Source organism: Pseudomonas sp. MCal1 (assembly GCF_026341415.1).
Taxonomy (GTDB): domain Bacteria; phylum Pseudomonadota; class Gammaproteobacteria; order Pseudomonadales; family Pseudomonadaceae; genus Aquipseudomonas.
Map to the genome: position 1 here is coordinate 30,469 of NZ_JAKUMP010000007.1, position 57,671 is coordinate 88,139.

Genomic DNA, 57,671 nt, shown 5'->3' on the forward strand with positions numbered 1-57,671 from the left:
AATGACCGAGCCGTTGCTCAAGGTCACGGTCACCGGCGTGCCAGCCGGGTTGGTCAGCGTGGCGGTGTAGACGATCGAACCACCCTCGGCCACGGAGCCAGTAGCGCTCAGGGTCAGGTTGGTGGTGTCGACGGTATCGGTCACAGTGGTGCTGACCGGCGTTTTGTCGGCCACCAGATTCTCGTAGTTGCCGCCGCTGACGTTGGTGATGGCGTTGGTCAGTGGTTCATGACCGTTCAACGCATCGTTCGGTGCGGTGGTGGTCACGGTGCCGGTGGTTTTACCGACTTCGATGGTGATTTGCTGACCATTGGCCAGGGTCACAGTCACCGGCGAGCCGGTCACAGGTGCGCCGACGGTAGCGGTGTAGGTGACAGTTCCACCTTCAGCTGCCGACTCGGTCGCAGTCAGTTTGACTGTGGTGGTGTCGATGGTGTCAGTCACTTCAGTGACGGCCGGAACAGTGCTTGGCACCAGGTTCTCGAAATTGCCGCCAGCGGTATTGGTGATAGTGACTTCAACCTTGCCGGCGTCTTTGTAGACGTCATCGGCAGGAGCCGGAACAGTCACGGTACCGGTGGTTTTACCGGCCTCGATGGTGATGACCGAGCCGTTGCTCAAGGTCACGGTCACCGGCGTGCCGGCCGGGTTGGTCAGTGTCGCGGTGTAGACGATCGAGCCGCCTTCAGCCACGGAGCCGGTCGCGCTCAGGGTCAGGTTGGTGGTGTCGACGGTGTCGGTGACAGTCGTCGAAACCGGGGTCTTGTCGGCCACGAGGTTTTCGTAGTTACCGCCGCTCACGTCAGTGATCGAGTTGGTCAGCGGCGCGTGGCCGTTGAGTACATCGTTCGGTGCGGTGGTGGTCACGCTGCCGGTGGTCTTGCCGACTTCGATGGTGATGGTCTGACCGTTGGCCAGCGTCACGGTGACCGGCGAACCGGTCACCGGTGCGCCAACGGTGGCGGTGTAAGTGACGGTGCCGCCTTCAGCGACCGAAGTGTCAGCGGTCAGTTTCACGGTCGAAGTGTCGATGGTGTCGGTCACTTCGGTAACCGCCGGGACAGTGCTCGGAACGAGGTTCTCGAAATTGCCGCCGGATGCATCCTTGATGGTGACTTCAACCTTGCCGGCGTCTTTGTAGACGTCATCGGCAGGGGCGGGAACGGTCACGGTGCCGGTGGTTTTGCCGGCCTCGATGGTAATCACCGCGCCGTTCGACAGGGTCACGGTGACTGGCGAGCCGGCAGCATTGGTCAGGGTCGCGGTGTAAACGATCGAACCACCCTCGGCCACGGTGCCAGTAGCACTCAGTGTCAGGTTGGTGGTGTCGACGGTGTCGGTGATCGTGGTCGAAACAGGGGTTTTATCGGCCACGAGGTTTTCGTAGTTGCCGCCTGTCACGCCAGTGATCGAGTTGGTCAGCGGCGGATTGCCGGTCAGCGCGTCATTCGGCGCGGTGGTGGTCACGGTGCCGGTGGTTTTACCCACTTCGATGGTGATTTGCTGACCATTGGCCAGGGTCACAGTCACCGGCGAGCCAGTCACCGGTGCGCCCACGGTAGCGGTGTAAGTGACGGTGCCACCTTCAGCTGCCGATTCGGTCGCGGTGAGCTTCACTGTTGTGGTGTCGATGGTGTCGGTGACTTCAGTAACCGCCGGGACAGTGCTCGGCACCAGGTTCTCGAAGTTGCCGCCGGTGGTGCCGGTAATGCTGACTTCGACTTTGCCGGCGTCTTTGTAAACGTCATCGGCCGGCGCCGGAACGGTCACGGTTCCGGTGGTCTTGCCCGCTTCAATGGTGATGACGGAGCCGTTGCTCAACGTCACGGTCACCGGGGTGCCGGCAGGATTGGTCAGGGTTGCGGTGTATACGATCGAGCCACCTTCGGCCACGGAACCGGTCGCGGACAACGACAGATTGGTGGTGTCGATGGAATCGGTAACGGTGGTGGTCGCCGGCGTGGTGTTCGGCACCAGATTCTCGAAATTACCGCCGGTAGCACCGGTAATCGTGGTGCTGACGGTGCCGCCGTTGTTGTAGACGTCATTAGGCGCGGTCGGCACGTTGACGCTGCCGGTGGTCTGGCCGGCGCCGATGGTGATGGTCGAGCCGTTGGACAACGTGACGGTGACCGGCGTCTGCGCCGGATTGGTCAGCGTGGCGGTGTAGGTGATCTGGCCACCTTCGACCACGGTGCCGGTAGCAGTCAGGGTCAGGCCGGTGGTGTCTTTCGAATCGACGATCGTGGTAACGGCCGGTGTCGGGTTCGGCACCAGGTTTTCGAAGTTGCCGCCCGTGGCACCGGTGATGGTGGTGGTGACGGTGCTGCCGTTGTTATAGACGTCATTCGGCGCGGTCGGCACGTTGACGGTGCCGGTGGTCTGGCCGGCGCCAATGGTGATGGTCGAGCCGTTCGACAACGTGACGGTGACCGGCGTCTGCGCCGGGTTGGTCAGCGTGGCGGTGTAGGTGATCTGGCCGCCTTCGGTCACGCTTGGCCCCGCCGTCAGGGTGACGGTGGTGGTGTCGATGGTGTCGGTGACCTGGGTCGTGGCCGGCGTGGTCGGCGGGGTCACGGTGATGCCGCTGCCGCCGGTAGTGCCGGTGACCGTCACGTCGATCTGGGTCGGGTCGTTATAGACAGTGTCGTTCGGTGCCAGTGGCACGTTAACGGTGCCGGTGGTGGAACCGGCCGGAATCACGATCACCGCGCCGTTGGACAGGGTGATGGTCAGGTCGGTCAGCGGCGCCTGGGTCAGGGTCGCGGTGTAGACCAGAACACCGCCGGCTTCGGTGATGGTCGGCGTGGCGCTGAGGCTCAGGGTCGATTCGCGCAGGGCGTTGGCGGTGGTGTCGGTGGTCTGGCCACCGGTGGTGTCCTGGGCAACCTGGCCGGCGGCGTTGATGCCTGCAGTCGGGAAGCCAATGGTCGGGTCGACGCGGCCCGCAGTCGCATCGAGCATCACGAAGCTGTGGCCGCCACCGGCGGCACCGCCAGTCCCCGCGGCGCTCGGGCCGGCCGCTGTGGCTTCAAGGGCGGTTGTCGGGTCGACACCGGCGGCGATGGCTTGTTGCAGCTCTTCAACCGACGGCGCGGCTTGCGCGGTGGCTTCGGCCAGGTCAGTGCTGGAGTCCGGGGTCTCGGCGCTCCACTGAGTGTCACGGCCCAGATCGATCGTGCGGCCATCGGCCAGTTCCAGGGACACGGCGCCGGAAACGCCGGTGTCGACCTGATCGCCGGCAAACAGCCGGTCGCCTTCAACGAGTACGCGACGGACGCCCTCTGGGGACACCACGAAAACCTGACCAACAATGCTTTTGACGATGGCAACAACACTGCTCATTGAAGACTCTCCGGGTGTCACGTTCAGTTGACTTCCATAGACCTGATGGCGATCTGTGCCGATTCAGTCTGGACGTACTTTTAAAAAAAAATGAAACAAAGTTGACGCTGCTATTCGTCAATAAATTGGCTAGATTCTTTCGCTATTAACTTTATGCCAAACTATTGACCTTCTGGGAGCCATCCTAAACAATCGCCCCGGTAATGTCACATTGATATTTATGCGGCGACCTGCCCTTCAGCGTGTGATCCAGTTCCGGTTTTAAACTTTCCGACATACGGTCATTCCGGTTGCCATCTTCCGACGCAGCTCGACATTTTGCTGTGATTCAAGACAAGAAGTTCTGGGAAATCTTTACCATGCGTTCGCACCTGTTCAAGGCTCTACCCTTCGCTCTCGCCGCGTCTTTCGTACAAGCACAATCCTTACCAGAAGCCATGCAACAGGCGTTGGATGTCCATCCGGAAATCCAGGCAGGGGTCAACAGCCGACTGGCCGCGGATTATCAGTTAAAGGCTGCAAAAGGTGGATACCTGCCCAAAGTTGATCTGCTGGGCGGTTATGGCCGTGAAGGCACCGACAGTGTGACCACCCGCGCCAATGGTGGCGGCAATCACTGGGAAACCCTGAATCGCAGCGAGTCAAGTTTACGTCTCTCGCAAATGGTTTTTGACGGTTTTGCGACGTCCAGCGAAGTCGGGCGTCAACAAGCCACCGTCAACTCCCGCGCCTATTCATTGCTCGGCACTTCCGAGCGCACCGCGCTGACCGTGGCCCAGGTTTATCTGGACGTGCTCACCCGTCGCGAATTCGTGCGTCTGGCCGAAGAAAACCTCAAGAGCCACCAGCGCATCTACGACCAGATCCAGTTGCGCACCCAGCGCGGCGTCGGCAGCGGTGCCGACCTTGACCAGGCCGAAGCGCGGATGGCCCAGGCCCGCAACAACCTGATCACCGAGCAGACTAACCTCGCCGATTCGGAAACCAACTTCCTCAGCGCCGTCGGCCAGATGCCCGATCAGCTGGAGCGTCCGGCGCCGTTCATGGCGATGATGCCGGCCAACCTGAATGAAGCGCGCCAGCAGATGCTGGAAAACAGCCCGATCCTGCGCTCGGCCGAGTCCGATATCGCCGCTGCCGAAAAGCAGTACGAGACCGCCAAGTCGACCTTCTACCCGCGCTTCGACGCCGAGCTGGGCCGCACTGCCGACAACGACCTCGATGGCCAGAACGGTCACAACAATGAATGGCAGGCGATGCTGCGCATGCGCTTCAACCTGTATTCGGGCGGCAGCAACAAGGCGGATCTGGAGTCCAAGTCCTACCTGTCGAACCAGGCGCTGGACATCCGCAACAATGCCTTGCGTCAATTGAATGAAGAACTTGGCCTGGCCTGGAACGCCCTGAACAACGCCAATGCACAGGTGCCGATCGCTCAGCAATACGTTGATCACAGCACCGCGGTGCGCACCGCTTACCAGCGTCAGTTCAGCCTCGGCGAACGTACCCTGCTGGATTTGCTGGACAGCGAAAACGAGTTGTTCACCGCTTCGCGCCGTCTGGCTGAAATCAAAAACATTCAGTTATTTACTCAGTACCGAATCAAGGCGACCATGGGCGAATTGCTCAAGAGCCAGGGAGTGGTCGCACCTTTGGCATCCGTTGTGCAGAACGACGTGAAGCCCAAGGTCCAGCTGCCTGGGATGAATTGAGTTGTCCCTTTTCAACTGCTAAAGAGTGTCGAGCGTGGAATCAGAAGTCAGTCGAGTTCATCTCAGTCATGATCCACGCGCGTTGCACGACGATCCGTTACTGGATGGTCTGCTCGCTCTTTGCATGCTGCACCAGAAACCCGCCAGCGCGGCCATGCTGACCACCGGCCTGCCGCTGCCCAAGCAACGCCTGAGTGTCGAGCTGCTGCCCCGTGCGGCGGCGCGCGCCGGGCTGCAGGGGCGGGTGCTGCAACGCAAGCTGGAAGAGATTCCGGCGATTGCCATGCCGGCGCTGTTGCTGCTCAAGGATGGCCGCAGCGCCGTCCTGCTCGGCTGGCAGGGCGAGAACGAAGCACGGGTGCTGCTCAGCGAAAGCGACGGCGGCGAGTCCCTGGTCAGCCGCGAACTGCTGGCCGACGACTACACCGGCAAAGTGTTTTTCGCCCAGCCCCAGCACAAATTCGACGTCAACCACGGCACGCTGATCCCGCGTGCGCGCTCGTGGTTTCGCGACACCCTCAAGCGTTCGCGCTGGCTGTACGCCGACGCCATCGCCGCCAGTTTCCTGATCAACATCATCGCCATGGCCGCGCCGCTGTTCGTGATGAACGTCTACGACCGCGTAGTGCCGAACCAGGCCGAAGCGACCCTGTGGGTGCTCGCGCTGGGCATCACCGGCGCCTATCTGTTCGACCTGATCCTCAAGAGCCTGCGCAGCCTGTGCCTGGATCTGGCCGGCAAGAAAACCGACCTGATCATCTCCGCCACGCTGTTCGAACGCATCGTCGGCATGGCCATGAAATACCGGCCGGCGCGGGTCGGCAGCTTTGCCCAGAACATTCACGAGTTCCAGAGCCTGCGCGACTTCCTCGCCTCGCTGACCCTGACCAGCCTGATTGACCTGCCGTTCACCATTCTGATCTTCATCGTCATCGCCATTCTCGGCGGGCATCTGGTGTGGATTCCGGTGCTGGCCTTCCCGATTGCGCTGCTGATCGGCTACGCCTTGCAGAAGCCGCTGGTGGCAACCATGGAACGCACCATGGCGCTGGGCGCCGAGCGTCAGTCGAGCCTGATCGAAACCCTCGCCGGCCTCGACGCGGTGAAGGTCAACAACGCCGAAAGCGAGCGCCAGTACCAGTGGGAGCAGACCATCGGCACCCTCAGCCGCCTCGAGCTGCGGGTGAAAATGCTTTCCGGCCTGGCGATGAACATCACCCTGCTGATCCAGCAACTGGCCGGGGTGATCATGATCGTCTTCGGCGTGTACCAGATCATCGCCGGCAACCTGAGCATGGGCGGCCTGATCGCCTGCTACATGCTCAGTGGCCGCGCCCTCAGCCCGCTGGCGTCGCTGTCCGGTCTGCTGACCCGCTACCAGCAGGCACGGGTGACCATGAGTTCGGTCGATCAGATGATGGAGCTGCCGCAGGAGCGTAACTTCGAAGAGCGCCCGCTGAGCCGCAAGGTCCTGCAAGGTGCGATCGAATGCCGCCAGCTCAGCTTCACCTACCCGGAGCAACAGAACCCGGCGTTGAAGAACATCAACCTGGTGATTCGTCCCGGCGAGAAGATCGGCATCATCGGCCGCAGCGGTTCCGGCAAAAGCTCACTGGCGAAACTGCTGGTCGGCCTGTACCAGCCGGACGACGGTGCGTTACTGGTGGACGGCGTGGACATCCGCCAGATCGACGTCAGCGAGCTGCGCTACAACATCGGCTACGTGCCGCAGGACATCCAGCTGCTGGCCGGCACCCTGCGCGACAACCTGATTTCCGGCGCCCGTTACGTCGAGGATGAGTTGGTCCTGCAAGCGGCCGAACTGGCCGGCGTCCACGAATTCGCCCGCCTGCACCCGCAGGGCTATGAACTGCAGGTCGGCGAGCGCGGGCAGAACCTGTCCGGCGGTCAGCGCCAGAACGTCGCGCTGGCCCGGGCGCTGTTGCTCAATCCGCCGATTCTCTTGCTCGACGAACCGACCAGCGCCATGGACAACACCGGCGAAGAGCGCCTCAAGCAACGCCTCGCGGCGGTGGTGGAAAACAAGACCGTGGTGCTGGTGACGCACCGGGCATCGCTGCTGTCGCTGGTTGATCGTCTGTTGGTGGTCGACCGTGGACAGATTCTCGCCGACGGCCCGAAAGCGGCCGTCATGGAAGCGTTGAAGAAGGGGCAGATCAGTGTTGCTTAAGTCGGGTTTCAAGGATTCGATCCGCCGCTACTTCAAGGGCTCGGCATCGCTGCAGGGGCAGCCGCTGCCAGAGGTCAACAAGGCTTTGATCGAGGACGCGCCGCGTGTGGTGCGCCTGACGATCTGGGCGATCATCGGTTTCTTCGTGTTCCTGATGCTGTGGGCCAACTTTGCCGTCATCGACGAAGTGACCAAGGGCGACGGCAAGGCGATTCCCTCGTCGAAGATCCAGAAAATCCAGAACCTCGAGGGCGGGATCGTCTCCGAGCTATTCGTCAAGGAAGGCCAGATCGTCGAGGCCGGCGCGCCACTGGTGCGGCTTGATGACACGCGATTCGTGTCCAACGTCGGCGAAACCGAAGCGGATCGCTTGTCGATGCTGCTGCGGGTCGAGCGCCTGAGCGCCGAGGTCGATGACCGCCCGCTGAATTTCCCCGAGGACGTGCTCAAAGCCGTGCCGGGTCAGGCGAAGAGTGAAGAGTCGCTGTACATCAGCCGTCGTCAGCAATTGCACGACGAGGTCGGTGGTTTGCAGGAGCAGTTGATCCAGCGCCAGCAAGAGCTGCGCGAATTCACCTCGAAGCAGGCGCAATATCGCCAGCAACTGGGTCTGCAACGTCAGGAAATCAACATGTCCGAGCCGCTGGTGGCCCAGGGCGCGGTGTCGCCGGTGGAAGTGCTGCGACTCAAGCGTGCCGAAGTGGAAACCCGTGGTCAGCTCGACGCCACCACGCTGGCGATCCCGCGCGCCGAATCGGCGATCAAGGAAGTGCAGCGCAAGATCGACGAGACCCGTGGCAAATTCCGCAGCGAAGCCCTGACCCAGCTCAACGAAGCGCGCACCGACCTGAACAAGGCACAGGCCACCGGCAAGGCGCTGGAGGACCGGGTCAGCCGTACGCTCGTTACTTCACCGGTGCGGGGTATCGTCAACAAGATGCTGGTCAACACCATCGGCGGCGTGATCCAGCCGGGCAGCGACCTGCTGGAAATCGTACCGCTGGACGACACCCTGCTGGTCGAAGCGAAGATCCGCCCGCAGGACATCGCGTTCCTGCATCCGGGCCAGGAAGCCACGGTGAAATTCACCGCGTATGACTACACCATCTACGGCGGTTTGAAGGCCACGCTGGAGCAGATCGGCGCCGACACCATCACCGATGAAGACAAGAAAACCACCTACTACGTCATCAAGCTGCGCACCGAGCGCAGCCACCTCGGCACTGACGAGAAGCCGTTGCTGATCATCCCGGGGATGGTGGCGTCGGTGGACATCATCACCGGCAAGAAGACGGTGCTGAGCTATTTGCTCAAGCCGATCATCCGGGCGCGGGCCGAGGCGTTGCACGAACGCTAGATTTTCATTCGTCCTTCAGGCCTCATCGCTGGCAAGCCAGCTCCCACAGGAATCTCTGCTGGAACACGATCGTGTGCTCACCAAAGAATTCTGTGAGAGCGGGCTTGCCAGCGATGCGTCAGGTTGAACACCACATACCTGTCAGTAAGTGACAAAAATGGTCACTCACCATCCGGTCCATTCCTAAGCAATCGCCATATGGTTATTTGTTAGCGGTATTTAAATTCCGCTTCTTATAGCTATAAAGTCATCCTCGGCGTACCTGCCGACCAATCGGCGCGCCGCACGACACTGGGGCGTGCAGCGCTGATTTTCTGATCTGCTAGCATTGCGTGCGAATCAATCCTGATCGGTCATGAGTGCTCAGCATGCAACTCCCGGACATGAACCTGTTGGTCGCCCTCGACGCCTTGCTCGACGAAGGCAGCGTGGTCGGTGCCGCACGGCGGATGAACCTCAGCCCGGCGGCCATGAGCCGTACGCTGACGCGGATTCGCGAAGCCATTGGCGATCCGATTCTGGTGCGTGCCGGACGCGGTTTGGTGCCTACGCCCAAGGCTCTGGAGTTGCGCGAGCAGGTGCGCGATGTGGTCGAGCAGGCGGCGCTGCTGTTTCGCTCGGCGGATGCCGTTGAACTGGGCACGTTGCGCCGGCGCTTCAGCATTCGCGCCAACGATTTTTTCGTCGGCGTGTACGGCGGCAAACTGTTCGACACCCTCGATCAATTGGCGCCGCACTGCGAATTGCGCTTCGTTCCCGAAGGTGACGGCGACGATGAAGCCTTGCGCGAAGGGCGGATCGACCTGAGCGTGAGCAACACCCGCCCGGTGACCCCGGAAGTCAAAATACAGAACCTGTTTTCCACCCACTTCGTCGGGCTGGTGCGCGAGGACCATCCGCTGCTGGATGGCGAGATCACCGCCGAGCGGTACGCCGGGTTTTCCCACATCAGCATGTCCCGCCGGGGCATTGCCCGGGGGCCTATCGACACCGCGTTGAATGCCCTGGGCCTGGAGCGGCGAGTCGCAGTGATCGCGCCGAGTTTCCACGCGGCAATGTTCGCGCTGCCGGATTCCGACCTGATCCTGCCGGTGCCCAAGGAAGCGCTGCTCAGCGTGCGACGGCTGGGTTTGAAGCTGCGCTCATTCGATCTGCCGATCCCGCTGCCGACGCTGATGCTGACCCAGGCCTGGCACCCGCGTTTCGACAAGGATCCGGCCCATCGCTGGCTGCGCGAAACCCTCAAGACCTGCTGCGATGAAACCTGGCTGGCGGCGCAGCCCTGAGAGTTGCGTCTGATGCACTTATAAACTGCCGAGAAGTCAATTTTCGTCAGCACTAAGCCCTACTACCATGCTGCGGTATTTTTCCCTCCGGAGTTTGCCTGCATGACATCCCTGACGGTTACGGCGCCGATTGCCGCTGCCGCTCCGATGGCCGCCGCGCCACCGGTGTTCGGGGCGCGGATCATCATTGGTCTGGTCGGCGTGCTGCTGGCGGTGCTGGTGTCGGGTCTCAACGAGATGGTGACCAAGGTCGCCCTGGCCGACATTCGCGGCGCCCTGAGCATCGGCTACGACGAAGGCACCTGGCTGGTCGCCGGCTACACCGCGATGTCGGTGGCGGCCATGGCGTTCGCGCCGTGGTGCTCGGTGACCTTTTCCCTGCGTCGCTTCACCCTGTGCGCCATTGGCGTGTTCACCCTGCTCGGGGTGCTCTGCCCGTTCGCCCCGAACTACGAAAGCCTGCTGCTGATGCGCATCCTGCAAGGTCTGGCCGGTGGTGCGTTACCGCCAATGTTGATGACCGTTGCGCTGCGGTTTCTGCCGGCCAACATCAAGCTTTACGGTCTGGCCGGTTATGCCCTGACCGCCACCTTCGGCCCAGGCCTTGGTACGCCGCTGGCCGGGTTGTGGACTGAATACGTCGGCTGGCAGTGGACTTTCTGGCAAATCATCGTGCCGTGCCTGATTGCCATGGCGATGGTTGCCTGGGGCATTCCACAGGATCCACTGCGCCTGGAGCGGCTCAAGTCGTTCAACTGGAAAGGCCTGCTGCTGGGCTTTCCGGCGATCTGCATGCTGGTGATCGGCCTGTTGCAGGGCAATCGTCTGGACTGGTTCGAGTCGAATCTGATCTGCGCTTTGCTCGGCGCCGGTTCGCTGTTGCTGGTGGCGTTTCTGATCAATGAATGGTCGCAGCCGATTCCGTTTTTCAAGTTGCAGATGCTCGGCATTCGCAACCTGTCGTTCGCGCTGATGACCTTGGCCGGCGTGCTGGTGGTGCTGTTGGCGGTGGTGCTGATTCCATCGAGTTATCTGGCGCAGGTGCAGGGTTACCGGCCGGTGCAGACCGCGCCGATCATGCTGCTGGCGGCGTTGCCGCAACTGATCGCGCTGCCGCTGGTGGCGGCGCTGTGCAACCTGCGTTGGGTCGATTGCCGCTGGGTGCTCGGCATCGGTTTGAGCATGTTGACGCTCTCCTGCCTGGGCGGCTCGCAGCTGACTTCGGTGTGGATTCGCGACGATTTCTACGTCCTGCAATGGCTGCAGATTTTCGGCCAGCCGATGGCGGTGCTGCCATTGCTGATGCTGTCGACCGGCAGCATCCAGCCGCAGGACGGGCCTTTCGCTTCGGCGTGGTTCAACACCGTGAAAGGCCTGGCGGCGGTGGTCGCCACCGGCGTGATCGAGGCGCTGACCACTTCGCGCCTGCATTTTCACTCGACGATGCTGGTCGATCGCCTCGGCAATTCGCCGCTGGCCGCCAGCAATGACCCCGGCCTCGCTCATCGCCTGCATGAACAGGCGGTGGTGCTGACTTCTTCGGATCTTTACCTGTGCATGGCTGGCGTCGCGGTGGCGCTGATCCTGCTGATTTTCTGGCTGCCGACGCGGATCTTCCCGCCGCGCGCGCCGACCTGACTGAGATAGAAGGTTCTTATGACGACTCAAGCAAAGCAAAAACTCGCGGTGGCTGTGGCCGCTGCGCTGGCGGTCGGTGTGCTGGTGTATCTGGCGATGCCCGGTCTGTTCGGCAAGCGCACTCAACAGAACACCAATGATGCCTTTGTCTCCGCCGACTTCACTCTGGTGGTGCCGCGTGTGGCGGGGTTCATCAAAGAAGTGCTGGTGGAAGACAACCAACAGGTCAAGGCCGGCCAGTTGCTGGCGCTGATCGATGACCGCGACCTGCGCGCCGCTGCAGAGGCCGCCGATGCGCAAACCCTGGTGGCTCGCGCTCAACTGCAGAACGCCAAGGCCACGCTGGAGCGCCAGACCTCGGTGATCGCTCAGGCGCAGGCGTCGGTGGTGTCGGCCAAGGCTGAAATGGCTTTCGCCCAGCAGGAATTGAACCGCTACAACCACCTCGCCGGCGTCGGTGCCGGCACCGTACAGAACGCGCAACAGGCGCGCACCCGGATCGATCAGGCTTCTGCGCGTCTGGACACGGCCACGGCGAAACTGGCGGCGGAACGTAAGCAGGTCGAGATTCTGACGGCGCAGCGCGATGCCGCCGAAGGCAGTTTGAAACACGCTCAGGCCGCGCTGGAAATCGCCAGTTTCGAGCTGTCATACACGCGCATCACCGCGCCTCAGGACGGCATGATCGGCGAACGCGCGGTGCGGGTCGGCGCCTATGTGACGCCGGGCAGCAAACTGCTGGCGGTGGTGCCGCTGAAGCAGGCCTATGTGGTCGCCAACTTCCAGGAAACTCAACTGACTGATGTGCGGCCGGGGCAGGACGTTGTCGTGCGGGTCGACAGCCTCGGCGGCGAAGCCCTCACCGGCCGCGTCGAGAGCATCGCTCCGGCCACCGGCGTGACCTTCGCGGCGGTCAAACCGGACAACGCCACCGGCAACTTCACCAAAGTCGTGCAGCGGATTCCGGTGAAAATCCTGCTGGAGCCTGGCCAGCCGCTGGCCGAACGCTTGCGGGTGGGAATGTCGGTGGAGGCGAGCATTGATACCAAAAGCCCGGCGACGTCGATGCGTGAGGTGACGCAGCGATGAAGCACCTTCAGTCCATGACCGTGGCCCTGAGTCTCTCGGCGTTGGCGGCCTGCACCGTCGGCCCGGATTTTCAGAAGCCCGAAGCCACGCGGATTGCCGAGTGGGCAAAACCGTCAAAAACCGCCGTCAGCAAGACTGTCAGCGAACCGTTGAACGAGCGCTGGTGGGAAGTCTTTCACGACGCGCAACTGTCGGCCCTGACCCAGCGCGCCTTGCGCAGCAACCTTGACCTGCAACTGGCCAGCAGCCGCCTGCAACAAAGCCGCGCGGCCCGTCAGGTGATCACCGCCGATCGTTATCCAACGACTGCCGCCACCGGCAGCTACGCTCGCAAACGCAACAGCGGCGAAGGCCTGAACGATCCGTCCGGGCACAATGGCGATTCTGCGTTCAACCTGTGGGATGCCGGATTCTCCGCCTCTTGGGAACTGGATTTCTGGGGTCGTGTGCGCCGGGAAACCGAAGCCGCCGATGCCAACCTCGAGGTCGCGGAAAACGACCGTCGCGGCGTGCTGCTGGCGGTACTCGCGGACACCGCGCAGAACTACATCCAGTTGCGCGGCGTGCAAAACACCCGCGCGGTCACCGAGCAGAATCTCGATGTGGCGCGGCACAGCCTGAAACTCTCGCAACTGCGCCTCAACGACGGCGTGGCCACCGATCTTGACGTCGCCGAAGCGGCCGCACAAGTGGCGGCCATCGAATCGCGGCTGCCGGCACTGGAGCAACGTCAGGCGCAACTGATCAACGCCATCAGTCTGTTGATGGGTGAACCGCCGCAGGCCCTGTCCAAAGCGTTATCCACAGATGCCCCAGTGCCGCAGTCGCCACTGACTGTCGCCATCGGCTTGCCGTCGCAACTGGCCGAGCGCCGCCCGGACATCCGCCAGGCCGAAGCCCGGTTGCACGCCGCCACCGCCAATATCGGCGTGGCCAAGGGCGATTTCTATCCGCGCATCACCCTGTCCGGCAATCTCGGTTCGCAGGCCATGCAACTCAGCGACTTCGGTTCCTGGGGCTCACGCGCCTTCGGCATCGGCCCGCAATTCAGCCTGCCGCTGTTCGACGGCGGCCGCTTGCGCGGCGTGCTGCAACTGCGTGAGGCCCAGCAGCAGGAAGCGGCGATCGGTTATCAACAGACCGTACTGCGTGCCTGGCACGAAATCGACGACCAATTGACCGCCTACAACGCCAGCCAGCGCCGGCGCGACAGCCTCGCCGAAGCCGTGCGCCAGAACCAGATCGCCCTGCGCACCGCGCAACAGCAATACGTCGAAGGCGTGGTCGACTTCGTCAACGTCCTCACCGTACAAGGCGCACTGCTCGCCACCCAGGAACAGTGGGTGGAAAGCTCCACCGGCGTTTCACTGGCGATGGTCGGCCTGTATCGGGCGTTGGGTGGGGGATGGGAGTCGGTGTATCCGGTGGGAGTTCTCGCTACCAGTAATCCGGTTTGATCGCTGGCTTCTTATGAGTGGGGACTCGGTGGGGAAATTGGTGCATCAGCAATTCTTCAGCGGTGATGACACGTCGTATCCAATGCGAGTGATCTTTCATCGAGCCAGGAGAGGGGCGATTGAGCCCGGCTCTATGGGGAAGTACGACACCCACTACTACTCCGGGAAAGTCTGAGCGTATAGCTCGTAACGCGGGGGTCATGTCGGTGTCGCTGGAGACCAGCACTATCTGGTCGAGACGCTCATCGGGGTCGAGCAGCGACTGACGACATGCTGTGCGATACATGCTGATTGCGATGTGAACGTCAGTTTCCTTTTCTTCGAGCTTCCAGATGTCGACTTTGTCCTGGCGTGAAGCGCCAGTGTTTCTATCGATAAACCTGGGAGCCTTGGCCGGCTCAAGGTGATGGCGGCCAAAGTGCACTGAGACATTGGTTGATCTCAAGGCCCTGATGTAGGTGTCCTGGGCTTCCTTGGAAACGCGGCCGCGAGTTGCCAGTTCAGGTTTGATGGGGGAGGTGAAATAGTCGATCGAGATGACGGAGCTTTTTGGATTTTCTATGTGGGCCACATGAATCAACAAGCCTCTGAGATTGAGCCACTTGTAGGGTGTACCTGCCAGAAGCCCATAGAACATGTTGTAGCCATCTACAAAGAAAGCAGTTCGCACAAATCGATCCTCAGAAACGAAAAAACCGGCCTAAGCCGGTTTCTTCACCCCAACTGCCAGCGAACTGAATCGCTACGTACGGGGTTGAGTAAGGCAATCCTAGATTGAGTGCGTCATGCAGGTCAACCGTCGTTTTATCATTCCCTCACCCAGCTGTTTTATCTTCAGCGCCGGCTCATCAGATTTGTTGTCTCGTCTCGTCAGGGGTCAAGGTTTTCCAAAGCTTCTGTATGAGCAATTGTTGCCCGCTCGGAGGCAAAGCCTGCTGTTTGTCATGATTTTTCTTTTGGAGTGGAGGTTATTTCCTAAGCATTTGTAGGAAGAAACAATCAGCCTACGCCTCTGCAACAACTCAACCGTAAAAACGAAAAATCGGCTATTTGTGAAACATTACATTTCCAAGGTGTGATGGCCTTTCGCTTGACGCTAATTGCCGCTGTCGTAGACTCCGAGCATCCGTCAGGGAGTAACGGTTATGCGGCGTTTTCGTGGTTGGGTTGTCGGGTTGTCCTTTGTTACATGTGCAGTTCAGGCTCAAACGCCCGCGCCAGACGATCCGCTGCTGGATAACGGCGGGGCCGCGAATGCATCGGCCAGCAGTGAAGCGCGCGGTGTGTTGCGAGCGAGGGATCAGGCGACCCTGGCCAGCGAGTTGTCGGGGCGGATTGTCGAGTTGCCGTTCAGCGAGGGCGAGTCGTTCAAGAAGGGCGATACTCTGGCGCGTTTCGACTGTTCGGCCTATCAGGCTCAGTTGAATGCTGCGCAGGCCGCCAGCCGTGGCGCCAGTGAAGAGTTGGCGCACAACCGGCAACTGGCGGCGCTCAATTCCGTCGGGCGTTTCGAAGTGGCCCGGGCCGAAGCCAAGGTCAGCGAAACTCAGGCGCAATCTCAGGTTTATCAAGTCCAGGTCAAACGCTGCAGCGTGGTCGCGCCCTTCGATGGGCAAGTGGTCGAGCGCAAGGTAAAGCGTTATGAAAGCGTGCCGGCCGGGGCGCCGCTGCTCGATGTGGTCGACAACCGCACCCTGGAAATCCATCTGCTGGTGCCGTCGCGCTGGATGGCCAGGCTCAAGCCCGGTCAGTCGTTCAGCTTCGTGCCCGACGAAACCGGTCAGCCGATCGACGCCACGGTCAAACGCCTCGGTGCGCGGATCGACGAAGGCAGTCAGACCCTGTTGCTGGTCGCAACACTCCCCGAAGCCAAAGGCTTGCTTGCCGGCATGAGCGGCACCGCGCGCTTCCCGGAGCTTAAGTGAACGCCCCGGTGAGCGGCGCCGCCGAGCAGGTGTTCGCGCGGTTTCTCGATCTTGAACGGCAGACCCGCGCCGCCCATGACATTTCGCAACTGGCCTACAGCCTGGTCAATGACGGCCAGTCGCTGTTCGGTTTTCGCCATGCGGCGCTGCTGATCGCCGGCAAGGTGCGGGCGGTGACCGGGGTCAGCGCAGTGGAGCCGAATGCGCCGTTCGTGGCGTTCGTCGAGCAGGCCGTGGCACAACTGTTCAAGCAGGATGTGCTGAAACAGGCGCGGGTGATCCCGCCGGAAATGGTCGGCGAATCGATTCAGGCCGACTGGCGCAGTCTGTCGGCCATGCAAGTGTTCTGGCTGCCGCTGATCGACCGACAGGGTCAGGTGTTTGGCGGTTTGTGGCTGGCCCGTGATCTGCCGTGGAATCCTTCTGAACAAGTGCTGCTGTCGCAGCTGGGCGACACCTACAGTCATGCCTGGCTGGCGTTGCAACCGCGCAAGCCGTGGCGGCTGCGCTGGACCCGCAAACGCCAGGTGGCGCTGGTTGCCGTGTTGTTGCTCGGGCTGTTGATCCCGGTGCGCCAGTCGGTGCTGGCACCCGCCGAAGTGGTACCTCAGGGCGGGCGCGTTGTCGCCGCGCCGCTGGACGGGGTGATCGCCGAATTTCTGGTCAAACCCAACCAGAGCGTGAAAACCGGCGACCTGTTGCTACGTTTTGAAAGCACGACGCTGAAGGCCCAGGCCGATGTCGCCGAGCGTGCGCTCGGGGTTGCCGAAGCGGAGCTCAAAGCCAATTCCCAGCGCTCCTTTGTTGATGCCGAATCCAGCTCCCGGGTCGATCTGCTGGCCGCCCGCGTCGAACAAAAACGCGCCGAACGCGACTACGCCCGCGAACTGCTCAACCGCAGCGAAGTGCGCGCCGAGCGCGATGGCATTGCGGTGTTCGCCGATGCCGAGCGCTGGACCGGCAAACCGGTGCAGACCGGCGAACGGCTGATGGAGATCGCCGACCCGAGCCAGGCCGAACTGCGTATCGAGCTGGCCGTGGGCGATGCGATCTCGCTGGAGCCGGGCGCCGAAGTCGCGCTGTTTCTCGACAGCGACCCGTTGCAGCGCCACCTCGCCACCCTCGAACGTTCGGCCTACGAGGCGCAGCCCACCGCCGGCGGCCAATTGGCCTATCGGCTGGACGCCGGTTTTGCCGACGCCCCGCCGCGTATCGGCCTGCGCGGCACCGCCAAAATATTCGGCGACCGCGCGCCGCTGGCCCTGTACCTGCTGCGGCGTCCGCTCGCCGGGCTGCGCCAGAGCGTGGGCCTGTAAATGACTCTGCCGAGCCTGCGTGCCGACCTGCAATTGTCGCCCGCGGCGCCGGCACTGGACGGTTCGCCGCGCTGGACCCTGGCCGACCCTGTGCGCGGGCGCTACTTCAAACTTGGTGCGGCGGCGATGCGCCTGTTGCGCCACTGGTCGCTGGGCGATCCCGAACAAGTGCTGCGCGCCGCCAACCGTGAACCGGGGCTGCCTCTCGACGCCAGCGAGCTGGCGCAACTGCTGGAGTTCCTGCGCGGACATGACCTGATCAGCGCACTCGACGAACAGCAGCGCGCCAGCTATCGGCTCAAGGCCCTCGTGCAACGCCAGAGCCTGTGGAAAATCCTGCTGCATCAATATCTGTTCTTCCGCATTCCACTGTGGCGCCCGGACGCTTTTCTCAACCGTGCCTGGCCGTGGCTGGAGCGCTTCGGTCCGAAGATGTTGCGTTATGGTCTGCCGGCGACGCTGGCGCTCGGGGTGTTTCTGGTGTCGCGGGACTGGCAGCGGTTCGTCGGCACTTTTCCGCACCTGTTCAGCCTCGGTGGCGCGATCGCGTTCGGCGTCGCGCTGTTTTTCGCCAAGCTGTGTCACGAGTTCGGTCATGCGTTCATGGCCAAGCGCGCCGGGTGTCGGGTGCAGAGCATGGGCGTGGCATTCATGGTCCTGCTGCCGATGTTCTACACCGATGTCAGCGATGCCTGGCGGGTCAATGACCGACGCGCGCGACTGCTGATCGGTGCCGGTGGCGTGCTGGCGGAATTGCTGCTGGCGAGCCTTGCGCTGCTGGTCTGGTCGTTCCTGCCGGACGGGCCCGGTCGCACGGCGGCGTTCATGCTCGCCAGCGCGACGTGGATCACCACGCTGGTGGTCAATCTCAACCCGTTCATGCGCTTCGATGGTTACTTTTTGCTCAGCGACTTGTGGGAAGTCGACAACCTCCAGGGCCGGGCCTTTGCCCTGTGTCGCTGGCGGCTGCGGGAATTTCTGTTCGGCTATGGCGCACCGGCGCCGGAGCCTTGGTCGCCGACGATGCAGCGGCGTTTGCTGATCTGGGGGTATGGCTCGTGGTTATGGCGTGCGGCGTTGTTTTTCGGGATCGCGCTGGCGGTCTATCACCTGTTCTTCAAGGTGTTGGGGATCTTCCTGATGCTGGTGGAACTGGTGTGGTTCATCTTTCTGCCGATCATGAGTGAGTGGCGCCAGTGGTGGAGCCGCCGCGAACAGGCTCACGGCCCCCGCGTGCTGCTCAGCAGCCTGGCGGTACTCGGTTTGTTGCTGGTGCTGGTCGTGCCGTGGCGCAGCTCGGTCGAGTTGCCGACGATGCTCGAGGGCGGTCGCGCCAGTGCCTTGCACGCGCCGACAGCGGCGCGGGTCAAAGCCGTGAAGGTCGCGGATGGTCAGACCGTTGCTCAGGGCGACGTGCTGATCGAACTGGAATCGCCGGACCTCGATTCGCGGCAGGCCATCGTCCGCCGGGAAATCCGCATCCAGCAATTGCTGATGCGTCGGCAGGCCGGCCGCAGTGAAACCGCTGCCGATGCCGGCATCGTCGAGCAGCGTCTCGCCGAAGCGGTGGCGGAGTATCGCGGCCTGACCGCCCAACGCGAACGTCTGCTGTTGCGTGCGCCCCATGCCGGCACCGTGCGTGACCTGCTGCCGAATCTGACGCCGGGCCGCTGGCTGTCGAGCAAGGATGCGCTGGCGCGGGTGGTCGAGGACGGCACGCGACTGCGCGGTTATCTGGCCGAGGCCGAACTTTGGCGGGTCAAGCCCGGGGCCACCGGGCGGTTTATCGCCGACGACCCGATGCATGCCGCCATCGCGGTGCAACTCAATGAAATCGACACCAACGGTGTGGCTTATGTCGATCAGGAGGCGCTGACCTCCGATCACCACGGACCGATTGCCGTGCGCCGCGATCAGCAGCAACGGGCGGAACCGGTGCAGGCGCAATACGGCGTGCGTTTGACTACGCTGGATCAGGCACCGACCCCGGTGCAGCCGCTGCGCGGCGTGGTGGTGTTGCAGGGCAGCGGCGAATCGGTGCTCGGTGTGGCCTGGCGCCGAATGGCGGCGTTGGGGGTCAGGGAAAGCGGTTTCTAGGGAGCATGAAGATGACGGACAACCTGGCGGCGGACGGATTGGTGGTGCGGCCTTCGCGGGCGACTGACGGGCCGTTTCTGCAAAGCCTGTATCAGTCGGCGCGGCCGGATCTGCAATGGATCGACGGCGAGCAGGAACAGGTACAGCAAATCGTTGCCCAGCAGTTTCAGGTGCAGGAGCAGGGCATGGGTGAAAACCATCCCGACGCCATGCACTACATCGTAGAAAAACTCGGCACCGCCATCGGTGCACTCAGCACCGATTTCGGCGTCAATGAAATTCGCGTGTTGTACCTCGCCTTCATTCCCCAGGCCCGGGGCAAGGGTTACGGACGAACCGTGCTGCAAGGCGTGCAAAAAGCCGCGCAGCAAGTGCGCTGCCCGGTGGCGACGGTGGTCTGGGCCAACAACCCCCATGCGCGCCAGCATTACCTGGCGCTGGGGTTTGCCGTGGAAGAGCGCAATCCGGCGGCAGAGCGGTTGGTGTGGTACCCGCAGTGAGTCGGGGTTTCAGTTGAAGGAAATGCAGAAATAACCCAACTGCGGATCCCGCCCCATCGCCGGCACCCGCGACACGAAAATATCCTCCACCCGGCCGAGCTCCGGCAGTTCCAGCGTGCATAAACCGTCGACGAATTCGGTCGGCACCAGGCTGTTGAATTCGAGGCAGAAGGGCATCCGTTCGCTGTAGCGGGTTTTTGCCGCCGGAACCTCATCAAGGTGCTCGATCTGAATCGGCAATGCCGTGCCATCGGGCAGGTGCAGCGTGCGTTGCTGTCCGAGCAACGGCTGGACGTGTTGAATCTGAACCGTTTGCAGCATGGTCTGACTCCAGTGAAAAAAAGAACGGCCGGGGGCTGTGAAGCCCCCGGCGTTTGCTCAGTTGCGCGACGGGAACAGGCCGTTGAGGGCAACGCTGAAGTTGAGGACCAGGGCCGGGTTCAGGATCGGCAGTGGCTGACTGCCGCCGGTGGAGGAAATGTCACCGGTGACGGTGGTGGTCACACCCTTGAGTGGCACCGGCGTGGCGCCTTGGGCGTCAGAGTAAATGTTCGCCGAGCCCGGACCGCCGCCGGACGCGCCGAGGTACGAGTTGGTGGCGGTCGGCACGGTCGCCGGATTGCTGGCAGGTACGGCCAGCGACAAGGCCGTGTTGGCGGTGAGGCCGGTCATGGCATGAGTGTGGTTGGGCATGTTGGCGATGGTGGCAGTGACGTTTTCGGTGCCGTACACCTGACCGATGACGCGCGGTGTCAGACCCAGGCCATTGCCTTGTGCGACAGGCACGCGACCTTGCAGGTTGGGCAGTTGAAAGTTGGTCGTGCCATTGCCGCCGTAGTAAGTGCCCAGCAAGGCGAACAGCGCCTGGTATTGCGAGATGCTCAGGATTTGCCCGTTGCACAAGGCCCAGCCACTGGGGGCAAAGTTGAAGGCGAACGGTTGAATCGTACCCATAAAGACTTCCATGGTTCCTCATCCTTCTGTTGTGTGGTCGGCGCGCCGCGCGTTCGCCCTTGTTGTCGGGCCGGTAGAAACGTTTTGCTGACTCCTTCCTTTTGCGCGGGCAGGTCACGCCAAGCCCTAGCGTAGACCCGGATCGACGGACTTGCCGGACGTCGTCGTATCCGCGCATCGACTTCGGCGCTGGCCTAAAGTGTTCGCAGTTGATGACGCAATTGTGTTCGCAAAAACGCTGAGGGGAGGTTGATGGAGTTCCTTCGCGAGACGCCGCTGGGGGATACCCAGGATCCGTTCGCCGCACCAAATGCCGGTGTCCGACGACTGTTGCGCTGGGCGCGCCAGCACTGGTTGATACCGATCCTGCTGCTGGCAACCGTGGTGCGTTTTTATGACCTGACGGCTGCCGCGATCTGGGGCGATGAAGGTTCGAGCCTGCTGCTGGCGCGCTATTCGCTGGACGGGATCTGGACGCACGCCGCGTTCGACGTGCATCCGCCGCTGTACTTCATGCTGTTGCACGGCTGGATCGGGATGTTCGGCGACGGCATTCTGGCCATTCGCAGTTTCAGTGCACTGGCCGGCATCGCCACGGTCGGGCTCGGTGTGAGTCTGGTCGACCGGCTGGCTACCCGCCGCGCCGCGATCATCGCCGGGGTATTGCTGGCGCTGCTGCCGACGGCGGTGCGCTACAGCCAGGAAGTGCGCATGTACGCGTTGCTTGGCTTGCTGCTGGTCGGCGCGACGCTGGTGCTGGTCAAATGGATCCGGCGCCCGCAGCGTCACCGCTATCTGCTGATCTACGCGCTGTTGATGACCGCTGCGTTGTACACCCATTATTTCGCCGTGCTCGCGGCGCTGAGCCATTGGCTGTATCTGGGGCTGATCCGGCTGTTGCCGGGTTTTCGCCTGAAGCATCTCCAGCGCAAGGACTGGTGGCTGGCCAATCTGGCCATCGTCGTGCTCTACCTGCCGTGGCTGCCGAACCTGCTTGAACTGCTGCAACACATGGACGCCCTCAAGGCTGGCGGCGATGTGGGCTGGGAAGATCCGGTGACCCTGTCTTCGCTGCCGTCGATGATCTGGCTCTGGCTGATCCAGGATGAGGGCGAGCAGCTTCCGTTGTTGCTGTTCGGCGGTATGCCGCTGGCCTTGCTGGTGCTGGCGGCTGTCGCCGTCGCCCGGGATCGCAGCGTGAGCCATGGCAGCGTCCTGCTGGCGCTCTACACCGGCGTGCCGTTGTTGCTGGTGTTCGCCGTGTCTTTCGTCACGCCGGTGTTCGTCGAGCGTTATCTGACCGCCTACGCGCTGGGGCTGCCGATGCTGGCAGCGCTGGCCATCGACCGCCTCTACACCAGCGTGCGCGTGCTGGCGGTCGCGGTGCTGCTGTCGCTGGTCGGGGTCGAGATGATCGGGGTGAACGCCAACGCCACGGTCGACCGCAACGACCAGTTCGACGTCATGGTCGATTACGTCAATCGCCACTTCGCCAGCGGCGACCGGATCGTCATCAGCGACATGCTCTGGTACCTCAGTTACGTCTATTACAACCGCACTGACGCTCAAGTCCGGCTGTTTACGCCGCCCACCGCCGAGGGCTGCTCCACGCGTCCGAACCACTACGGTTTCGGCACGCTGGTATCCGATGGCGTTTACCTGGATCGACTGAGCGAATTGCCACAGGGCAGTGCCCGGGTCTGGTTGATCGGTGACCTGGATGCGGAGATGCCGGATCCATTCCTGCCCTTGCCTGCGACCTGGCAGTTGCGGGATCAGGTCCAGGCGGGTGGCGCGAAAGCGCGACTTTTTTCGTTACCTCTGCCCAATGGACCGGAAGAAAACTGACTTAAACGCTTCACCATTTTATTCGCGATAAAAAATGAATTTTTAAGTCTGTTTTGCTCTGTTTTGATATCAAAACACTAGTAGTCGAAAGGGTATTGTTGGATTACGCTCGTCAGACAAAAGGACTTACAAATAAGGTGAAGGGATTGCAGCAGTTCCACTTTATCTCCGGCTTGCCGCGCTCAGGTTCGACCCTCCTTTCTGCGATCCTTCTGCAGAATCCGCGCTTCCATGCCGGCATGACCAGCCCGGTCGGCGCACTGTTTTCCGGTGTCCTTGAACAATGCAGCGCCGGCAGCGAATTCGGCGCGGTGATCGACACCGACATGCGCCGCCGCCTGTTGCGCGGCCTGTTCGATTCCTATTACGCCGACAAGGCCGACAAACCGGTGGTCTTCGACACCAACCGCCAGTGGAGCTCGCGCCTGCCGGCGATCAATGATCTGTTTCCCAAAGCCAAGGTCATCGCCTGTGTGCGCAACGTCGCCTGGGTGATGGACAGCCTGGAGCGGCTGTACCGCGCCAATCCTTTCGAAAACACCAAGCTGTTCGGCGATGCGGTCGAGCGCAACACCGTCTACAGCCGCTGCGAAACCCTGGCTCAGCGCAACCGTCTGGTGGGTTTTGCCTGGGCAGCGCTCAAGGAAGCCTATTACGGCGAGCACGCCGATTCGCTGCTGATCGTCGATTACGACCTGCTGACCCAGGCCCCGGAGCGCGTACTGCGGTTGGTCTACGACTTCATCGGCGAACCCTGGTTCGAGCACGATTTCGAGCATCTGGCCTATGACGCGCCGGAGTTCGACCAGGCCCTGGGCGTGGCCGGCCTGCACAAGGTCAAACCCAAGGTCGCCTTGCAGTCGCGGCGCACGATTCTGCCGCCGGACCTGTTCAAGCAATACGCCGATCTGTCCTTTTGGCTCGATGGCTCGGCCAGCGCTGCCAATGTGATTCGTATGAAGTCCGACGCCGCGATCAGCTGATCGCGGCGTTTTTCATTGATGCATCAACAACTGTGTTCGAGTCCGGGTGAGCAACATGTGGTGGAGCAAGCAAAAGTCGCGGGTTACCGAAGGCCAACGGACGCTGGCGGCGCCCATGATCATGTCGCTGGAACCGCGCATGCTGTTCGACGGCGCCGTTGCGGCCACCGTGGCCGACACCGCCGCCCAGGCTGACAGCCATGCCACCGCCGATGCCGCGAAAGCACCGGCCGCCGACCACCCGAGCGCCAGCAAGGACACCCACGGCCAGGCCGATGCCACGCCTGCTGCCAGCCCGGTCGCTGTGCCGGGGCAGAGCGTGGTGTTCGTCGATTCCCGGGTCAAGGATGCCGACAGCCTGCTCAAGGGCGTGGCGCCCGGCACGCAAGTGGTCAAGCTCGATGCGGGCAAGGATGGCTTGCAGCAGATCGCCGATTATCTCGATCAGCATCATGGCGTGAGCTCGGTGCAGATCATTGCCCACGGCAATGCCGGCGACCTGTGGCTGGGCAACAGTTATCTGTCGGCCGACAACGTCGCCCAGCGCAGCGCGATCCTGGGGGAGATCGGCAAGGACATGAACGTGGGCGGCGATATCCTGATCTACGGCTGCTACACCGCCGAGGGTGACCGTGGGCTGAGTTTCGTCGACTCGCTGGCGCAACTGACCGGGCGCGACGTGGCCGCCTCCAGCAACCGCACCGGCGTGGGCGGCGACTGGGACCTGGAGATCGCCACCGGCTCTATCGAAAGTGCCAACGTGCTGTCGACCAAAGCGATGAGCGAATACCAGTGGGGCCTCGCCACCTGGACCGCCACCAACAATGGCAACACCGGGGTCGGCTCGCTGCGCGCGGCTATTGCGTCGGCGCAGAACGGCGACATCGTGACCTTCAGCTCCGGCATGACGGTGCAGCTCACGTCCGAATTGCTGATCAACAAGAACATCACCGTCGATGGCGACCTGAACAACGACGGGGTTGCCGACATCACGCTCGATGGCCAATACCGGACGCGGGTAGTGGAAATCACCTCCGGCAGCACGGTGACGCTGGATGGGCTGGTCATCACTCGGGGCCTGGTGTCCGGCAACGGCGGTAATGGTGGCAATAGCGCCACCGGCGCCATGGGCGGCGGGATCTTCAACGCCGGCATTCTCACGCTGAACAATGTTTCGGTTACCGGTAACGCAGCTGCGGGTGGTGGCGGTGGCGGGGGTGTCACCGGCGCCAACTACGGCGGCGGTGGCGGCGGTGGCGGTGGTCTTGGCGGCCAGGGTGGCGGCCATGGCGGTACGGCCGGTCCGGGCATCGGTACGCTGGGCGGCCAGGCCGGCAGCGGTGGCGTCGGTGGCTACGGCGGCGGCTATGACGCAACGCACATGGGCGGGCGCGGTGGTTCCACCACCGGTGGTGCCGGCGGTGTCGGCGTGTCGTATTACAGCAACGGCGGCAACGGCGGCACGGCCAGCAACGGCACGATATCCATCGGTGGCGGCGGTGGCGGCTCGGGCTGGGACAAGGTCGGCGGCGCGGGCGGTAACGCCGCCGGCGGCATTTACAACGCTTCTACCGGGACCCTGAAAATCGTCGGCACGTCGGTCATCAGCAATAACATCGGTGCGGGCGGCGGTGGCGGTGGTGGCAGTGGCCAGGGCAGCAACAACCAGAACGGCGGCGACGGCGGACGCGGGGTCGGTGCGATCTGGAACCAGGGCGGCACGGTACTGATTACCGCCTCCAACTTCAGTGCCATCAGCGGCAACGCGGCGGGCAGCGGCTCCGGTGGCCTGGAGCTGGGGGGCGGCGTCACGGGCTCGGTGCCGTTGGCTTTTGCGGCGATCTACAACAATGGCGGCACCCTCAACACCGCTTATGTGGAACCGCCGACTGCGACCATCGTCATGTCGGACACAGCGCTGAAAATCGGCGAAACCTCGCTGGTGACCATCACTTTCAGTCGGGCGGTCACCGGTTTCACCAACGCCGACCTGACGATCGCCAACGGCACGTTGAGTGCGGTCAGCAGCAGCGACGGCGGCATTACCTGGACGGCGACCTTCACCCCGACCAACAACATCACCGATGCCACCAACCTGATCACCCTCGACAACACCGGAGTGACCGCAATCAGCGACGGCGTGGCGGGCGTCGGCACAACCAACTCCACCAACTATGCGATCGATACCGTACGGCCGACCGTGACCATCGCGATGTCCGATACGGCGTTGAAGATCGGCGATACCTCGACGGTGACTTTTACCTTCAGCGAAGCGGTGACCGGTTTCACCAACGCCGACCTGACCATCGCCAACGGTACGCTGAGCGCCGTGAGCAGCAGCGACGGCGGCATCACCTGGACGGCGACGTTCACGCCGAGCGCCAGTATCACCGACACCACCAACGTCATCACTCTGGATAACACCGGTATTGCCGATCTGGCCGGCAACGCCGGCAGCGGCACCACCGACTCGACCAACTACGTGATCGATACGGCGCGCCCGACCGCGACCATTGTCGTCGCCGACAGCAATCTGGCGGCGGGCGAAACCTCGCAGGTGACCATCACCTTCAGTGAAGCGGTCAGCGGTTTCACCACCGCCGACCTGACGGTGGCCAACGGTACGCTGACCGGCCTGAGCAGCAGCGATGGCGGCATCACCTGGACCGCCACGCTCACGCCGACCACCAACATCACCGACACCACCAACCTGATCACCCTGGACAACACCGGGGTCGTCGATCTGGCCGGCAACGCCGGCAGCGGCACTACCAACTCCAACAACTACGCCATCGACACTGCGCGCCCGACCGCAACCATCGTGGTGGCCGACAGCAGCCTGCGGATCGGCGAAACCTCGCTGGTGACCATCACTTTCAGCGAAGCGGTGACCGGTTTCACCAACGCCGACCTGACCATTGCCAACGGCACATTGACGGCGGTCAGCAGCAGCGATGGCGGCATCACCTGGACGGCGACGTTCACGCCGACCGCCAGCATCACCGACGCAACCAACCTGATCACGCTGAACAATACCGGCATTGCAGACCTGAACGGCAACACCGGCAGCGGGACCACCGACTCCAACAACTACGCCATCGATACCGTGCGCCCGACCGCGACCATCGTGGTGGCCGACAACAACCTGCGGATCGGTGAAACCTCGCTGGTGACCATCACCTTCAGCGAAGCGGTCAGCGGTTTCACCAACGCCGACCTGACTGTCGCCAACGGCACGTTGAGTGCGGTCAGCAGCAGCGACGGCGGCATCACCTGGACGGCCACGTTCACGCCGAGCGCCAGTATCAACGACACCACCAACCTGATCACCCTGGACAACACCGGCGTTGCCGACCTGGCGGGCAACGCCGGCAGCGGCACCACCGATTCCAACAATTATGCGATTGATACGGTGCGGCCAACCGCGACCATCGTGGTCGCCGACAGTAACCTCACTGCCGGCGAAACCTCGCTGGTGACCATCACCTTCAGCGAAGCGGTCAGCGGTTTCACCAACGCCGACCTGACGATTGCCAACGGCACGCTGACGGCGGTGAGCAGCAGCGACGGCGGCATCACCTGGACGGCGACCTTCACGCCGAACCTGGGCGTCAACGACGCGACCAACGTGATCACGCTGGCCAATACCGGCATCGCCGATCTGGCCGGCAATGCCGGCAGTGGCACGACCAATTCCAACAACTACACCATCGATACCCTGGTGCCGACCGCGACCATCATCGTGTCCGACTCCAGTCTGAAGATCGGCGAAACGTCGCTGGTGACCATCACCTTCAGCGAAGCGGTGACCGGTTTCACCAACGCCGACCTGACGATCGCCAACGGCACGTTGAGTGCGGTCAGCAGCAGCGACGGCGGCATTACCTGGACCGCGACCTTCACGCCGACCAGCAACATCACCGACGCCACCAATGTGATCACCCTGGACAACAGCGGTGTCCAGAACCTGTCCGGCAACGCCGGTGTCGGCACCACGAATTCCAACAACTACGCCATCGATACCCAGCGCCCGACCGCAACCATCGTGGTTGCCGATACCGCACTTGGCGTCGGCCAGACCTCGCTGGTGACCATCACCTTCAGCGAAGCGGTGACCGGTTTCACCAACGCGGACCTGACCATCGCCAACGGTACATTGAGTGCAGTCAGCAGCAGTGACGGCGGTATCACCTGGACGGCGACCTTCACGCCAGCGGCGGGGATCACCGACACCACCAACCTGATCACCCTGGACAACACCGGCATCACCGACCTGGCGGGCAACGCCGGCAGCGGCACGACCGACTCCAACAACTACGCGGTCGACAGTCAGCGCCCGACAGCCACGATTGTGATGAGCGACAGCGATTTGCGCCCCGGTGAAACAGCGCTGGTGACCATCACCTTCAGCGAGGCCGTGACCGGTTTCGACAACGCCGATCTGAGTGTCGCCAACGGCACCCTGAGCAATGTTTCGTCAAGCGACGGCGGTATCACCTGGACGGCCACCTTCACGCCGAACATCGGAGTCACCGATCTCACCAACCTGATTGTCCTGAACAATACCGGCATCGCCGACCTGGCCGGCAACACCGGCACCGGCACCACCAGTTCGGCCAACTATCAGGTGCAGACCCAGGTGCCGACCGCCACCATCGTCGTGGCCGACACTTCGCTCAAGGCCGGGGAAACCTCGCTGGTGACCATCACCTTCAACGAAGCGGTGAGCGGCTTCGACAACAGCGACCTGACCATCGCCAACGGCACATTGAGCAACGTCAGCAGCAGCGACGGCGGTATCACCTGGACCGCGACATTCACCCCGACGGCCAATGTCACTGACGCCACCAACCTGATCAGCCTGAACAATGCCGGCGTGACCAACGTCTCAGGCAACAGCGGTATCGGCAGCACGGACTCCAACAACTTTGCCATCGACACCGCGCTGCCAACCGCCACCATTGTGGTTGCCGACAACCGCCTCGGTATCGGTGAAACCACCACCGTTACCATCACCTTCAGCGAAGCGGTGATCGGGTTCGATCTGGGCGACATCAGTGTCGCCAACGGTTCGTTGTCGAACCTGGCCAGCAGCGACGGCGGCGTGACCTGGACCGCGACCTTCACGCCGACAGCCAACGTCAACGACCCGACCAACCTGATCCTGATCGACACCGGCGGCGTCCAGGACCTGGCCGGCAACCTCGGCGCGAGCATCGCCATCTCCAACAACTACATCCTCGACGCCACCCGGCCGACGGTGAGCATTGTGGTCGCCAACCCACATTTGGGCATCGGCCAGACCACCACGGTGACCTTCACCTTCAGCGAGGCAGTGAGCAATTTCGACCTGTCCGACCTGAGCGTGACCAACGGGGATCTGAGCAATCTGAGCAGCAGCGACGGCGGCAAGACCTGGACCGCGACCTTCACGCCGACCGCGAATGTCACTGACCCGAGCAACTTCATCGCGCTGGACACCAGCAATGTCACCGACCTTGCAGGCAACGCCGGCAGCACGGTGGCGGTATCGAACAACTACGCCCTCGACAGCGAACGGCCGACCGCCACGGTGGTGATCGCCAATCCAAACCTGGGCGTCGGCCAGACCTCGCAAGTGACCATCACCTTCAACGAAGCGGTGAGCGGTTTCGACCTGTCGGACCTCAGCGTGGCCAACGGCACCTTGTCCAACCTGAGCAGCAGCGACGGCGGCAAGACCTGGACCGCGACCCTGACGCCAAACGCCAACGTCAACAGCACCAATAACGCGATCAGCCTCAACACGGCGGGGGTCAGCGACCTTTCCGGCAACAGCGGCAGTGGCGTCAGCAGTTCCGGCAATTACGTGATCAACACGGTGCCTCCTGTGACACCCACTTCTGCGCTGATCGTGGTGACGCCGGATCCGGAGTTCCGCAGCAGCGATCCGGTCGTGCCGCCGCCACCGCCGAACGTTCCGCTGCAACCGATCGTTTTCACGCCGCCCACCGGCGACCTCGGTTCACCGCTGACTTTCGCGCCGTTGTTCGAGCAACGGGTGATCGGCAACGGCATCCGTCCGCTGGGGGATATTTTCATCAACCGCGGTGCGCTGAGCCCGAGCTTCATTGCCCAGGTCTTCACCAGCAGTGACAACGGCGGTGACGGTTCCGGCCATGGCTTCCTCGGGTTCGGCGGCGGCGATGGCGGGGTGTTCGGCAGCAGCACGCTGTCGAGCCTGTTCAATCAGGACAGCAGCGCCGAGCGCGATTCGCTGAACGCCTTCGGCAGCCAGTCGATCAAGGGCGGCGATATTTCCCAGGGCCTGCGCGGCGTGTTCGGCGCGCCGACCCTGGGCCAGCAACTGCAACAGATCAAGGACAGCGAGCAGCACCGGGTCGACAACCTGGCAGCGGCGCTGCAACAGGTCGGCATCAGCGAAATGCCGGCCTGACAACACACAACAATTCACATATGTGCGGGACCTAGGGGCGATCCAGGGATGAAGAAAAGTCAGAAGTTGTTCGGCGCCAGCCTGCTGGCGCTGGCGATCAGCGGATGTGCAGTAACCAGTGAACCGATCGAACGCAGTGTCAGTGAACAACGGGCCCGGGCCGACCTGCAAAGCATGTACAAGGGCCAGGAACCGCTGAGCGGTCCGCTGACCCTGCACCAGGCCATGGCTCGTGCGGTGAAGTACAACCTCGAAGGCCGCTTGAAAATCATGGAGGAAGCGCTGGCCAAGCGGCAGCTCGACCTCGCCAGTTTCGACATGCTGCCGCGCATGGCGCTGGACGCCGGTTACGTCGGGCGCAACAACGTCAGCGCCTCCAGCAGCCAGAGCGTGCGTACCGGCACCCAATCCCTGGAACCGTCGACCTCTCAGGATCGCGACCGCGAAGTCGCCGACCTGACCATGGTCTGGAACGTCCTCGATTTCGGCGTCAGTTACATCAGCGCCAAGCAGCAAGGCGACCAGCGGCTGATTGTTCAGGAACGCCGACGCAAGGTGATCAACACCATCGTTCAGGACGTGCGCTCGGCCTATTGGCGGGCGATGGCCGCCGAACGTCTGCTCAAACAGATCGACAGCCTGATGGCGCGGGTCGACACCGCCCGCCGCAACAGCGAAAGCATGAGCGAGCAACGCATCGGCGATCCGGTGCAGTCGCTCGGCTACCAGCGTTCGCTGATCGAGGCGACCCGACAACTGGAAGAACAACGCCGCGCGCTGTCGCTGGCGAAAACCGAACTGGCGACCCTGATCAACCTGCCGCTGGGCACCAACCTGACCCTGGCCACCGATGACGGTTATCAGATCCCGGAACTCAAGGTCGACCTGACCAAACTCGAGCAGGAAGCCCTGACCAGTCGTCCGGAACTGCGCGAGCAGGATTACCAGACCCGGATCAGCGCCGCCGAAACCCGCAAGGCCATGCTGCGACTGCTGCCGGGCCTGGAGTTTTCCGCCGGCGGGCATTACGACAGCAACTCGTTCCTGGTCGAACAGGGCTGGGCCGACTACGGCGTGAAGGTCACCTGGAACCTGTTCAACGTGATCTCCGCCCCGGCGGCCATTGACGTGGCCAAGGCCGGTGAAGAAGTCGCCACCGCACGGCGTCAGGCGATGTCGATTGCAGTGCTGGCGCAGCTCTACGTGGCCAACGCCAACTATCAGGAGGCGCTGCGCCAGTTCAAGACCAACCAGCAACTGTCGGACATCGACGGGCAAATCGTCGGTCAGTTGCGTAACCGTCGTCAGGCCGACGGCATTGGTGAGCTGGACCTGATTCAGGGCGAGCTCAATACCTTGCAGGCCGATCTGCGTCGTGACCTGTCCTACGCCGATCTGCGCAATGCCTACGGCCAGATCTTCGCCAGCGCCGGCCTCGATCCGCTGCCGGATCAGGTGCAATCGACCGAAGTCCAGTCGATCGCCACGGCGCTGGCCAACCGCGAAGCGGCGTGGGCCTCGGGGGATATTTCGCTGCCGGTGGCCCATGCCTCCGCGCAGTGACGTGCTGGCGCCGACCGCCAGCATCAGCCGTACCCAACGCGAGGCCCGCAACGGCCATCGCGGCACGGCGATGCTGCTGACCGGCTTGCCGGCGGCGGGCAAATCGACCCTTGCCCAGGCGTTACACGCCGAGTTGTTCAGTCGTGGTCTGCAAAGCGTGGTGCTCGATGGCGACGGCTTGCGCGTCGGGCTCAACCGCGACCTGGGTTTTACCGATGCCGATCGCCTGGAAAACATTCGCCGCGCCAGTGAGCTGGCGGCGTTGCTGGTGGAGAACGGGCAGATCGTGATTCTGGCGATGATCGCCCCGCTGGCGGAACTGCGCGAAGTGTTTGCCCGCCGTTTGGGTGAGGACTATCGCGAGGTGTGGTGCAGCGCTGCGCTGGCGGTGTGCGAGCAGCGCGATCCGAAAGGGCATTACGCCCGGGCCCGACGCGGCGAGCTGGCCGGGTTCACGGGTGTGTCGGCGCCTTACGAGGCGCCGGCCCAGGCTTCGCTGGTGCTCGACACCGGCACGCTGACGGTCGACGCCTGTCTGGACCGGTTGCTGACCTGGCTCGGCGAAACAGCGGTGTTGCCCAAGGTATGAGCCGACCGGCGTTCTCGCGGTTGCCGGTGACGGTGGACCTGCCGTTGCTGTTGCAGGCGCTGTCGGCGATTGACGACGCTGCCTGGCGCGGCCATTTCAACACCGCTTATTTCGCCGGCGACTGGAGCGGCGTGGCGCTGATTTCCGCCGCCGATGCGCTGACCGAACTGTCCCCCGGCAGCGCCGGACCCGTCCAGCGCACCCCTTGGCTGAATGATGGTCGCTGGCAGCAGGCCCTGCGGGATCTGCCGCTGGAGATCGTCAGCGCGCGGCTTTTACGACTGGGGCCGGGCGGGCAGATCCATGAGCATCGCGACTACGATCTTGAGGGTGCGGACGCCGATTTGCGCCTGCACATTCCGCTGCTCAGCCCGCCCGCCGTGGATTTCTGGCTCGACGGTCAGCGGATGCCGATGACGGCGGGGGAATGCTGGTTTCTCGATCTCGCCCGACCGCATCGGGTCGACAATCGCGACTGCACGGCACGGGTTCATCTGGTGCTCGATTGCCGCCCCGCGCCATGGCTTGCGCAGATGATCGTTGACGGGTTGCCGAGTACTCCGCTGCCTGATGGCGTGGAGACGGCGTTGCAGCGTTTTCAACGGTTGCTGGTCACGGATCCGATGTTGTCCGCGACGTTGCAGGCAGTGCACGACCCCGAAGCCTTTACTGTCCGGACGCTGGCGTTGGCCGCTGAACGCGGCCTGCACTTTTCCCGTGAAGAACTGCTGGCGGCGATGCGTAACGGTCGTCGGTCATGGAACGAGCAATGGCGCCTGTGAATTTCGACGGCTGGTTGCCGATTCGCGTCTGGAAAACCGCCGGGCAATGGCAGGTCGACTGGTGCTGGTTCGGCGACACCCCGCTGCATCAGCCGTTCTTTCGTGAAGCTGTCGAAGACGCGTTGCGTCTGCCGTTCAATCAGGCGTTCCGCCGGCAAACACCCTTGTCGGCGCTTATGGACTGGCAAGCGCTCAGTCCGGGTCTGCCGCCGAGCGCCTTGATCCTGCACGCCTCGCGGTGCGGTTCGACGCTGATCAGTCAGATGCTTGCCCGGCTCGACGATCACATCGTGGTCTCGGAGCCGCCGCCCCTTGATGCCTTGCTGCGCAGTGATCTGCCGGACGAAGAACGCCGCGCGGCCATCGCCGGATTGCTCTCGGCGTACGGTCAGCGGCGGCGCGGCCAGGAGCAGCGGCTGGTGATCAAACTCGACGCCTGGAACATCGGCGAATGGCCTCTTCTGCGCGAGTGTTTTCCCGATACGCCGTGGCTGTTTGTCTATCGTGATCCGCTGGAAATCGCCGTGTCGCACCTGCGCCGTCCCGGCCTGCACATGGTGCCGGGAGCGCTCGGCGATTGTGTGCTGGACGATGATTTGCCGTTCGAGGGGCGCGAGGATTTCATCGCCCGGCGGCTGGGGCGCTTGCTGGAGGCCGGTTGGGTGCATTGCCGTGAGTCTGCCGGGCTGGTGCTGAATTACAGCGAATTGCCCGAGGCGATGAGCGGACGGCTGGCGAGGTTTTTCGGGCTGAGTGCCGCGCAGTGTGAACAGGCGCTGGCGGCGACGGCGCAGCACGCGAAGCAGCCGTCACAACCCTTTGTCGTCGATGGCGAACACAAGCGCCGTGAAGCATCGGCGTTGTTGCAGGCGCGGGTCGAACATTGCGCCCGTGCGCCCTATGTCGCGCTGGAACGCTTGCGCGCGCTCACGATTTCGCCGACAGATCCGCCATCCCCTTGAGCAGTTCGATCGGCAACGGAAAGACGATGGTCGAGCTCTTGTCGCCGGCAATCGAACTCAAGGTCTGCATGTAGCGCAACTGCATGGCGCCGGGCTGGCGGCCGAGCATTTCGGCGGCCTGCATGAGTTTTTCCGAGGCCTGCAATTCGCCTTCGGCGTGGATCACCTTGGCGCGCCGTTCCCGCTCGGCTTCGGCCTGCCTGGCGATGGCGCGCACCATCGACTCGTTGAGGTCGACGTGCTTGATCTCGACGTTGGCGACCTTGATCCCCCAGGTGTCGGTCTGGGCGTCGAGCACTTGCTGGATGTCGATGTTCAGGCGTTCGCGCTCGGCCAGCAGTTCATCCAGTTCATGTTTGCCGAGCACCGCGCGCAGAGTGGTCTGGGCCAGTTGGCTGGTGGCCATGAGGAAATCCTCGACCTGGATGATCGCTTTCTGCGGATCGAGCACGCGGAAGTACAGCACCGCGTTGACCTTCACCGACACGTTGTCGCGGGTGATCACATCTTGCGGCGGCACATCGAGGACGATGGTGCGCAGATCGACCCGGACCATTTGCTGCACCACCGGAATCAGCAGGATCAGCCCCGGCCCCTTGACCTGCCAGAAGCGTCCGAGCTGGAACACCACGCCGCGTTCGTATTCGCGCAGGATGCGGAACGTCGAGCCGGCCAGGGCGATCAGCAACAGCAGCAGCGCGACAAAACCGATTTGCAGACCCATGATCACTCTCCGAGCGGTGCCGCGTCAGTCGCGGCCACTTGCAGCAACAGGCCCTTGCGCCCGACCACGCGCACCGGTTGCCCGGTGTGCAGCGGCGTGGCGCTCAGCACCTGCCAGCGTTCTCCCTGTAATTGCACCCAGCCATTGCGGCTGTCTTGCGGTTGCACCACCGTCACCGCCGTGACACTGCCGAGCAGGCCGGCATCGCCGCTGACCGGATGACGCGGTCGGGTTTTCAGAGCGCGGATCAGCAGCGCGATCAGCAGCAGGGCGCTGACCAGACCGAGGCCAATCATCATCGGCACCGGCAGTTCGGCGTTGCTCAGGATCAATGCACCGATCACAAACATCACGATGCCACCCAGACCGATCACCCCGTAGTTGGGCAGCACGGCTTCGGCGATCAGAAACGCGATGCCCAGGGTGATCAGCCACAGACCGACCGGGCTGGCGGCGGTTAACGGGTTATCTGCCGCAACCACCGATCCACTCAGCAGCAACAGGGCAAGCGCACAGCAACGGATGTTCACGTGACCCTCCGCGAGAGTCAGGGCTTGTACTTACAGTCTAGTTGACGCTGCGGGTGGATGATTTTTAACCAGTTTGCCTGCCTCGCCAGTGGGCGGATTTCCCAGTGTTTGCAGTTCGCCGGACTAGACTTTCAAGGACAGCCACAGCGTTTCATTACCGTCCGCCGCGCAGCGTCGGTGGGCACCGAGGTGCGTCATCGACCCGCTGCTGGCCCGGCAGAAAGACATCTGCCTGGAAGCCGGCAACCACAACGACCTGCTGCACATGAGCTTGCTCGCGAAATTCTTGAATCCCCCGAGTCTTCGAAGGAGCAGAACAATGGAAAACCCGACGCACAGCCTCCCATCCCTGTTCAAGCAACTCGGTCTGGACAACGACCCGGTCAGCATCGACCAATTCATCGCCACCCATTCCCCCCTCAAACCCGAACTGCACCTGTGCGACGCGTTCTTCTGGACAAAGAGCCAGGCGGATTTCCTGCGGGATGAGATTCTCGATGATGCGGATTGGGCGGAGGTGGTGGATCAGTTGGATGTGATGTTGAGGAAGGGGCGGGGAATGTAAAAAAAATGATCGAAAAGACCGAAATGTAAAAAAACTTGTGGGTTGTAAAAAAAACAGCGCAAAAGTCAGGGTGAGATAAATTTTCTGAATTCACCTTCGGACATGAATTTGTTTCAAAACTTGACTGAATTTCCCCGCCAATGCGATATTGATAGTTAGCAAACTAACAGTGTGTGCATTCCCTCGTGCCGAATAACCTCGACGCTCTTCAGATGAACATCAGCAGTGCCATGGTGGTGGCCGCCAGGCATTGGCGGAAGATCTGCCAGACCACGCTGGTCAATTATGGAATTTCCGAAGCCTGCGCCGTCCCGTTGTTGATGATCGGGCGCTTGGGCGAGGGGGTGCGCCAGGTGCAGGTGGCGCAGGCGGCGGGGATGGAGTCGCCGTCGCTGGTGCGCCTGCTCGATCAGTTGTGTCACGCCGGTTTTGTCTGCCGCACCGAAGATGCCCATGACCGTCGCGCCAAATGCCTGAGCCTGACCGACGCCGGCCGTGAGCTGGTGCAAGCGGTGGAGGCGCAACTGGTGCGGCTGCGTCATGAAGTGCTCGAAGGCATCGACCAGCGCGATCTGGAAGCTACGCTTCGGGTACTGAGAGCTTTTGAGGCGGCCACTCCGCCAACGGTGATCAATCCGTGAACGGGTTCTTTTCCGGCATGCCCCCCGCGCGGGACTGGTTCTACGGGATCCGCACGTTCGCGGCCTCGATGACCGCGCTGTACATCGCCTTGCTCATGCAGATGCCGCGTCCCTATTGGGCGATGGCCACGGTGTACATCGTTTCCAGCCCGTTCCTCGGCCCGACCAGTTCCAAGGCGCTGTATCGCGCAATCGGCACGTTTCTCGGTGCGGCGGCAGCAGTGCTGTTCGTGCCGATGTTCGTCCAGAGCCCGTATGTGCTGGTGGTGGTCATTGCCTTGTGGACGGGGATTTTGTTGTTCCTGTCCCTGCACCTGCGCACCGCCAACAACTACGCGCTGATGCTCGCCGGCTACACCTTGCCGCTGATCGCCCTGCCGGTGGTCGACAACCCGCTGGCGGTGTGGGACGTGGCCGAGTCGCGGACTGAAGAAATCTTTCTCGGCATCGCCGTGGCGGCGGTGGTCGGCGCGATGTTCTGGCCACGGCGCCTGGCACCGGTGTTCAACGATGCCGTGGGCAAATGGTTCGCCGACGCCACAACCTACAGCCTCAAATTCCTCAGCCGCGATGTGCAGCCCGAAGAAGTTGCCGCCCTGCGCATGGCCATGGTCGGCAGTTTCAACAGCCTGGAATTGATGATCGGCCAGTTGCCGCACGAAGGTGCGCGGCCGCAAACCGTACGCAACACCAAGGAGTTGCGCGGGCGGATGATCCACCTGCTGCCGGTGATCGATGCCCTCGAAGATTCGCTGTACGCCCTCGAACGGCGCACGCCGGAACTGGTGCAGAAATTCACGCCGCTGCTCACCGCGACCCGCGAATGGCTCGGCCACAAAGACGCCAGCCTGGAGCGCTGGCAAGCCCTGCGAAATCAGCTCGAAGCGCTGCAGCCGAGTGCCGAAGCCCTGGAGGATCGCAAGCAATTGCTGTTTTCCAATGCGTTGTATCGCCTCGGCGAATTCATCGATCTGTGGCAGGACTGCCGCAGCCTGCAGGACGCGATCTTGTGTGAGCGCCAGGACAGTTGGCGCGCAGTTTATCGTCACTGGCGCCTTGGTCGCCTGACGCCATTTCTCGACCGTGGGCTGATGCTTTATTCGGTGGCCTCGACCATTCTGGCGATCATCGTTGCCTCGGTGTTGTGGATCCTGCTGGGCTGGACCGACGGCGGCAGCGCGGTGATTCTGGCGGCGGTGTCGTGCAGCTTCTTCGCCTCAATGGACGACCCGGCGCCACAGATTTACCGGTTCTTTTTCTGGACCGGAATGTCGGTGCTGTTTGCCAGCCTTTACCTGTTTCTGGTGTTGCCGAACCTGCATGACTTTCCGATGCTGGTGCTGGCGTTCGCGGTGCCGTTCATCTGTGTCGGTACCCTGACGGTGCAGCCGCGTTTCTACCTCGGCATGCTGCTGACGCTGGTCAATACCTCGTCGTTCATCAGCATTTCCGGTGCGTACGATGCGGACTTCTTTGCCTTCGTCAATTCCAACCTCGCGGGCCCGATGGGGCTGCTGTTCGCGTTCATCTGGACGCTGATCGCCCGGCCGTTTGGCGCCGAACTGGCGGCCAAGCGCCTGACCCGTTTCAGCTGGAAAGACATCGTCAGCATGACCGAGCCGGCCAACCTCGCCGAACACCGGCAACTGGGCGTGCAGTTGCTCGACCGCCTGATGCAGCACCTGCCGCGTCTGGCGCTGACCGGCCAGGACACCGGCATCGCCATGCGCGAAGTGCGCGTCGGGCTGAACCTGCTCGACCTGCTTGCCTATACGCCGCGAGTGACGGGCGCGCCGAACGCGTTGCTCAAGCAAGTGGTGGCCGAGGTTGGCGAGTATTTCCGGGCCTGTCTCAAGGCCGGCGAACGCCTGCCGGCGCCGAGTGCCTTATTGATGACCATGGATCGCACCCGCCGCGCGCTCAACGGTCAAGGTGATGAAGAAACCCGACTGAACCTGTTGCACGCCTTGAGCGGTTTGCGCCTGGCGCTGTTGCCCGGCGTGGAATTCGTCTCCAACGCAGAGCCCGAAGAACCGCTGCCCGAAGGAGCGCCCCTATGATCGGTGATCTGGACATCAGCGGCATTTTCCTGCCGACCCTGCTGGTGTTGATGGGTATCACTTATGTGCTGTTTGTTTTGGTACACGGCGTGCTCACACGCCTGCATTTCTACCGTCTGGTCTGGCACCGGGCATTGTTCAACGTGGCTCTCTACGCCGTGATGCTGTACGGCGTGGATTCACTCAGTCGATACCTGATGACATGAAAAAACCGTTTCTGACCCTCGGTCGCGTCGTCCTGACGCTGCTGATCGTGACTTTCGCCGTCGTCGTGGTCTGGCGCATGGTGATGTATTACATGTTTGCGCCCTGGACCCGCGACGGCCACATTCGCGCCGACATCGTGCAGATCGCCCCGGACGTGTCCGGGCTGATCCAGCAGGTCGAAGTGAAGGACAACCAGTTGGTGAAACGCGGCCAGGTGCTGTTCAGCATCGACCAGGACCGTTTCAAACTGGCGTTGCGTCAGGCCAGGGCAGCGGTCGCTGATCGCGAAGAAACCCTGGCTCAGGCACAACGGGAAGCCAAACGTAATCGCGGTCTGGGCAATCTGGTGCCGGCCGAACAGCTGGAAGAAAGCCAGTCGAAAGTGGCCCGCGCGCAATCGGCCCTGGCCGAAGCGCTGGTGGCGGTGGACAGCGCTCAGCTCAATCTCGACCGCTCGGTGATCCGCAGTCCGGTGGACGGCTACGTCAACGACCGTGCGCCGCGCTCGCAGGAGTTCGTCACCGCCGGGCGTCCGGTGTTGTCGGTGGTCGACAGCAATTCGTTCCACATCGACGGCTATTTCGAAGAAACCAAACTCGACGGCATCCACATCGGCCAGTCGGTGGATATCCGCGTGATCGGTGACCGCGCCCGCTTGCGCGGGCATGTCGAAAGCATCGTTGCCGGTATCGAAGACCGCGACCGTTCGAGCGGCAGCAACTTGCTGCCCAACGTCAATCCGGCGTTCAGCTGGGTGCGACTGGCGCAACGGATACCGGTGCGCATTGCTTTCGACGACGTGCCGGATGACTTCCGCATGATCGCCGGACGTACTGCCACCGTGTCGATCATCGACGATCAACCGCAGGAGCCCGCGAAATGACCAGGGCTCTGATGATCGCCGGTTTGGGCATGATGCTGTCGGCCTGCTCGATGGTCGGGCCGGACTATCACGTGCCCGAAGACGCGGCGATCCAGCGCAAGGATTTCCAGGGCGATCTGGCGGTGGCCGGCAAACCGGTGGTGTCGGCCCCGGTGCCGGCGGACTGGTGGCGCCTGTATCAGGATCCGCGCCTGGATCAACTGGTGCAGCAGGCCATGGCGTCCAACACCGATCTGCGGGTGGCGGCGGCGAATCTGTCGCGGGCCCGTGCGCAGGTCGATGAAGCCGAGGCGGCCGGTGGCTGGAGCGGCGGCGTGAAGATGGGCGCGCAACGCTTGCAGGAATCCGGCGAGGCGTTCCTGCTGCCGGAGAAAGTGCCGGTGGCCAACATCGGCGATATCGGCATCAGCGCGTCCTACCAGTTCGACCTGTGGGGCACGTTGCAACGCGGGATCGAAGCGGCAAAGGCCAACGCCGACGCGACCCAGGCCGCTGCCGACACCGCACGCATCACCCTGGTCGCCGACGTGGTGCGGGCCTACACCCAGGTCTGCGCGGCGAACGAAGAACGGGAAATCGCCCAGCATTCCCTCGACCTGCAATCCCAGAGCACCACCCTGATTCAGCGTCTGCGCGACGCCGGGCGCGGTGACGAGACCCAGGTCACCCGCTCGCAGACCCAATTCAAATCCTTGCGCGCCGACATGCCGCGTTATGAGGCGGCGCGTCAGGCCGGATTGTTCCGTCTGTCGATGCTGCTGGCCAAACCTGTCGATCAACTACCGGCCGGCACCGCAACCTGCGCCGAACTGCCTAAAATCGCTCAACTGGTGCCGGTCGGCGATGGCGCGGCGCTGCTCAAGCGCCGGCCGGACATCCGTCAGGCCGAGCGACGTCTGGCAGCCGCAACGGCCGGGATCGGTATCGCCACCGGCGAGTTGTACCCGGACATCAGTTTCGGCGCGACGATCGGCACCGTCGGCATTCTGGACAACCTTGGCAAACCCTCCACCAACCGCTGGGGCTTCGGCCCGTCGTTGAGCTGGAAGGTGCCGACCAACGGCGCCCGGGCCCGGATCCGCGAAGCCGAAGCCACGACCCAGGGCGCGCTGGCACATTTCGACGGCGTGGTGCTCAACGCCATCCGCGAAACCCAGACCGGCCTGTCCCAGTACTCCGCATTGCTGCAGCGTCGCGATGCGCTGGCCGATGCCGAGCAGTCGGCGAAACTGGCGGCCGACCAGACGCACCGCTTCTTCCAGGCCGGCCGCGAGTCGTTCCTCGCCGACCTGCAAGCCACTCGCACCTACACCGACGTCACTGCGCAATTGGCCGCCGCCAACACTCAGGTTGCCATGAGCCAGATCGATTTGTTCCTCGCCCTGGGCGGCGGTTGGGAAAGCGGACGAACGCAAGCCTCGAGCGCCAGCAAACCCTGAGGCCGTTGCTATGCTTTGAAGTATTGAAAGGGCGCCCCGAACCAGGCGCCTTTTCAGTGCACATCGCTAGCGCAGGTCTAGGGGAAACCAATAATGAAAAACCCTTACGCTCTCGGCTTCTGGTGCGCCCTGGTAGCCCTGGTGCTGCTCTCGGCCACCTATTTCTACGGCATCATGCTGGCCCACCAGATCGACAAGGCAATGGTCTTCCTCGACAGCACCGTGGCGCTGATCGCGGTCATGGCGATCGTGGTCGTGGCGTCGGCCCTGGTGCAGAGCCAGCGCCTCAAGAAACGCCAGCTTGAGCAAAGCAAGACGCTGCTGCTGATCTGGGACACCAAAGTCGCGCTGCGCAAAGTCGAAACCGTGTTCGACCGCTACTTCTGGGGCAGTTACTGGCAACCGGGGCGCACCTTCGCCGAAGTCATGGGCGAACTCACCGGCACGCCGCTGGAAAAAAGCCTCGAAGCCCTGAAAAAACAATGCCTGGCCCTCGACCGGCAAGTCGCTGACGACGGCTGGCACTGGCTCAACAATGCCCGCGAACTGTCGGACGTCGCCACCGCCATGGCCCGCGAGCGTTATCAACTGGACTTCTGCGACCCGCGCAGCGACGGGCCGGGCGGGGCGGTGATCGACCGGGATTTCGAAGTGCTGGTGTACACCTGGACCGCACGGCTGAAAAGCTTCGACCATCAGCTTGATGAGATCGAGGTGCAATATTCCTGACCCCTGAAAGATCGCCGAACCCGGCGATCTTTTTGTTTGTCCATGACTTGTCGACACTCTTTAACCTTTAATCGTTGGGCCGCGTCGCACTGCCAGTGCTAATCTCCACCGCTAAATTCAGCGGAGTCGCGCCACGGCCCGGTCACGGGTTCAGGGAAGACGACCACACTTTCAGCCACGGAAATCGATCAGGTCATTCATGAATAAATCAGCAGGCGTGCTTCTCGGAATTGTTGTGGCCATCGGCGCCATCAGCGTAGGCGGGGCCTGGTACACCGGCACCAAAATCGAAGGCGTCCTGAACAACGCCGTCGCCAACGCCAACAGCGAGTTGCAGACCGCCATGGCCGGTTCCAACGGCAGTGCGTCGCTGGAACTGGTATCGCTTGAGCGCAACACCTTCAGCAGCACCGCGCACTACCGCCTCAAGGGCGAGGGTGAAATGTTCGGCGAGGCGCCGGTCGAGCTGCTGTTCGTCGACCACATCGAACACGGCCCGCTGCCGTTCTCGCGGCTGGTGTCGCTGAAATGGCTGCCGGTCATGGCCACCAGTCACTACGAACTGGAGAAGACCCCGACCACCGAAAAATGGTTTGCCGCCACCAAGGGCGCCGCGCCGCTCAAGGGTGTGGTCAACATCGGTTACGACCAGTCCACCACCGGCAACCTTGAACTGCTGCCGCTGGAAACCGCGCTGGATGACAAGTCGAGCCTGAAATTTTCCGGCCTGAACATGGACATCTCCGCCAGCGCCCAGGCGCAGAAGGTCAAGGCCAACGGCTACATGGACAGCCTGCACCTGACCACGGTCGCCGAAGATCAGGCGCCGGTGCAGATCGAACTCAATGGCCTGACCCTGGCCAGCAACCTCGCCAAGAGCACTTACGGCTACTACACCGGCGAGAACACCCTGGAGCTGACCAGCAGCAAGACCACCTTCGGTGCCAAACAGTCGGTGCTGGGCGTGAAGAACTTCGAGATGAAGAACCGCACCGAAGAGAACGGCAGCAACGCCTCCGGCCGTGCCGACTATAAGGTCGCTGAAGTGACCCTCAACGACAAGAAGATCGGTTCGGCCAACCTGGCGATGAGCCTGAAGAACCTCGACATTCCGTCGGCCATGTCGCTGATGCAGATCTACCAGACCAAACTGCAGCCCTACGAGAAAGCCGCTGCCGAAGCCACCGCCGCCGGCCTGCCGGCGCCGGAGCTGGACCTCACCGAGGCCGAGTCCGCCCAGGTCAAGGCTGACCTGCAGAAACTGCTGGCAGCCGGGCCGCAACTGGCGCTGGAAGACCTGTCGCTGAAAACCGCCAACGGCGAAAGCCGCGCGAGTCTGGTGCTCGACCTGGCCAAGCCACAGTCGATGGATTTGCCGCCGGATCAGTTGGGCAAACAGCTGATCGCGCTGCTTGACGTCAATGTGCTGGTGTCCAAGCCGATGCTGGTCGATCTGCTCAGCGTGCAGGCGCAAATCGACGGTCAGACCGATGCCAAAGCCATTGTTGACCAGGCCAGCGCTGGCGCCGACATGTTCGCCGGCATGGCCGTGGGTTCGCAGTTGGCAACCCTGGACGGCACCAACGTTGTCACCAAACTGCATTACGCCGCCAATCAGGTGGAATTCAACGGCCAGAAGATGACTGTCGAGCAGTTTGTCGGCTTCTTGATGAGCAAGTTCGGCAGTATCGAGCAGCCTCAGTAAACGACGCCCCGCGCTAAAACGAAACGCCCGGCCTCTGCACCCGCAGACGCCGGGCGTTTTGCTGTCTGGCGTCCGGGTTTGCGGCCTTTCGGGAAATTCATCGTCACGAATCTGAATAATTATTGTGTTCTGAATCTTGGTCTACGCTTGCGTGCAAGACTGCCTGGATAAGCTTGGCTGAGCGTTTTTTGCTTGGCCTCCGTCACGAAATGGGCAAGGGGGAGCACTGCTACCCGGCTGGCCATGTAAGGATGCTGACGAATGCCGCGTATTGATGTTCCCGTATTACATCGTGGTTTACGCCCTTTGTTTCGAGTCGCGCTGTGCAGCCAGTTGCTCTGGCCGGCGCTCGCGTTCGCCGATACGGCCTACGATCAAATGGTGCTCGACGCCCGGGCCGGGCATTACACGCCCGCGCTGACCGTTTTGCGGCAGGTGCCGCCGGCCCAGGCCACCACCGGCCAGGTCAGCGATCACCTGCAAATCGCTGGCTGGGCCGGGCTCGACGCTGAAGTGGTGCAGGTCTACGAGACCCAGGGCCTTGGCCGGGCATTGCCGGTTCAGGCGCTGACCGCCACCGCCCGGGCCTATCGCAACCTCAAGCGTTGGGATCAGGCGATCCAGGTCTACAACAAGGCCCTGATGCTGGAGCCGGACAACGCCGACCTGCAACTCGGCCTGGCGCTGACCCAGGCCGACTCCAGCAAACCTGATGAAGGGGTGATCCGCGCCCGCTCGCTGGTCGCCGCCAAACCCGATGATCCTTCCCGCCGACTGGCGCTGGGCTACGCCCTGAATCGCGCCGGCAAGCCCTACGACGCGCTGTTCGAATACGACCAGGCCTTTGTCCGCGCCGGCAACAAACCGGAGGTCGCCCGCGAATACGTGGTCGCCCTGCAAAAGGCCCGTCTACCGGAGCCGGCGCTGCGTCTGGCGAAGCAGCGTCCGGGGTTGATCGATCCCGTCACCTTGCGCCGTCTGGAAGGCGATCTGGCCGCCGAGCGCGTGCGCCTTGCCGAGCTGGCCACCCGCAGCGAAAAAGAACGCTACGTGATCGCCGACCGCGCCCTGGCCGACTACGACCAGTTGCTCGCCACCTGGACCCCGGACGCCAGCGCCCACGACGACGTGACCCGCTGGCGCATCGACCGCATGGGCGCGCTCAAGGCCCGGGCGCGCACCGCCGAAGTCATCAGCGAATACCAGAAGCTGCAAGCCGAAGGCGTGAAGATTCCGACCTACGCCCTGCGCTGGGTGGCGGCGTCCTATCTGGATCAGCGCCAGCCGGAAATCGCCACCGATCTTTACCGGCAGGTGCTGGCGGCGCCGGACGCCGATGTCGGCGACCGACTCGAAGACACCACGGCGCTGTATTACTCGCTGCTGGAAAGCGACCGCGCCGAAGAGGCACGCAAGGTCGCCGAAGATCAGGCCAGGACACAGAAACCGCGCATCGAACTCAAGGGCCTGCCGATCGGCAACCCCAACGACGAATGGATGGACGCCCAGCAACTGGCGGCGCAGGCCGGCACCTACGGCTCCGACCTGCCTCACGGCGAAGAGCGCTTGCAAACCCTGGTGGATCAGGCGCCGGGCAACATCGGCCTGCGCCTGGCCCAGGCCGATCTGTACCTGGCCCGCAACTGGCCGCGCCGTGCGGAAAACCAGCTCAAGGAAACCGAGAGCATCGCGCCGCGCGACATGGGTCTTGAAGTCGCGCAGGCCCGCACCGCCATGGACCTGCAGGAATGGCGGCAAATGGACGCGCTGACCGACGACGTGGTGGCGCGCTTCCCCGACAACCGTCAGGTCCAGCGTCTGGCCCGCGAGCGTGAAGTGCATGACATGTCCGAACTGCGCGTCGAAGCTTACGGCGGCAAGGCCAATGGTGGCAGCGGTGGCAATGCCGGCGCGGTCAGCGGCAGCCGCGACTTCGGTATTCAGACCACCCTTTACAGCCCGCCGATCGATGAAGACTGGCGGGTGTTCGCCGGGGCCGGATACGCCACAGGCGATTTCACCGAAGGGACCGGCCACCACCGCTTCCAGCGTGTCGGCCTGGAGCGTCGCACCCGCGACATGACCCTCGAAGCCGAAGTGTCGAATCATTCCTATGGGTTTGGTGACAAGCAGGGCGCGCGCCTGGCGATTGCCCGCGACATCGACGATCACTGGCAATACGGCGGCAGCCTCGAATATCTGTCGGCCGAGACCCCGCTGCGGGCATTGAACAGCGACATCAAGGCCAACGGCGGCAGCGGTTTCATTCGCTGGCGCGCCAACGAGAGTCGCGAATGGCGGCTGGCGGTCAGCCCGTCGCACTTCAGCGACGGCAACAACCGTGTCGAAGCCTTGCTGACCGGAAAAGAGGGCGTCTACAGCGCGCCGAACCTGCAAGTCGATGCGGGCCTGGAAGTGAGCACCAGCCACAACTCCAAGTCCGATGACGTGCCGTACTTCAACCCGAAGTCGGACTTCAGCGTCATGCCGCTGCTGAACGTCAATCACGTGCTGTACCACCGTTACGAAACCGTCTGGAGCCAGCAGTTCCAGGCCGGTGCGGGTACTTACAGCCAGCGTGATCACGGCACCGGCGGCATGGCATTGCTCGGTTACGGCCAGCGCTACGCCTGGAACGACGTGTTCGAGGTGGGCGGTTTGTTCAGTGTGATCAACCGGCCCTACGACGGTGACCGGGAAACCGATCTGCGTCTGCTCGTCGACCTCACTTTCCGCTTCTAGAAGAGTTTGAAGATGCCTTTGATTTCGCGTTTCATCCTTCTGCTGGGAGTGCTGCTGGTCAGCGCCTGCGCCCAGCAAGCCCCGGCCTTCGTGCCGCCGTCCGAGCGACCGGTGGCAGCCAGTGAAAAGCCTTGGCCGAAAAACCACGTGCTGGGCATTGCCTACCACGACGTCGAAGATCGTGACCCCGATCAGGCGGTGGTGGCGGTGCGCACCGAGCGCCTGCTCGAACAGCTCGCCTGGCTGCGGGAGAACAACTACAAACCGGTGACGGTCGATCAGATCATGGCCGCACGCAAGGGCGGGCCGGAACTGCCGCCCAAGGCGATCCTGCTCAGCTTCGACGACGGTTACTCAAGCTTCTACACCCGCGTGTTGCCGGTGTTGCGCGCCTATAACTGGCATGCGCTGCTGGCGCCGGTCGGCACCTGGATCGATACGCCGCTGAACCAACCGGTGGACTTCGCCGGCACGCCGCGTGCGCGCTCGGACTTCCTGACCTGGGCTCAGGTGCGGGAAATCTCCCAATCGGGGCTGGTGGAAATCGCTGCCCACACCGACGCCAGCCACAAAGGCATCCTCGCCAACCCGCAGGGCAACATGCAGCCGGCGGCCGCAACCCGACGCTACGATCCGGTGAGCAAACGCTATGAATCCGAAGCGGACTTCCAGGCGCGCATGCGTACCGATGTGGCGGCCATCTCGGAAAAAATCCGCAAGGTCACCGGTAAGAAACCAAGGGTCTGGGTCTGGCCCTACGGTACAGCGGACGGCACTTCGCTGACGGTGGTCAGTGAGCAGGGCTACGAAATGGCCCTGACTCTCGATGACGGTCTCGATGCTCTCGACAACCTGATGAGCGGTCCGCGCTTTCTGGTCGCCTCCGATCCTGACGGCGAGCATTTCGCCAACAGCATCGTCGCGGTGCAATCGGACTTCACCATGCGCGTGGTGCATGTGGATCTGGACAACGTCTACGACCCGGATCCGGCGCAGCAGGAAATCAACCTTGGCAAACTGATCCAGCGCATGGCGGACATGGGCGCCAACACCGTGTTCCTGCAAGCCTTCGCCGATCCGAAGGGCGACGGCCTGGTGCATTCGCTGTACTTCCCCAACCGTCATCTGCCGATGCGTGCCGACCTGTTCGATCGTGTCGCCTGGCAATTGCGCACCCGGGCTCATGTGAAGGTCTTTGCGTGGATGCCGGTGCTGAGTTTCGAACTGGATTCGAGGCTGCCACGGGTGACGCGCTGGGATCCGAAGACCGGCACGACGGCTGTCGACCCGGATCAATATAAACGCCTGTCGCCGTTCGATCCCGAGGTGCGGCGGATCATCGGCGAGATCTACGAAGACGTGGCACGCCTGACTTCGGTCGACGGCATTCTCTACCACGACGACGCGGTGCTCTCGGACTTCGAAGACGCCGGCCCTCAGGCGCTGAAGGCCTATGCCGCCAACGGCTTGCCGGGCTCGATCGCCGCCCTGCGTGACGATCCGGCGGCGATGCAGCGCTGGACGCGGTTCAAGAGCCGCTACCTGATCGACTTCACCAATGAGCTGACCGCCAGGGTGCGCGCGATTCGTGGCCCGCAAGTGCTCACCGCACGCAACATCTTCGCCGAGCCGATTCTCAACCCCGAGAGCGAAGCGTGGTTCGCGCAGAACCTCGACGACTTCCTTGTGAGTTACGACTGGACGGCGCCGATGGCCATGCCGCTCATGGAAAAACAGACCCATGCGCAATCCGGCCCGTGGCTCGAACAGCTGGTGGCGAAGATCAAACAGCGCCCCGGGGCGCTGGATCGCACGGTATTCGAACTGCAGGCCCGGGACTGGACGAAAAAGGAACAGGCCGACATCGACGGTGCACGACTGGCCGACTGGATGGGCCGCCTCAAGCGTCAGGGCGCCACAAGTTTCGGCTACTACCCGGACAACTTCCTCGAGAACCTGCCGGACCTGAAAACCGTGCGGCCTGCGCTCTCCAACAAATGGAACCCATGACATGCTGGATAGACTGCTGGCCCTGCTTGTTCTGGCGATCGTCCTCGGCGTTCCGCTGGGGCTGATCTTCCTGGTCACCGGGCAATTCCTGATGGACTTCGTGTTCTTCTACCCGCTGTTCATGTCCGGGTTGTGGATTTCCGGTGGCTTGTATTTCTGGCTGCACTGGGAGCGGCACTGGCCGTGGAAGGACGACACGCTGCCGCCACCGCTGGCAGGCGAACCGCTGATTTCGATCCTGATCCCTTGCTACAACGAGGGCGACAACGCCGCCGATACCATCCACGCGGCGCTGGCGCAGCATTACCCGAACATCGAAGTCATCGCGATCAACGATGGCTCCAAGGACAACACCGCACAAGTGCTGGATGCGCTGGCCAAGGAAGACCCTCGGCTGCGGGTGCTGCACCTGGCGGAAAACCAGGGCAAGGCCGTGGCTCTGCGCATGGGCGCCATTGCTGCGCGCAGTGAATATCTGGTGTGCATCGACGGTGACGCGCTGCTGGCGCCGAACACCGCGGCTTATCTCGTCGCGCCGATGCTCGACAACGCGCGGCTGGGCGCGGTGACCGGCAACCCACGAATCCGCACGCGTTCGACGCTGGTCGGGCGGGTTCAGGTCGGCGAGTTCTCGTCGATCATCGGGCTGATCAAGCGCACCCAGCGGGTGTTCGGGCGGATTTTCACCGTGTCGGGTGTGATCGTCGCGTTCCGCCGTACCGCGCTGAACCGGGTCGGCTACTGGAGCCCGGACATGATCACCGAAGACATCGACATCAGCTGGAAGCTGCAACTGGACCACTGGAGCATCTTCTACGAGCCCCGTGCCCTGTGCTGGATCCTGATGCCGGAAACCCTGCGCGGTCTGTGGAAACAGCGTCTGCGCTGGGCCCAGGGCGGCGCCGAAGTGCTGTTCAAGAACATTCGCGGGATCTGGCAGTACCGTCACCGTTACCTTTGGCCGCTGCTGTTCGAATACTGCCTGTCCACCGGTTGGGCGTTCACCTTCCTGTTGTCGGTGATCTTCTGGGCCGTCGGCAAGTTCGTGGTCATGCCCGAGGCGATTGCGGTGCATCACCTGATGCCTCCGGCGTTTACCGGTTTGCTGCTGGCGTTTGTCTGCCTGGTGCAGTTCGCGGTCAGCATCATCATTGACCGTCGCTACGAGCCGGGCCTGGGCAAGACGATGTTCTGGGTGGTGTGGTACCCGATCGCGTTCTGGTTCGTCAGCCTGCTGACCACGCTGGTCAGTTTCCCCAAGGTATTGTTCGGTCAACACCAGAAGCGTGCGCGCTGGGTCAGTCCCGACCGGGGTATCAAACCGATCGGGGACGATGAAGAGGAGGTTATCAAATGAAAATCATCCGGACCCGCCAACGGCCGTTTCTGGTGGTGGTCGATGCGTTCTTCACGGTGCTGGCCTGGGTCGGCCTGCTGTATTTGCTGGTGCGCGGCCTGTGGCCGTTGATCGAGACCCACGAAGGCGGGCCGCGCATCGACCATTCGGCGTTCGAAGCCCTCGGCACTTTGCAGATTTACCTGTGGGTGGCGTTGGTCAACGCGGTGATCCTGATCGGCTGGGCGCGTTATCAACAACGCAAGAGCCGAAGCTTCGCCCAGCGTCGCCTGCCGCCCCCGGTGGTCGACGATGAGGCGCTGAGCCGCAGCTTCAAACTGTGCGACGACCGCTTTCAGAAACTCCGCGGGCCGGGCGTCATGACCATCCACAACGATCAGGACGGCGACGTCAGCCATGTCGTGCCGCATTTGTGGCCGGTACACCCTGAAGAATTGCCGCCGCCGCTGGCGCCACTGGAGCACCCTCGGGTGATCTTTCTGCACGCCGAGGACGATGACAACCGCGAGCCGTTGAACCGGATCACCTGACGGCGCGAATCAGCCGCCAGGCCTCCTCCATCGACAGCGGTTGCTTCATGCGTTCGGCCAGCAGCGCCATCGACCTTTCCTCTTCGCAGGCCACCGCTGCCACCACGACACCCTTGCACCCGAACAGTCCGATAAACGGCGGCTGTTCGGGTTCGCCGATAAATTCGACCGCATCCCACGCCTCGGCGTGACCGAGATAGTCGTAGTTGCGGCCGAAATGCCAGGTCCAGAAATACGGCACGTCGAGGTAATGTTCATCGCCACCGAGAAGATTGGCGGCGGCGATCCGCGCGTGCTGCTGGGCCAGGCGCCAGTGCTCGATGCGTTGTGGCTGGCCGTTCAGCGGGAAGGTGGCGATATCGCCAATGGCCCACAGACCTTCGGTGACGCGCAGGCTGCCATCGACTAACAGCGATTGATCGTCCTCGCGCGGCAGGTCGCCGAATGCTTCGGTGGCCGGATGTACGCCGATTCCCGCTAACACCAGATCCGCCGACAGGCGCAGGCCATTGTCGAGCAACACTGCCTCGACCTTGCCGTCTCCGGTGATTTCCCTGGCTTCGTGATCGGTGATGAATTTCACGCCGTTTTCTTCATGCAGCGCACGGATCGCCTTGCCGACGGCTTCACCGAACTGCGCCGAGAAGGGAATCGCGTGCCGCGCGAGTACCGTCACCTCGAGCCCGTGCTGGCGCAGGGCCGAGGCGCATTCGAGTGCAATGAAGCTGTCACCGATGATGACGGCACGCTGGCCGGGTTGGGCGGCGTCCATGATGGATTGCGCCTGGGCTTTGGAGCGCAGGACAAACACCTGGGGCAGGTCGGCGCCGGGCAGTTTCAGCGCGTTGGGCGTTGCGCCGGTGGCCAGCACCGCCGCGCTGTAATTCATTGTGCGGCCATCGCTCAGGTGAAGGGTCCGGGTATTGGCATCGAGCCCGCTGACCTCGCCCGAAACCCGATTGATGTGTTGCTCGCGGTAAAAGTCGTCATCGCGCAGGGGCGGGGTTTCCGGCGCCGGCATTTCTCCGGACAGCACGAATTTGCTCAGCACCGTTCGGTCGTAGCCGGCGTCCGGCTCGCGGTCGATCAGCACGATCCGCCCGCCGAAGCCTTTCTCGCGCAGCGCGGCGGCGCAGGCCGTTCCGCCGGCACCGGCGCCGACAATGACAAAGGTGCGTGGATCGTCCTGCGGCGGAGTGTGCGGATCCGGCAACGGCTGGTCATCGACCCACACCTCGTCGCCGCGCAGTTCCAGCGGATAGCGCTTGAGGCTGTCCAGCGCCGGAGGTTCGCACAAGGCGCCGTCTTCGGCGCGAAAGGCTGCCTTGTGCCACGGGCAGATCAGTCGGCCGTGACACAACGCACCTTCCGCCAGCGGCGCGCCGGCATGCGGGCATTCCCCCTGAAAGGCGCGCAACTGGCCGGCGGCGCGCAGCAGGACGATCTTGCAGTCGCCGATCTGCACCTCCAGCCCACGGTCTTCAGGCACATCGGCGAATCGGGCGACACGGTGCAGGGTCATGGTCTTGCTCCTCACAGGCATTTCTCTTACGAGTTTGGGCCGCATTGCGAGGTTCAGCCATTTCCTACTGCCACGGCACGAACGGTACGGCTATAGTTTGCAGGCCGACGAAGGCCCAACTGCACAAGGTGCTCCCGGAATGACCCGATTGACCTCTCTCAACCCTTGGCTGGCGGCCGTTGCCGTCGCCCTTTGCGTGCAGTTTCCGGCGCAGGCCCAGGAGCGTTTCACCCTCAGCATTCCCGGTGTGTCGGATAACCGTCTGTTCACCTCGGCGGCGGCCAGCGATGCGGCCGGCTGCGGCGGCAAGAACCAGTCACCGGCCCTGAGCTGGAACGCAGGCCCCAGCGGAACCCTGAGCTACGCGATCGTCATGCACGATCCGGACGGCCAGAAAGGCGCGGGCGTCGATCACTGGATTCACTACGGGATCAAGGCCACGACCCGGCAGATTCCGGCTGGCGTCGGCGCAAAATCAGCCCTTGAAGGCTTCGGTGGCACCAACAGCAAAGGCACCACCAGCTACATCGGCCCATGCCCACCGGTTGGCGACAGCGCGCACCACTACATCATTCAGATCTACGCCCTCGATCTGGCCCCGGACGCCTTGCCCGCCGGTCTGACCCGTGCCCAGCTGATGGAAAAAATCAAAGGCCACGTGCTGCGCAACAGCAGTGTGGTGCGGCGTTATCACCGCTGAAAATTTTTCGGTGAGGTTTAACCCGTACTGAAAGGGCTGCCCGTCTCAGGGGATGAATGGATCAATTCTTCCCCGAGGTCAGCCCCCATGTCCCTTCCTTCCACGCTTCTGCGCCCTCTTGCTGCCAGTGTGTTGCTGGTGGTTGCCGGTTGCGGCGTTTCCTCCAGCCCGGAAACCACCGTTGTGCCACCTCCGGCGCAGACCGAACTGAAATCATCCGCGCAGCCCGAAGCGATCATGGCCGACAGCTCGATGGCCAAGCGTAGTGCCCTGGCGGCGCCGATCGCCCGTTTTGCACCGATGCCGGCCGGTGAAAGTTATCCACAGGGCTATCGCGATGAACAGCGCGAGCAGTACGCCAATCTGGCTGACAACCCGATCCACAGCGTCGCCGAAACCCCGGTCTCGACCTTCAGTGCCGACGTCGACACCGGCGCCTACGCCAATGTGCGGCGGTTGCTCAATCAGGGTCGACTGCCGCCGGAGGGCGCGGTCCGGCTGGAAGAGATGGTCAATTACTTTCCCTACGACTACGCGCTGCCGAGCGATGGCTCGCCCTTTGGTGTGACCACCGAACTGGCTGCTTCACCGTGGAGTCCGCACACCCGCTTGCTGCGCATCGGCATCAAGGCGTCCGACCGCGCGGTGGCGGAACTGGCGCCAGCGAACCTGGTGTTTCTGGTGGATGTGTCCGGCTCGATGGACCGCCGCGAAGGCTTGCCGCTGGTCAAAAGCACCCTGAAATTGCTGGTCGATCAATTGCGCGAGCAGGATCGGGTGTCGCTGGTGGTGTATGCCGGCGAATCCAGAGTGGTGCTGGAGCCGACTTCCGGACGGGAAAAGGCGAAAATTCGCACAGCCATCGAGCAATTGACTGCCGGCGGCTCGACCGCCGGCGCTTCAGGCATTGAGCGGGCTTATCAGATGGCGCAGCAGGCGTTCATCCCCAAAGGCATCAACCGCATCCTGTTGGCCACCGACGGTGACTTCAATGTCGGCATCAGCGACTTCGACAGCCTGAAACAAATGGCTGTGGATAAACGCAAGACCGGAATTTCCCTGACCACCCTGGGTTTCGGTGTGGATAACTACAATGAGCACCTGATGGAACAACTGGCCGATGCCGGTGACGGCAACTACGCCTACATCGACAACCTGCGTGAAGCGCGCAAGGTGCTGGTGGATCAACTCGGTTCGACCCTCGCCGTGGTGGCGAAAAACGTCAAGTTGCAGGTCGAGTTCAACCCGGCGCAGGTCAGCGAATACCGGCTGCTCGGCTACGAAAATCGCGCGCTGAAGCGTGAGGATTTCAGCAACGACAAGGTCGATGCCGGCGAAGTCGGTGCAGGCCATACGGTGACGGCGTTGTATGAAATTGTCCCGACAGGCGAGAAGGGCTGGCTGGAGCCGCTGCGCTACGGAAAAAACGATGCAGTGGTTTCCGAGAAGAAAGGAGAATTGGCAATGCTGCGTGTGCGATATCAAAAGCCTGAGGGTGGGAAAAGTCTGCTGATCGAGCGGCCGATTGCCAGTCAGGTTGCGCCGGCCAGTGAGGACCTGCGTTTCGCCGCCGCCGTCGCCGCGTTTTCCCAGCAACTCAAGGACGGCCGCTACACCGGTGATTTCAGCCTCAAGGACACCGAAGCCCTGGCCCGAGGTGCCCGTGGCGATGACCGCTTCGGTCTGCGCAACGAGTTCGTGCAACTGGTGGAACTGGCGCAGAGCCTGCGTACGTCCACCGCCTCCATCGGAACGTCCACTGAGCGACGGATTGAATAGTGAGCCGCCTCAAAGGCTTCATCACACAGCTGTTCGCCTCCGCCGACAGCCTGAAGGCCAGCAGCGACGAATCGCTGCTGGCCCGTTATCGCGAGGGTGACAGCAAGGCGTTCGAGATCCTGTACGCCCGTCATCGCCAGAGCCTGTACCGGTTTCTGCTCGGGTTGAGCAGCAAACCGGAACTGGCTGACGAAGTGTTCCAGGAGACCTGGCTGAGCCTGATCCGCAGCACCAGTCAGCTATACGGCCGGGCGACCTTTCGTACGTGGTTGTTCCAGATTGCCCGCAATCGCCTGATCGATCACTGGCGCAAACACGGGGCCCGGCAACCGCTGCATGACAGTTACGACGAGCAAACCCACGCCATCAGCGACGACGCCTCCGATCCCGAACAGCTGCTCAACCTCAGCCGCGACAGCGAGCGCCTGGAAAGCGCCCTGCAAACCTTGCCCGCCGACCAGCGCGAAGTGTTCCTGCTGCGCGCCCACGGCGACCTCGACCTGGCGCAAATCGCCAGCCTCACCGAAACACCGCTGGAAACCGTCAAGAGCCGTTTGCGCTACGCCCAGCAAAAACTGCGTCGGCTGCTGGCCGAGGAGGTACTGACATGACGGACGCCCGCCCGACCCCCGAAGAGCAAGTGCTCAAGCACGTGCGTGAACAGCACAACGCCGAGCCGCCGGCGCATCTCGATGCGCTGATCCTCAACGCCGCCCGCCGTGAAACCCCGATGCCACGGCAGAGCCTGTGGCAACGCTGGCTCAAGGCCTGCCAGACACCGCGCTATCAGGTGGCTTTTGCCAGTCTGGTCGGCATCGCGCTGATGCTGTCGCTGGTGCAACGCACGCCGGAGCCCGTGGCTCAATACGATTTCGCCCCCGCCGCGAAACCGGCTGCGCCTGTGGCCCGCCAGGAGGCCCGATCATTGTCGGCGCCCGCCGGCGCGCTTTCTGCGCCAGCTCCCGCGCCAATGGCGGAAATGGCTGCACCGATGCAGAGCGAATCGATCAGCGCCGACACGGCGGACGAAGCCAAGGTCGGCAAGCGCGCCGCTGCCCCGGTCAACGGTCTCGACGAGCAGCTGCGTGAAGTCCTGCGCCTGCGCGAGTCCGGCCAGTCGCAAGCGGCCGACACCCTGTTCAACCACCTGCACAAGCGCTACCCGAACGTGAATCTCGACCTGCGACTGGAAAAAATCCGCAAGAACTGACCGTATCAGTCATCCGCCATTTGGCATTGACCCGCAAAAACGCGCACTATCGGGTCATTGCCGATGCGCTGGAGGATGCCGTGGCCCAAAAAATCGACCGCATCGCCCAAATGCTCAACTGCCCGGTGAAGGGTGAGGAACTGCGGCGGGCAGTGACGGAGAGTCGCAAGGAGTTTCTTCTGGCCAAACAGGCCGAAGAGGATCTGCAAGAAGACGTTCTCGATGATGAGTTGATCGAGGACGAAGAAGACGATGATGAATATGACGAGTTTGACTGGACGACGGAGTGAGTCGCCGTAGTCGGCAGGCACAAAAAAGCCCCGGACCATCACAGTCCGGGGCTTTCTCGTTTAAATCAATGGCGCACCAGGCGGGATTCGAACCCACGACCCCTGCCTTCGGAGGGCAGTACTCTATCCAGCTGAGCTACTGGTGCAGCGGGCGACATCATACCTAGGTCGGCTCGGGGCGTCCATGCCGGTTTTTGCCGGGTCATTGTCAGTGTTTGTGTCGGTGCAGGGCGCATTCCAAAAGGCTGTAACGTCCTGCAAAACGCTCTCGTGGCAGTTTGGCGCAGCTGTTCTATTGTTTTCCTGCGGCGGGTTCCTCGATCGCCTTATTCAGGGAGAAAAGCATGAGCGTCGTCAATCCTCAAATCACCGACTCTGTCACCCAATCGACCGTGCAGGTCGTCGGTTCTGCACCGGCCACGGCCATTGCTACGCTGACTCAGGTCAGCAGTCATGCGGTCAGTCTGGCGTTGCAGAACGCGGTCAGTCATCAGCAGGCGCTGAACATTATCGGCAACGCCACCGTGGCGGCGGCCGTGCAGCAGATTCTGGCGGTGGGAGGGCGATCCTGATGGCCAGGGAAAAGGCGCAGACCGACGATGCGCAACAGCCGGCCGTTGATCCGGCCACCGCTGCGGCTTCATTGCTCGAATCACTCAACGAGCATCTGCTTCAGCAATCGGCTGAGGGCGTGGGTGCCGACGCCTTGAACCGACAGATCGTCGAAGCGGTGAACCTGCTCAACACTCAGTTGGCGGCCAATGCGCCCGCACTGGCGTCGCTGGGTTCGGAGCTGCTGATTCGTCAGGCCAGCGGATTGGTGGCGCAGTCGGCGGCGAGCTACTTCGATGGTGTCACCAAGCTCGCTCTGGCTTCTCAAGGTGTGCTGCTGCGCAAGATGACCGAGAGCATCATCAAGGATGACCTCGACGCCGCCACCGAAAGTGCGCTCGGCGCGTTGAATACCCATCTGCTGGTAGGCGGAGCTGCGGCGGTGGCCGCGGCGAGCGGGGTGCTGGACGCCGACGGAGTGGACCAGGCACTTGAGCGAATCAATCAGAGCATTGCCCAGTTCAGCGCCAGCCAGCCTGAGCGGTCGTCCGGCGCCTGAGCAATATTTGCAACACCCACTGTCCCTTGAAAGGAGTCGGAACATGGCAACCGTGAATGATCAGATTACCGATGCAGTCACCCAGACCAGCGTCAAGGTTGTGGCCGAAGCGCCGGCCATGGCGATGGGCAGTATTTACCAGAGCCTGGCGCACTCGACCGGCATCCTGTTCGAGAACGCCGTCAGTGCCCAGCAGCAACAGAACACCCTGGCGCAAGCGGCGACCAATCAGGGCGTGATGCAGATTTACAGCGTTGATACCACAGCCGGCGCCGCGGCCACGGAGAAAGTCGCGCAGACGGGGGTGGCTGACAACCTGACCAGTCTGTTGACGGTGCTCAAATCGTTTCAGGATAAGTAGTCACCATCCTCTGTTCCCTGCCGTTCGACGGTGGCAGGGAACAGAGGCACTTGTACGTTGATCTGAAATGTTCAGCAATTGCGGCGTTTTTGTTCTTTTTTTCGAACGCCCTATTGTCCTTCAACCCCTTTGAACCTAGGATTCGTTTGAGATTTCAAACGCTCCTTATCCAGGTGCTGAGTCGCACGTCTTTTGAGTCGTGCGCTGTTCATGTGCCAGCCCGGTAAATGATTTCCCTGACGGCAGCCTTGCGAGGCGCCTTTCTACAATCATAATTTTGCTCCGCGCCTTGCGCGGTGCTGTTAAGGAAAGCCGACATGCAGCTTAAAGACACCCAGTTGTTCCGCCAGCAAGCCTTCATCGATGGCGCATGGGTCGACGCGGACAACGGTCAGACGATCAAGGTCAACAACCCGGCCACCGGCGAAATTCTGGGCACCGTGCCGAAAATGGGCGCTGCCGAAACCCGCCGTGCCATCGAAGCCGCCGACAAGGCGCTGCCGGCCTGGCGTGCACTGACCGCCAAGGAGCGCGCAGGCAAACTGC

Annotated in this window: 46 protein-coding genes and 1 tRNA gene (1 of these 47 running past the window's edge); 39 read left to right on the forward strand and 8 right to left on the reverse strand. The window is 62.7% G+C overall.

The annotated features are described in order from the left end of the window. A partial coding sequence (locus MKZ87_RS12990) for a retention module-containing protein (protein ID WP_266201054.1) occupies nucleotides 1-3,345 on the reverse strand: 3,345 nt, incomplete at its 3' end. A gap of 359 nt (nucleotides 3,346-3,704) precedes the next feature. Between MKZ87_RS12990 and MKZ87_RS12995 the strand changes: the two genes are divergently transcribed. The 7 genes from MKZ87_RS12995 to MKZ87_RS13025 all read left to right on the forward strand — a co-directional run bounded on the left by MKZ87_RS12995 (nucleotide 3,705) and on the right by MKZ87_RS13025 (nucleotide 14,075). Further along, nucleotides 3,705-5,057: a TolC family outer membrane protein gene (locus MKZ87_RS12995; RefSeq protein WP_085698122.1), complete on the forward strand. Its 1,353-nt coding sequence runs from the start codon at nucleotides 3,705-3,707 to the stop codon at nucleotides 5,055-5,057. Between the two features lie 34 nt (nucleotides 5,058-5,091). After that, entirely contained in the window at nucleotides 5,092-7,248 is a 2,157-nt protein-coding gene (locus MKZ87_RS13000; protein ID WP_266201055.1) for a type I secretion system permease/ATPase, read from the forward strand. Further along, a complete protein-coding gene (locus MKZ87_RS13005; RefSeq protein ID WP_266201056.1) occupies nucleotides 7,238-8,605 on the forward strand; it encodes an HlyD family type I secretion periplasmic adaptor subunit in 1,368 nt (455 codons plus the stop codon). Before MKZ87_RS13000 ends, MKZ87_RS13005 begins: the two co-directional genes overlap by 11 nt. 368 nt (nucleotides 8,606-8,973) lie before the next feature. Further along, a complete protein-coding gene (locus MKZ87_RS13010; protein WP_085712612.1) occupies nucleotides 8,974-9,891 on the forward strand; it encodes a LysR family transcriptional regulator in 918 nt (305 codons plus the stop codon). A 102-nt stretch (nucleotides 9,892-9,993) separates the two neighbouring features. Continuing rightward, nucleotides 9,994-11,529: an MFS transporter gene (locus tag MKZ87_RS13015; protein ID WP_085697926.1), complete on the forward strand. Its 1,536-nt coding sequence runs from the start codon at nucleotides 9,994-9,996 to the stop codon at nucleotides 11,527-11,529. Between the two features lie 18 nt (nucleotides 11,530-11,547). Then, the gene (locus MKZ87_RS13020; protein ID WP_266201057.1) at nucleotides 11,548-12,618 is read left to right on the forward strand and encodes an HlyD family secretion protein; all 1,071 of its coding nucleotides are present in this window, start codon (nucleotides 11,548-11,550) and stop codon (nucleotides 12,616-12,618) included. After that, a complete protein-coding gene (locus tag MKZ87_RS13025; protein WP_266201058.1) occupies nucleotides 12,615-14,075 on the forward strand; it encodes an efflux transporter outer membrane subunit in 1,461 nt (486 codons plus the stop codon). Before MKZ87_RS13020 ends, MKZ87_RS13025 begins: the two co-directional genes overlap by 4 nt. Here the strand turns inward: MKZ87_RS13025 and MKZ87_RS13030 are convergent. Continuing rightward, a complete protein-coding gene (locus tag MKZ87_RS13030; RefSeq protein WP_085684355.1) occupies nucleotides 14,056-14,745 on the reverse strand; it encodes an NYN domain-containing protein in 690 nt (229 codons plus the stop codon). The two genes, MKZ87_RS13025 and MKZ87_RS13030, sit on opposite strands and share 20 nt — an antisense overlap. A gap of 475 nt (nucleotides 14,746-15,220) precedes the next feature. Here MKZ87_RS13030 and MKZ87_RS13035 point away from each other — a divergent pair, with 475 nt between their 5' ends. Genes MKZ87_RS13035 through MKZ87_RS13050 form a run of 4 tightly spaced genes read left to right on the forward strand, consistent with a single transcriptional unit; the run spans nucleotide 15,221 to nucleotide 19,913 of the window. Next, the gene (locus MKZ87_RS13035) at nucleotides 15,221-16,000 is read left to right on the forward strand and encodes an efflux RND transporter periplasmic adaptor subunit (protein WP_085702808.1); all 780 of its coding nucleotides are present in this window, start codon (nucleotides 15,221-15,223) and stop codon (nucleotides 15,998-16,000) included. After that, a complete protein-coding gene (locus MKZ87_RS13040; RefSeq protein WP_085697930.1) occupies nucleotides 15,997-17,316 on the forward strand; it encodes an efflux RND transporter periplasmic adaptor subunit in 1,320 nt (439 codons plus the stop codon). Before MKZ87_RS13035 ends, MKZ87_RS13040 begins: the two co-directional genes overlap by 4 nt. After that, entirely contained in the window at nucleotides 17,317-19,413 is a 2,097-nt protein-coding gene (locus tag MKZ87_RS13045; RefSeq protein ID WP_085702807.1) for an efflux RND transporter periplasmic adaptor subunit, read from the forward strand. Between the two features lie 11 nt (nucleotides 19,414-19,424). Then, the gene (locus MKZ87_RS13050; protein WP_371918966.1) at nucleotides 19,425-19,913 is read left to right on the forward strand and encodes a GNAT family N-acetyltransferase; all 489 of its coding nucleotides are present in this window, start codon (nucleotides 19,425-19,427) and stop codon (nucleotides 19,911-19,913) included. 9 nt (nucleotides 19,914-19,922) lie between these two features. On the opposite strand, the gene MKZ87_RS13055 is transcribed toward MKZ87_RS13050, so the two are convergent. Together MKZ87_RS13055 and MKZ87_RS13060 are read right to left on the reverse strand one after the other, a co-directional pair. Continuing rightward, a complete protein-coding gene (locus MKZ87_RS13055; protein ID WP_085702805.1) occupies nucleotides 19,923-20,234 on the reverse strand; it encodes a DUF6916 family protein in 312 nt (103 codons plus the stop codon). 57 nt (nucleotides 20,235-20,291) lie between these two features. After that, nucleotides 20,292-20,879: a phage tail protein gene (locus tag MKZ87_RS13060; RefSeq protein ID WP_085702804.1), complete on the reverse strand. Its 588-nt coding sequence runs from the start codon at nucleotides 20,877-20,879 to the stop codon at nucleotides 20,292-20,294. A 240-nt stretch (nucleotides 20,880-21,119) separates the two neighbouring features. Here MKZ87_RS13060 and MKZ87_RS13065 point away from each other — a divergent pair, with 240 nt between their 5' ends. The 7 genes from MKZ87_RS13065 (at nucleotide 21,120) to MKZ87_RS13095 (ending at nucleotide 34,030) form a co-directional block, all read left to right on the forward strand. After that, on the forward strand, nucleotides 21,120-22,715 hold the full coding sequence (locus MKZ87_RS13065) for a glycosyltransferase family 39 protein (protein ID WP_266201059.1): 1,596 nt from the start codon (nucleotides 21,120-21,122) through the stop codon (nucleotides 22,713-22,715). A 137-nt stretch (nucleotides 22,716-22,852) separates the two neighbouring features. Further along, nucleotides 22,853-23,698, forward strand: coding sequence for a sulfotransferase family protein (locus tag MKZ87_RS13070; RefSeq protein ID WP_085702802.1), 846 nt, complete (start codon nucleotides 22,853-22,855; stop codon nucleotides 23,696-23,698). A 55-nt stretch (nucleotides 23,699-23,753) separates the two neighbouring features. Further along, on the forward strand, nucleotides 23,754-30,134 hold the full coding sequence (locus tag MKZ87_RS13075; protein WP_085702801.1) for an Ig-like domain-containing protein: 6,381 nt from the start codon (nucleotides 23,754-23,756) through the stop codon (nucleotides 30,132-30,134). Nucleotides 30,135-30,182: 48 nt separating this feature from the next. After that, nucleotides 30,183-31,697 carry a TolC family protein gene (locus tag MKZ87_RS13080; RefSeq protein ID WP_085697938.1) on the forward strand — a complete coding sequence of 505 codons (1,515 nt, stop codon included), beginning with the start codon at nucleotides 30,183-30,185 and terminating at the stop codon, nucleotides 31,695-31,697. Further along, complete coding sequence (gene cysC / locus MKZ87_RS13085) at nucleotides 31,681-32,286, forward strand: adenylyl-sulfate kinase (protein WP_085697939.1); 606 nt, start codon at nucleotides 31,681-31,683, stop codon at nucleotides 32,284-32,286. Before MKZ87_RS13080 ends, cysC begins: the two co-directional genes overlap by 17 nt. Beyond that, on the forward strand, nucleotides 32,283-33,068 hold the full coding sequence (locus MKZ87_RS13090) for an aspartyl/asparaginyl beta-hydroxylase domain-containing protein (RefSeq protein WP_085702800.1): 786 nt from the start codon (nucleotides 32,283-32,285) through the stop codon (nucleotides 33,066-33,068). The genes cysC and MKZ87_RS13090 overlap by 4 nt, the downstream gene beginning before the upstream one ends. Continuing rightward, nucleotides 33,056-34,030, forward strand: a complete 975-nt coding sequence (locus MKZ87_RS13095) for a sulfotransferase family protein (RefSeq protein WP_085702799.1) — start codon at nucleotides 33,056-33,058, stop codon at nucleotides 34,028-34,030. The genes MKZ87_RS13090 and MKZ87_RS13095 overlap by 13 nt, the downstream gene beginning before the upstream one ends. Here the strand turns inward: MKZ87_RS13095 and MKZ87_RS13100 are convergent. Together MKZ87_RS13100 and MKZ87_RS13105 are read right to left on the reverse strand one after the other, a co-directional pair. Continuing rightward, the gene (locus MKZ87_RS13100) at nucleotides 33,996-34,754 is read right to left on the reverse strand and encodes a slipin family protein (protein WP_085684328.1); all 759 of its coding nucleotides are present in this window, start codon (nucleotides 34,752-34,754) and stop codon (nucleotides 33,996-33,998) included. The two genes, MKZ87_RS13095 and MKZ87_RS13100, sit on opposite strands and share 35 nt — an antisense overlap. Before the next feature lie 2 nt (nucleotides 34,755-34,756). Further along, on the reverse strand, nucleotides 34,757-35,284 hold the full coding sequence (locus MKZ87_RS13105; protein ID WP_085702798.1) for an NfeD family protein: 528 nt from the start codon (nucleotides 35,282-35,284) through the stop codon (nucleotides 34,757-34,759). Between the two features lie 319 nt (nucleotides 35,285-35,603). Here MKZ87_RS13105 and MKZ87_RS13110 point away from each other — a divergent pair, with 319 nt between their 5' ends. The 12 genes from MKZ87_RS13110 to pgaD all read left to right on the forward strand — a co-directional run bounded on the left by MKZ87_RS13110 (nucleotide 35,604) and on the right by pgaD (nucleotide 50,152). Further along, the gene (locus MKZ87_RS13110; protein WP_085697944.1) at nucleotides 35,604-35,849 is read left to right on the forward strand and encodes a DUF2789 domain-containing protein; all 246 of its coding nucleotides are present in this window, start codon (nucleotides 35,604-35,606) and stop codon (nucleotides 35,847-35,849) included. A 212-nt stretch (nucleotides 35,850-36,061) separates the two neighbouring features. Beyond that, complete coding sequence (locus MKZ87_RS13115; RefSeq protein WP_085697945.1) at nucleotides 36,062-36,490, forward strand: MarR family winged helix-turn-helix transcriptional regulator; 429 nt, start codon at nucleotides 36,062-36,064, stop codon at nucleotides 36,488-36,490. Further along, entirely contained in the window at nucleotides 36,487-38,550 is a 2,064-nt protein-coding gene (locus MKZ87_RS13120; protein ID WP_266201061.1) for an FUSC family protein, read from the forward strand. The genes MKZ87_RS13115 and MKZ87_RS13120 overlap by 4 nt, the downstream gene beginning before the upstream one ends. After that, on the forward strand, nucleotides 38,547-38,756 hold the full coding sequence (locus tag MKZ87_RS13125; protein ID WP_007957657.1) for a DUF1656 domain-containing protein: 210 nt from the start codon (nucleotides 38,547-38,549) through the stop codon (nucleotides 38,754-38,756). The genes MKZ87_RS13120 and MKZ87_RS13125 overlap by 4 nt, the downstream gene beginning before the upstream one ends. Then, entirely contained in the window at nucleotides 38,753-39,640 is an 888-nt protein-coding gene (locus MKZ87_RS13130; protein ID WP_085702796.1) for an HlyD family secretion protein, read from the forward strand. The genes MKZ87_RS13125 and MKZ87_RS13130 overlap by 4 nt, the downstream gene beginning before the upstream one ends. Further along, nucleotides 39,637-41,079, forward strand: coding sequence for an efflux transporter outer membrane subunit (locus MKZ87_RS13135; protein WP_085702795.1), 1,443 nt, complete (start codon nucleotides 39,637-39,639; stop codon nucleotides 41,077-41,079). Before MKZ87_RS13130 ends, MKZ87_RS13135 begins: the two co-directional genes overlap by 4 nt. A gap of 93 nt (nucleotides 41,080-41,172) precedes the next feature. Continuing rightward, complete coding sequence (locus tag MKZ87_RS13140; protein ID WP_007957651.1) at nucleotides 41,173-41,808, forward strand: hypothetical protein; 636 nt, start codon at nucleotides 41,173-41,175, stop codon at nucleotides 41,806-41,808. Nucleotides 41,809-42,007: 199 nt separating this feature from the next. Then, nucleotides 42,008-43,513: a YdgA family protein gene (locus MKZ87_RS13145; protein WP_085702794.1), complete on the forward strand. Its 1,506-nt coding sequence runs from the start codon at nucleotides 42,008-42,010 to the stop codon at nucleotides 43,511-43,513. A gap of 261 nt (nucleotides 43,514-43,774) precedes the next feature. Further along, the gene (pgaA, locus tag MKZ87_RS13150; RefSeq protein ID WP_085702793.1) at nucleotides 43,775-46,255 is read left to right on the forward strand and encodes a poly-beta-1,6 N-acetyl-D-glucosamine export porin PgaA; all 2,481 of its coding nucleotides are present in this window, start codon (nucleotides 43,775-43,777) and stop codon (nucleotides 46,253-46,255) included. 12 nt (nucleotides 46,256-46,267) lie between these two features. Beyond that, on the forward strand, nucleotides 46,268-48,265 hold the full coding sequence (pgaB, locus tag MKZ87_RS13155) for a poly-beta-1,6-N-acetyl-D-glucosamine N-deacetylase PgaB (protein WP_085702792.1): 1,998 nt from the start codon (nucleotides 46,268-46,270) through the stop codon (nucleotides 48,263-48,265). 1 nt (nucleotide 48,266) lies between these two features. Next, the gene (pgaC, locus tag MKZ87_RS13160) at nucleotides 48,267-49,622 is read left to right on the forward strand and encodes a poly-beta-1,6-N-acetyl-D-glucosamine synthase (RefSeq protein ID WP_085697952.1); all 1,356 of its coding nucleotides are present in this window, start codon (nucleotides 48,267-48,269) and stop codon (nucleotides 49,620-49,622) included. Next, a complete protein-coding gene (gene pgaD / locus MKZ87_RS13165) occupies nucleotides 49,619-50,152 on the forward strand; it encodes a poly-beta-1,6-N-acetyl-D-glucosamine biosynthesis protein PgaD (RefSeq protein WP_085697953.1) in 534 nt (177 codons plus the stop codon). Before pgaC ends, pgaD begins: the two co-directional genes overlap by 4 nt. Here pgaD and MKZ87_RS13170 read toward each other — a convergent pair. Then, on the reverse strand, nucleotides 50,145-51,674 hold the full coding sequence (locus tag MKZ87_RS13170) for an FAD-dependent oxidoreductase (RefSeq protein WP_266201063.1): 1,530 nt from the start codon (nucleotides 51,672-51,674) through the stop codon (nucleotides 50,145-50,147). The two genes, pgaD and MKZ87_RS13170, sit on opposite strands and share 8 nt — an antisense overlap. Before the next feature lie 139 nt (nucleotides 51,675-51,813). On the opposite strand from MKZ87_RS13170, the gene MKZ87_RS13175 reads away from it, so the two are divergent. The 5 genes from MKZ87_RS13175 (at nucleotide 51,814) to MKZ87_RS13195 (ending at nucleotide 55,653) form a co-directional block, all read left to right on the forward strand. Beyond that, the gene (locus tag MKZ87_RS13175) at nucleotides 51,814-52,374 is read left to right on the forward strand and encodes a YbhB/YbcL family Raf kinase inhibitor-like protein (RefSeq protein ID WP_085697955.1); all 561 of its coding nucleotides are present in this window, start codon (nucleotides 51,814-51,816) and stop codon (nucleotides 52,372-52,374) included. A gap of 87 nt (nucleotides 52,375-52,461) precedes the next feature. Next, on the forward strand, nucleotides 52,462-54,153 hold the full coding sequence (locus MKZ87_RS13180; protein ID WP_266201064.1) for a vWA domain-containing protein: 1,692 nt from the start codon (nucleotides 52,462-52,464) through the stop codon (nucleotides 54,151-54,153). 29 nt (nucleotides 54,154-54,182) lie between these two features. After that, nucleotides 54,183-54,764 (forward strand): RNA polymerase sigma factor, encoded by a 582-nt coding sequence (locus tag MKZ87_RS13185; RefSeq protein WP_266201167.1) that lies wholly within the window; start codon nucleotides 54,183-54,185, stop codon nucleotides 54,762-54,764. Continuing rightward, nucleotides 54,761-55,363, forward strand: a complete 603-nt coding sequence (locus MKZ87_RS13190) for a hypothetical protein (RefSeq protein ID WP_227234077.1) — start codon at nucleotides 54,761-54,763, stop codon at nucleotides 55,361-55,363. Before MKZ87_RS13185 ends, MKZ87_RS13190 begins: the two co-directional genes overlap by 4 nt. 20 nt (nucleotides 55,364-55,383) lie before the next feature. Beyond that, the gene (locus MKZ87_RS13195; RefSeq protein WP_234206565.1) at nucleotides 55,384-55,653 is read left to right on the forward strand and encodes a hypothetical protein; all 270 of its coding nucleotides are present in this window, start codon (nucleotides 55,384-55,386) and stop codon (nucleotides 55,651-55,653) included. Between the two features lie 69 nt (nucleotides 55,654-55,722). On the opposite strand, the gene MKZ87_RS13200 is transcribed toward MKZ87_RS13195, so the two are convergent. Next, nucleotides 55,723-55,799: transfer RNA gene (locus MKZ87_RS13200), tRNA-Arg, on the reverse strand. A gap of 198 nt (nucleotides 55,800-55,997) precedes the next feature. On the opposite strand from MKZ87_RS13200, the gene MKZ87_RS13205 reads away from it, so the two are divergent. The 4 genes from MKZ87_RS13205 to gabD all read left to right on the forward strand — a co-directional run. After that, a complete protein-coding gene (locus MKZ87_RS13205) occupies nucleotides 55,998-56,225 on the forward strand; it encodes a RebB family R body protein (RefSeq protein ID WP_085684289.1) in 228 nt (75 codons plus the stop codon). Beyond that, complete coding sequence (locus MKZ87_RS13210) at nucleotides 56,225-56,764, forward strand: hypothetical protein (protein ID WP_085702786.1); 540 nt, start codon at nucleotides 56,225-56,227, stop codon at nucleotides 56,762-56,764. The genes MKZ87_RS13205 and MKZ87_RS13210 overlap by 1 nt, the downstream gene beginning before the upstream one ends. A gap of 43 nt (nucleotides 56,765-56,807) precedes the next feature. Beyond that, nucleotides 56,808-57,125, forward strand: a complete 318-nt coding sequence (locus MKZ87_RS13215; protein ID WP_085697960.1) for a RebB family R body protein — start codon at nucleotides 56,808-56,810, stop codon at nucleotides 57,123-57,125. Between the two features lie 317 nt (nucleotides 57,126-57,442). Then, on the forward strand, nucleotides 57,443-57,671 hold the start of the coding sequence (gabD, locus tag MKZ87_RS13220) for an NADP-dependent succinate-semialdehyde dehydrogenase (RefSeq protein ID WP_085697961.1). Its footprint extends 1,214 nt past the window's final position; only the first 229 of its 1,443 coding nucleotides appear in the window; the start codon lies at nucleotides 57,443-57,445; its stop codon lies beyond the right edge, outside the window.

Bases quoted from the DNA above. Each gene is read 5' to 3' on its own strand.
- MKZ87_RS12995 (WP_085698122.1), top strand. From the start codon at position 3,705: ATGCGTTCGCACCTGTTCAAGGCTCTACCCTTCGCTCTCGCCGCGTCT.
- MKZ87_RS13010 (WP_085712612.1), top strand. From the start codon at position 8,974: ATGCAACTCCCGGACATGAACCTGTTGGTCGCCCTCGACGCCTTGCTC.
- MKZ87_RS13015 (WP_085697926.1), top strand. From the start codon at position 9,994: ATGACATCCCTGACGGTTACGGCGCCGATTGCCGCTGCCGCTCCGATG.
- MKZ87_RS13020 (WP_266201057.1), top strand. From the start codon at position 11,548: ATGACGACTCAAGCAAAGCAAAAACTCGCGGTGGCTGTGGCCGCTGCG.
- MKZ87_RS13025 (WP_266201058.1), top strand. From the start codon at position 12,615: ATGAAGCACCTTCAGTCCATGACCGTGGCCCTGAGTCTCTCGGCGTTG.
- MKZ87_RS13035 (WP_085702808.1), top strand. From the start codon at position 15,221: ATGCGGCGTTTTCGTGGTTGGGTTGTCGGGTTGTCCTTTGTTACATGT.
- MKZ87_RS13045 (WP_085702807.1), top strand. From the start codon at position 17,317: ATGACTCTGCCGAGCCTGCGTGCCGACCTGCAATTGTCGCCCGCGGCG.
- MKZ87_RS13050 (WP_371918966.1), top strand. From the start codon at position 19,425: ATGACGGACAACCTGGCGGCGGACGGATTGGTGGTGCGGCCTTCGCGG.
- MKZ87_RS13055 (WP_085702805.1), bottom strand. From the start codon at position 20,234: ATGCTGCAAACGGTTCAGATTCAACACGTCCAGCCGTTGCTCGGACAG.
- MKZ87_RS13060 (WP_085702804.1), bottom strand. From the start codon at position 20,879: ATGGAAGTCTTTATGGGTACGATTCAACCGTTCGCCTTCAACTTTGCC.
- MKZ87_RS13065 (WP_266201059.1), top strand. From the start codon at position 21,120: ATGGAGTTCCTTCGCGAGACGCCGCTGGGGGATACCCAGGATCCGTTC.
- MKZ87_RS13075 (WP_085702801.1), top strand. From the start codon at position 23,754: ATGTGGTGGAGCAAGCAAAAGTCGCGGGTTACCGAAGGCCAACGGACG.
- MKZ87_RS13080 (WP_085697938.1), top strand. From the start codon at position 30,183: ATGAAGAAAAGTCAGAAGTTGTTCGGCGCCAGCCTGCTGGCGCTGGCG.
- cysC (WP_085697939.1), top strand. From the start codon at position 31,681: ATGCCTCCGCGCAGTGACGTGCTGGCGCCGACCGCCAGCATCAGCCGT.
- MKZ87_RS13090 (WP_085702800.1), top strand. From the start codon at position 32,283: ATGAGCCGACCGGCGTTCTCGCGGTTGCCGGTGACGGTGGACCTGCCG.
- MKZ87_RS13095 (WP_085702799.1), top strand. From the start codon at position 33,056: ATGGCGCCTGTGAATTTCGACGGCTGGTTGCCGATTCGCGTCTGGAAA.
- MKZ87_RS13100 (WP_085684328.1), bottom strand. From the start codon at position 34,754: ATGGGTCTGCAAATCGGTTTTGTCGCGCTGCTGCTGTTGCTGATCGCC.
- MKZ87_RS13110 (WP_085697944.1), top strand. From the start codon at position 35,604: ATGGAAAACCCGACGCACAGCCTCCCATCCCTGTTCAAGCAACTCGGT.
- MKZ87_RS13115 (WP_085697945.1), top strand. From the start codon at position 36,062: ATGAACATCAGCAGTGCCATGGTGGTGGCCGCCAGGCATTGGCGGAAG.
- MKZ87_RS13125 (WP_007957657.1), top strand. From the start codon at position 38,547: ATGATCGGTGATCTGGACATCAGCGGCATTTTCCTGCCGACCCTGCTG.
- MKZ87_RS13130 (WP_085702796.1), top strand. From the start codon at position 38,753: ATGAAAAAACCGTTTCTGACCCTCGGTCGCGTCGTCCTGACGCTGCTG.
- MKZ87_RS13135 (WP_085702795.1), top strand. From the start codon at position 39,637: ATGACCAGGGCTCTGATGATCGCCGGTTTGGGCATGATGCTGTCGGCC.
- MKZ87_RS13140 (WP_007957651.1), top strand. From the start codon at position 41,173: ATGAAAAACCCTTACGCTCTCGGCTTCTGGTGCGCCCTGGTAGCCCTG.
- MKZ87_RS13145 (WP_085702794.1), top strand. From the start codon at position 42,008: ATGAATAAATCAGCAGGCGTGCTTCTCGGAATTGTTGTGGCCATCGGC.
- pgaA (WP_085702793.1), top strand. From the start codon at position 43,775: ATGCCGCGTATTGATGTTCCCGTATTACATCGTGGTTTACGCCCTTTG.
- pgaB (WP_085702792.1), top strand. From the start codon at position 46,268: ATGCCTTTGATTTCGCGTTTCATCCTTCTGCTGGGAGTGCTGCTGGTC.
- pgaC (WP_085697952.1), top strand. From the start codon at position 48,267: ATGCTGGATAGACTGCTGGCCCTGCTTGTTCTGGCGATCGTCCTCGGC.
- pgaD (WP_085697953.1), top strand. From the start codon at position 49,619: ATGAAAATCATCCGGACCCGCCAACGGCCGTTTCTGGTGGTGGTCGAT.
- MKZ87_RS13170 (WP_266201063.1), bottom strand. From the start codon at position 51,674: ATGACCCTGCACCGTGTCGCCCGATTCGCCGATGTGCCTGAAGACCGT.
- MKZ87_RS13175 (WP_085697955.1), top strand. From the start codon at position 51,814: ATGACCCGATTGACCTCTCTCAACCCTTGGCTGGCGGCCGTTGCCGTC.
- MKZ87_RS13180 (WP_266201064.1), top strand. From the start codon at position 52,462: ATGTCCCTTCCTTCCACGCTTCTGCGCCCTCTTGCTGCCAGTGTGTTG.
- MKZ87_RS13190 (WP_227234077.1), top strand. From the start codon at position 54,761: ATGACGGACGCCCGCCCGACCCCCGAAGAGCAAGTGCTCAAGCACGTG.
- MKZ87_RS13205 (WP_085684289.1), top strand. From the start codon at position 55,998: ATGAGCGTCGTCAATCCTCAAATCACCGACTCTGTCACCCAATCGACC.
- MKZ87_RS13210 (WP_085702786.1), top strand. From the start codon at position 56,225: ATGGCCAGGGAAAAGGCGCAGACCGACGATGCGCAACAGCCGGCCGTT.
- MKZ87_RS13215 (WP_085697960.1), top strand. From the start codon at position 56,808: ATGGCAACCGTGAATGATCAGATTACCGATGCAGTCACCCAGACCAGC.